This window comes from Pantoea sp., assembly GCF_039594315.1.
GTDB lineage: Bacteria > Pseudomonadota > Gammaproteobacteria > Enterobacterales > Enterobacteriaceae > Pantoea.
Map to the genome: position 1 here is coordinate 1 of NZ_JBCNNP010000021.1, position 56,709 is coordinate 56,709.

Annotated in this window: 55 protein-coding genes and 1 tRNA gene (1 of these 56 only partly in view); 26 read left to right on the top strand and 30 right to left on the bottom strand. The window is 53.3% G+C overall.

Going from position 1 to position 56,709, the window contains the following annotated elements; all coding sequences use genetic code 11:
* The first annotated feature begins 29 nt into the window (after positions 1–29).
* The 4 genes from dnaA (at position 30) to gyrB (ending at position 6,177) form a co-directional block, all read left to right on the top strand.
* Positions 30–1,433: a chromosomal replication initiator protein DnaA gene (gene dnaA / locus ABDW13_RS13565; RefSeq protein ID WP_343553145.1), complete on the top strand. Its 1,404-nt coding sequence runs from the start codon at positions 30–32 to the stop codon at positions 1,431–1,433.
* 5 nt (positions 1,434–1,438) lie between these two features.
* A complete protein-coding gene (gene dnaN, locus ABDW13_RS13570; RefSeq protein ID WP_343553082.1) occupies positions 1,439–2,539 on the top strand; it encodes a DNA polymerase III subunit beta in 1,101 nt (366 codons plus the stop codon).
* Positions 2,540–2,665: 126 nt separating this feature from the next.
* Positions 2,666–3,751, top strand: coding sequence for a DNA replication/repair protein RecF (gene recF, locus ABDW13_RS13575; protein WP_343553083.1), 1,086 nt, complete (start codon positions 2,666–2,668; stop codon positions 3,749–3,751).
* 17 nt (positions 3,752–3,768) lie between these two features.
* Complete coding sequence (gene gyrB / locus ABDW13_RS13580) at positions 3,769–6,177, top strand: DNA topoisomerase (ATP-hydrolyzing) subunit B (RefSeq protein WP_343553084.1); 2,409 nt, start codon at positions 3,769–3,771, stop codon at positions 6,175–6,177.
* 51 nt (positions 6,178–6,228) lie between these two features.
* Here the strand turns inward: gyrB and ABDW13_RS13585 are convergent, their stop codons facing one another.
* Complete coding sequence (locus ABDW13_RS13585) at positions 6,229–7,701, bottom strand: HAMP domain-containing sensor histidine kinase (protein ID WP_343553085.1); 1,473 nt, start codon at positions 7,699–7,701, stop codon at positions 6,229–6,231.
* A gap of 10 nt (positions 7,702–7,711) precedes the next feature.
* A complete protein-coding gene (locus ABDW13_RS13590) occupies positions 7,712–8,422 on the bottom strand; it encodes a response regulator transcription factor (protein ID WP_343553086.1) in 711 nt (236 codons plus the stop codon).
* A gap of 330 nt (positions 8,423–8,752) precedes the next feature.
* Here ABDW13_RS13590 and ABDW13_RS13595 point away from each other — a divergent pair, with 330 nt between their 5' ends.
* The 10 genes from ABDW13_RS13595 to ABDW13_RS13640 all read left to right on the top strand — a co-directional run bounded on the left by ABDW13_RS13595 (position 8,753) and on the right by ABDW13_RS13640 (position 17,910).
* The gene (locus ABDW13_RS13595) at positions 8,753–9,358 is read left to right on the top strand and encodes a cytochrome b/b6 domain-containing protein (RefSeq protein WP_343553087.1); all 606 of its coding nucleotides are present in this window, start codon (positions 8,753–8,755) and stop codon (positions 9,356–9,358) included.
* A gap of 10 nt (positions 9,359–9,368) precedes the next feature.
* Entirely contained in the window at positions 9,369–10,157 is a 789-nt protein-coding gene (locus ABDW13_RS13600) for a molybdopterin-dependent oxidoreductase (RefSeq protein ID WP_343553088.1), read from the top strand.
* A 68-nt stretch (positions 10,158–10,225) separates the two neighbouring features.
* Entirely contained in the window at positions 10,226–10,540 is a 315-nt protein-coding gene (locus ABDW13_RS13605; RefSeq protein ID WP_343553089.1) for a hypothetical protein, read from the top strand.
* A 152-nt stretch (positions 10,541–10,692) separates the two neighbouring features.
* Entirely contained in the window at positions 10,693–11,502 is an 810-nt protein-coding gene (gene yidA / locus ABDW13_RS13610) for a sugar-phosphatase (protein ID WP_343553090.1), read from the top strand.
* 202 nt (positions 11,503–11,704) lie between these two features.
* Positions 11,705–12,403 (top strand): FadR/GntR family transcriptional regulator, encoded by a 699-nt coding sequence (locus ABDW13_RS13615; RefSeq protein ID WP_343553091.1) that lies wholly within the window; start codon positions 11,705–11,707, stop codon positions 12,401–12,403.
* Positions 12,400–13,278: a 2-dehydro-3-deoxygalactonokinase gene (locus ABDW13_RS13620; RefSeq protein ID WP_343553092.1), complete on the top strand. Its 879-nt coding sequence runs from the start codon at positions 12,400–12,402 to the stop codon at positions 13,276–13,278. Before ABDW13_RS13615 ends, ABDW13_RS13620 begins: the two co-directional genes overlap by 4 nt.
* On the top strand, positions 13,262–13,879 hold the full coding sequence (locus tag ABDW13_RS13625; RefSeq protein WP_343553093.1) for a 2-dehydro-3-deoxy-6-phosphogalactonate aldolase: 618 nt from the start codon (positions 13,262–13,264) through the stop codon (positions 13,877–13,879). Before ABDW13_RS13620 ends, ABDW13_RS13625 begins: the two co-directional genes overlap by 17 nt.
* Complete coding sequence (gene dgoD, locus ABDW13_RS13630) at positions 13,876–15,024, top strand: galactonate dehydratase (RefSeq protein WP_007893527.1); 1,149 nt, start codon at positions 13,876–13,878, stop codon at positions 15,022–15,024. Before ABDW13_RS13625 ends, dgoD begins: the two co-directional genes overlap by 4 nt.
* Before the next feature lie 207 nt (positions 15,025–15,231).
* Positions 15,232–16,524, top strand: a complete 1,293-nt coding sequence (locus ABDW13_RS13635; RefSeq protein WP_343553094.1) for an MFS transporter — start codon at positions 15,232–15,234, stop codon at positions 16,522–16,524.
* Between the two features lie 123 nt (positions 16,525–16,647).
* Complete coding sequence (locus ABDW13_RS13640; RefSeq protein WP_343553095.1) at positions 16,648–17,910, top strand: DUF3748 domain-containing protein; 1,263 nt, start codon at positions 16,648–16,650, stop codon at positions 17,908–17,910.
* Here ABDW13_RS13640 and ABDW13_RS13645 read toward each other — a convergent pair.
* On the bottom strand, positions 17,888–18,226 hold the full coding sequence (locus tag ABDW13_RS13645) for a YceK/YidQ family lipoprotein (protein WP_343553146.1): 339 nt from the start codon (positions 18,224–18,226) through the stop codon (positions 17,888–17,890). The genes ABDW13_RS13640 and ABDW13_RS13645 overlap by 23 nt on opposite strands.
* 291 nt (positions 18,227–18,517) lie before the next feature.
* Here ABDW13_RS13645 and ibpA point away from each other — a divergent pair, with 291 nt between their 5' ends.
* Entirely contained in the window at positions 18,518–18,931 is a 414-nt protein-coding gene (gene ibpA, locus ABDW13_RS13650; RefSeq protein WP_343553096.1) for a small heat shock chaperone IbpA, read from the top strand.
* 47 nt (positions 18,932–18,978) lie between these two features.
* Here ibpA and ABDW13_RS13655 read toward each other — a convergent pair whose 3' ends face one another.
* The 6 genes from ABDW13_RS13655 to ABDW13_RS13680 are packed head-to-tail and all read right to left on the bottom strand — an operon-like array spanning position 18,979 to position 24,693.
* A complete protein-coding gene (locus ABDW13_RS13655) occupies positions 18,979–19,884 on the bottom strand; it encodes an EamA family transporter (protein ID WP_343553097.1) in 906 nt (301 codons plus the stop codon).
* Between the two features lie 20 nt (positions 19,885–19,904).
* Positions 19,905–20,405: a YbaK/EbsC family protein gene (locus ABDW13_RS13660; RefSeq protein WP_343553098.1), complete on the bottom strand. Its 501-nt coding sequence runs from the start codon at positions 20,403–20,405 to the stop codon at positions 19,905–19,907.
* A gap of 28 nt (positions 20,406–20,433) precedes the next feature.
* Positions 20,434–21,234, bottom strand: coding sequence for a hypothetical protein (locus tag ABDW13_RS13665; protein WP_343553099.1), 801 nt, complete (start codon positions 21,232–21,234; stop codon positions 20,434–20,436).
* Between the two features lie 5 nt (positions 21,235–21,239).
* Positions 21,240–21,947, bottom strand: a complete 708-nt coding sequence (locus ABDW13_RS13670; protein WP_343553100.1) for a class II glutamine amidotransferase — start codon at positions 21,945–21,947, stop codon at positions 21,240–21,242.
* Positions 21,935–23,212, bottom strand: a complete 1,278-nt coding sequence (locus ABDW13_RS13675; protein WP_343553101.1) for an ATP-grasp domain-containing protein — start codon at positions 23,210–23,212, stop codon at positions 21,935–21,937. The genes ABDW13_RS13670 and ABDW13_RS13675 overlap by 13 nt, the downstream gene beginning before the upstream one ends.
* Before the next feature lie 17 nt (positions 23,213–23,229).
* Positions 23,230–24,693, bottom strand: coding sequence for a hypothetical protein (locus tag ABDW13_RS13680; RefSeq protein ID WP_343553102.1), 1,464 nt, complete (start codon positions 24,691–24,693; stop codon positions 23,230–23,232).
* 214 nt (positions 24,694–24,907) lie between these two features.
* On the opposite strand from ABDW13_RS13680, the gene ABDW13_RS13685 reads away from it, so the two are divergent.
* The gene (locus ABDW13_RS13685) at positions 24,908–26,353 is read left to right on the top strand and encodes a PLP-dependent aminotransferase family protein (RefSeq protein WP_343553103.1); all 1,446 of its coding nucleotides are present in this window, start codon (positions 24,908–24,910) and stop codon (positions 26,351–26,353) included.
* A gap of 86 nt (positions 26,354–26,439) precedes the next feature.
* Here ABDW13_RS13685 and ABDW13_RS13690 read toward each other — a convergent pair whose 3' ends face one another.
* From ABDW13_RS13690 to ABDW13_RS13730, 9 genes are all read right to left on the bottom strand, one after another.
* Positions 26,440–27,687 (bottom strand): valine--pyruvate transaminase, encoded by a 1,248-nt coding sequence (locus ABDW13_RS13690; RefSeq protein WP_343553104.1) that lies wholly within the window; start codon positions 27,685–27,687, stop codon positions 26,440–26,442.
* Positions 27,688–27,769: 82 nt separating this feature from the next.
* The gene (ghrB, locus tag ABDW13_RS13695; RefSeq protein WP_343553106.1) at positions 27,770–28,744 is read right to left on the bottom strand and encodes a glyoxylate/hydroxypyruvate reductase GhrB; all 975 of its coding nucleotides are present in this window, start codon (positions 28,742–28,744) and stop codon (positions 27,770–27,772) included.
* Between the two features lie 44 nt (positions 28,745–28,788).
* Complete coding sequence (locus ABDW13_RS13700; RefSeq protein WP_343553107.1) at positions 28,789–30,072, bottom strand: MFS transporter; 1,284 nt, start codon at positions 30,070–30,072, stop codon at positions 28,789–28,791.
* A gap of 130 nt (positions 30,073–30,202) precedes the next feature.
* Entirely contained in the window at positions 30,203–31,147 is a 945-nt protein-coding gene (locus ABDW13_RS13705; RefSeq protein WP_343553108.1) for a sugar kinase, read from the bottom strand.
* Between the two features lie 10 nt (positions 31,148–31,157).
* Entirely contained in the window at positions 31,158–31,907 is a 750-nt protein-coding gene (locus ABDW13_RS13710) for a sugar phosphate isomerase/epimerase (RefSeq protein ID WP_343553109.1), read from the bottom strand.
* 126 nt (positions 31,908–32,033) lie between these two features.
* Positions 32,034–33,059, bottom strand: coding sequence for a LacI family DNA-binding transcriptional regulator (locus ABDW13_RS13715; protein WP_343553110.1), 1,026 nt, complete (start codon positions 33,057–33,059; stop codon positions 32,034–32,036).
* Between the two features lie 58 nt (positions 33,060–33,117).
* A complete protein-coding gene (locus ABDW13_RS13720; RefSeq protein WP_343553111.1) occupies positions 33,118–34,122 on the bottom strand; it encodes a LacI family DNA-binding transcriptional regulator in 1,005 nt (334 codons plus the stop codon).
* A 155-nt stretch (positions 34,123–34,277) separates the two neighbouring features.
* Entirely contained in the window at positions 34,278–34,940 is a 663-nt protein-coding gene (locus ABDW13_RS13725) for an OmpA family lipoprotein (RefSeq protein ID WP_343553112.1), read from the bottom strand.
* 109 nt (positions 34,941–35,049) lie between these two features.
* Entirely contained in the window at positions 35,050–35,610 is a 561-nt protein-coding gene (locus ABDW13_RS13730) for a DNA-3-methyladenine glycosylase I (RefSeq protein WP_343553113.1), read from the bottom strand.
* 142 nt (positions 35,611–35,752) lie between these two features.
* Between ABDW13_RS13730 and ABDW13_RS13735 the strand changes: the two genes are divergently transcribed.
* The 4 genes from ABDW13_RS13735 to ABDW13_RS13750 all read left to right on the top strand — a co-directional run bounded on the left by ABDW13_RS13735 (position 35,753) and on the right by ABDW13_RS13750 (position 38,965).
* A complete protein-coding gene (locus ABDW13_RS13735; protein ID WP_343553114.1) occupies positions 35,753–36,448 on the top strand; it encodes an autotransporter in 696 nt (231 codons plus the stop codon).
* Positions 36,449–36,549: 101 nt separating this feature from the next.
* Positions 36,550–37,086 (top strand): primosomal protein DnaT, encoded by a 537-nt coding sequence (gene dnaT / locus ABDW13_RS13740; RefSeq protein WP_343553115.1) that lies wholly within the window; start codon positions 36,550–36,552, stop codon positions 37,084–37,086.
* Positions 37,086–37,826 (top strand): DNA replication protein DnaC, encoded by a 741-nt coding sequence (gene dnaC / locus ABDW13_RS13745; protein WP_343553116.1) that lies wholly within the window; start codon positions 37,086–37,088, stop codon positions 37,824–37,826. Before dnaT ends, dnaC begins: the two co-directional genes overlap by 1 nt.
* A gap of 8 nt (positions 37,827–37,834) precedes the next feature.
* On the top strand, positions 37,835–38,965 hold the full coding sequence (locus ABDW13_RS13750; RefSeq protein ID WP_343553117.1) for an ROK family protein: 1,131 nt from the start codon (positions 37,835–37,837) through the stop codon (positions 38,963–38,965).
* 1 nt (position 38,966) lies between these two features.
* On the opposite strand, the gene ABDW13_RS13755 is transcribed toward ABDW13_RS13750, so the two are convergent.
* Entirely contained in the window at positions 38,967–39,407 is a 441-nt protein-coding gene (locus ABDW13_RS13755; protein ID WP_343553118.1) for an acetyltransferase, read from the bottom strand.
* Positions 39,408–39,604: 197 nt separating this feature from the next.
* Between ABDW13_RS13755 and ABDW13_RS13760 the strand changes: the two genes are divergently transcribed.
* Entirely contained in the window at positions 39,605–40,003 is a 399-nt protein-coding gene (locus ABDW13_RS13760; RefSeq protein WP_343553119.1) for a helix-turn-helix domain-containing protein, read from the top strand.
* Here the strand turns inward: ABDW13_RS13760 and ABDW13_RS13765 are convergent.
* Both ABDW13_RS13765 and ABDW13_RS13770 read right to left on the bottom strand, forming a co-directional pair.
* Complete coding sequence (locus ABDW13_RS13765; RefSeq protein WP_343553120.1) at positions 39,960–40,808, bottom strand: AraC family transcriptional regulator; 849 nt, start codon at positions 40,806–40,808, stop codon at positions 39,960–39,962. The genes ABDW13_RS13760 and ABDW13_RS13765 overlap by 44 nt on opposite strands.
* Positions 40,809–40,924: 116 nt before the next feature.
* Entirely contained in the window at positions 40,925–42,388 is a 1,464-nt protein-coding gene (locus ABDW13_RS13770; RefSeq protein WP_343553121.1) for a sugar porter family MFS transporter, read from the bottom strand.
* 413 nt (positions 42,389–42,801) lie between these two features.
* Between ABDW13_RS13770 and ABDW13_RS13775 the strand changes: the two genes are divergently transcribed.
* Complete coding sequence (locus tag ABDW13_RS13775) at positions 42,802–43,794, top strand: LacI family DNA-binding transcriptional regulator (RefSeq protein ID WP_343553122.1); 993 nt, start codon at positions 42,802–42,804, stop codon at positions 43,792–43,794.
* On the opposite strand, the gene torD is transcribed toward ABDW13_RS13775, so the two are convergent.
* From torD to torC, 3 genes are read right to left on the bottom strand one after another with little or no spacing between them, the layout of a single operon-like run.
* The gene (gene torD / locus ABDW13_RS13780; protein ID WP_343553123.1) at positions 43,791–44,420 is read right to left on the bottom strand and encodes a molecular chaperone TorD; all 630 of its coding nucleotides are present in this window, start codon (positions 44,418–44,420) and stop codon (positions 43,791–43,793) included. The two genes, ABDW13_RS13775 and torD, sit on opposite strands and share 4 nt — an antisense overlap.
* Entirely contained in the window at positions 44,417–46,951 is a 2,535-nt protein-coding gene (torA, locus tag ABDW13_RS13785) for a trimethylamine-N-oxide reductase TorA (RefSeq protein WP_343553124.1), read from the bottom strand. The genes torD and torA overlap by 4 nt, the downstream gene beginning before the upstream one ends.
* 10 nt (positions 46,952–46,961) lie before the next feature.
* Positions 46,962–48,125, bottom strand: coding sequence for a pentaheme c-type cytochrome TorC (gene torC, locus ABDW13_RS13790; protein ID WP_343553125.1), 1,164 nt, complete (start codon positions 48,123–48,125; stop codon positions 46,962–46,964).
* Between the two features lie 126 nt (positions 48,126–48,251).
* Between torC and torR the strand changes: the two genes are divergently transcribed.
* Positions 48,252–48,944 carry a two-component system response regulator TorR gene (gene torR, locus ABDW13_RS13795; RefSeq protein WP_343553147.1) on the top strand — a complete coding sequence of 231 codons (693 nt, stop codon included), beginning with the start codon at positions 48,252–48,254 and terminating at the stop codon, positions 48,942–48,944.
* 69 nt (positions 48,945–49,013) lie between these two features.
* On the opposite strand, the gene ABDW13_RS13800 is transcribed toward torR, so the two are convergent.
* Positions 49,014–49,313 carry a contact-dependent growth inhibition system immunity protein gene (locus tag ABDW13_RS13800; RefSeq protein ID WP_343553127.1) on the bottom strand — a complete coding sequence of 100 codons (300 nt, stop codon included), beginning with the start codon at positions 49,311–49,313 and terminating at the stop codon, positions 49,014–49,016.
* 8 nt (positions 49,314–49,321) lie between these two features.
* The gene (locus ABDW13_RS13805; RefSeq protein WP_343553128.1) at positions 49,322–50,143 is read right to left on the bottom strand and encodes an RNase A-like domain-containing protein; all 822 of its coding nucleotides are present in this window, start codon (positions 50,141–50,143) and stop codon (positions 49,322–49,324) included.
* Between the two features lie 534 nt (positions 50,144–50,677).
* Here ABDW13_RS13805 and ABDW13_RS13810 point away from each other — a divergent pair.
* A complete protein-coding gene (locus ABDW13_RS13810) occupies positions 50,678–51,637 on the top strand; it encodes a hypothetical protein (protein ID WP_343553129.1) in 960 nt (319 codons plus the stop codon).
* A 47-nt stretch (positions 51,638–51,684) separates the two neighbouring features.
* On the top strand, positions 51,685–53,121 hold the full coding sequence (locus tag ABDW13_RS13815; protein WP_343553130.1) for a hypothetical protein: 1,437 nt from the start codon (positions 51,685–51,687) through the stop codon (positions 53,119–53,121).
* 318 nt (positions 53,122–53,439) lie between these two features.
* Here the strand turns inward: ABDW13_RS13815 and ABDW13_RS13820 are convergent, their stop codons facing one another.
* Together ABDW13_RS13820 and ABDW13_RS13825 are read right to left on the bottom strand one after the other, a co-directional pair.
* Entirely contained in the window at positions 53,440–53,595 is a 156-nt protein-coding gene (locus tag ABDW13_RS13820) for a hypothetical protein (protein ID WP_343553131.1), read from the bottom strand.
* Between the two features lie 135 nt (positions 53,596–53,730).
* A tRNA-Sec gene (locus tag ABDW13_RS13825) sits at positions 53,731–53,825 on the bottom strand.
* A gap of 405 nt (positions 53,826–54,230) precedes the next feature.
* Here ABDW13_RS13825 and ABDW13_RS13830 point away from each other — a divergent pair.
* Positions 54,231–55,163, top strand: a complete 933-nt coding sequence (locus ABDW13_RS13830; RefSeq protein WP_343553132.1) for a helix-turn-helix domain-containing protein — start codon at positions 54,231–54,233, stop codon at positions 55,161–55,163.
* Here the strand turns inward: ABDW13_RS13830 and ABDW13_RS13835 are convergent.
* Complete coding sequence (locus tag ABDW13_RS13835) at positions 55,148–56,143, bottom strand: acyltransferase (protein WP_343553133.1); 996 nt, start codon at positions 56,141–56,143, stop codon at positions 55,148–55,150. The genes ABDW13_RS13830 and ABDW13_RS13835 overlap by 16 nt on opposite strands.
* A 138-nt stretch (positions 56,144–56,281) precedes the next feature.
* Positions 56,282–56,709, bottom strand: partial view of a mandelate racemase/muconate lactonizing enzyme family protein gene (locus ABDW13_RS13840; protein WP_343553134.1) — the end only. Its footprint extends 688 nt past the window's final position; only the last 428 of its 1,116 coding nucleotides appear in the window; the start codon falls outside the window, past its right edge; the stop codon is at positions 56,282–56,284.

Consider the following 56,709-nt stretch of genomic DNA (forward strand, 5'->3'; position numbering starts at 1 on the left):
TTATCGATTTTGTACGAGTGGAGTCCGCCGTGTCACTTACGCTTTGGCAACAGTGTCTTGCCCGTTTGCAGGATGAGCTTCCTGCCACCGAATTCAGCATGTGGATTCGTCCGCTGCAAGCTGAATTGAACGACAATACGCTGACCTTGTATGCACCAAATCGGTTTGTACTCGACTGGGTTAGAGATAAATATCTCAATAGTATCAATGGGCTGCTGAATGAATTCTGCGGTGCGAATGTACCGTTATTGCGTTTTGAAGTCGGCACGCGTCCTGCTGCACAGGTCGCGGCCAGCCAACAACCGGCGATGGCCAGCTACAACGCGCCAGCACCAGTAGAAAATCGTCCGGCCCCGGCGCAAATTCTGCGCCCAAGTTGGGATTCCGTTCCCGCGCCGGCCGATGTCACTTATCGCTCGAATGTGAATAACCGCCATAACTTCGATAACTTCGTTGAAGGTAAATCGAACCAGTTGGCACGCGCGGCTGCACGTCAGGTGGCGGACAATCCTGGCGGAGCCTACAACCCACTCTTCCTTTATGGCGGCACCGGTTTGGGTAAAACTCACCTGTTGCACGCGGTGGGTAACGGCATTATTGCGCGCAAGCCGAATGCCAAAGTGGTGTACATGCACTCTGAGCGTTTTGTGCAGGACATGGTTAAAGCCTTGCAGAACAACGCCATCGAAGAATTTAAGCGTTATTACCGCTCGGTTGATGCGCTGCTGATCGATGACATCCAATTCTTTGCCAATAAAGAGCGTTCGCAGGAAGAGTTTTTCCACACCTTCAACGCCTTGCTGGAAGGAAATCAACAGATCATTCTGACCTCGGATCGTTATCCAAAAGAGATTAATGGCGTGGAAGATCGTCTGAAATCGCGCTTTGGCTGGGGATTAACCGTGGCGATCGAGCCGCCTGAGCTGGAAACGCGCGTGGCGATCCTGATGAAGAAAGCCGACGAAAACGATATCCGCTTGCCGGGCGAAGTGGCGTTCTTTATTGCTAAGCGTTTACGCTCCAATGTGCGTGAGCTGGAAGGCGCATTGAACCGCGTTATCGCTAACGCCAACTTTACTGGCCGCGCGATTACTATCGATTTCGTGCGTGAAGCGCTACGCGATTTGCTGGCGTTACAAGAAAAGTTAGTCACCATCGACAATATTCAGAAGACGGTGGCCGAGTATTACAAAATTAAAGTGGCGGATTTGTTGTCGAAACGCCGTTCGCGTTCGGTAGCGCGTCCGCGCCAAATGGCGATGGCGATGGCGAAAGAGCTCACCAACCACAGCTTGCCGGAAATTGGCGATGCATTTGGTGGCCGCGACCATACCACTGTGCTGCACGCTTGTCGTAAAATCGAGCAGTTGCGTGAAGAGAGCCACGACATCAAAGAAGATTTCTCTAACCTCATTCGAACATTATCTTCCTGACGCATATGAAATTTATTGTAGAACGTGAGCAGTTACTGAAGCCACTGCAACAGGTTAGCGGCCCGCTGGGCGGACGTCCAACGCTGCCGATCCTGGGAAATTTACTGCTGCAAGTCAGCGAAGGTTCGCTGCGACTGACCGGCACCGATCTGGAAATGGAGATGGTGGCGCGCGTGGCGTTAACGCAGCCGCACGAACCCGGTGCGACCACGGTCCCCGCACGTAAATTCCTCGATATTTGCCGTGGATTGCCGGAAGGCGCTGAAATCAGCCTGACGCTGGAAGGCGACAGAATGCTGGTACGCTCTGGCCGCAGCCGTTTCTCACTGTCAACGCTACCGGCCAGCGACTTCCCGAATCTGGATGATTGGCAGAGCGAGGTGGAATTCACCTTGCCGCAGGCGACGTTGAAACGCTTGATTGAAGCCACGCAATTCTCGATGGCGCATCAGGATGTGCGTTATTACCTCAACGGTATGTTGTTCGAAACCGAAGGCGAAGAGCTGCGCACCGTCGCTACCGATGGTCACCGTCTGGCGGTATGCGCGATGCCCATTGGTCAGGCGCTGCCAAACCATTCGGTGATCGTGCCGCGTAAAGGCGTGATTGAATTGATGCGCTTGCTGGATGGCGGCGAAACGCCACTTCAGGTGCAGATTGGCAGCAGCAACATTCGCGCTCATGTCGGCGACTTTATCTTCACTTCGAAGCTGGTTGATGGCCGTTTCCCGGATTATCGCCGCGTATTGCCGAAGAATCCGGACAAAGCGCTGGAAGCCGGCTGTGACATTTTGAAGCAGGCATTTGCTCGTGCAGCGATCCTCTCCAACGAGAAATTCCGTGGTGTTCGCATCTATATCACCGAAAATCAGCTCAAAATAACGGCGAATAACCCTGAGCAGGAAGAAGCCGAAGAGATGCTGGATGTCTCTTATAACGGCACCGACTTGGAGATCGGTTTCAACGTCAGTTACGTGCTGGATGTACTGAATGCATTGAAATGCGAAAACGTACGCTTACTGCTGACTGATGGTGTATCGAGTGTACAGATCGAAGATGTTGCCAGTCCGGCTGCGGCCTATGTCGTGATGCCAATGAGATTGTGATCATCTTATTCCCCCGCCCACTTGTGGAAGGGGGCTAGGGGGAAGGACAGCGCGCGCTTTCTTCCCCCAACCAGCCTCTCCCGCAATGGGGAGAGGTGAGAATATCTCTTCATCCCGGAATACTTCATGGCTTTAACCCGCCTCCTGATTAAAGATTTTCGCAACATCGAGCAAGCCGATCTGACATTAGCGCCGGGCTTTAATTTTCTGGTGGGAGCCAACGGCAGCGGCAAGACCAGCGTGCTGGAGGCGATTTACACGTTAGGTCATGGTCGCGCGTTTCGCAGTTTGCAGAATGGCCGCGTGATTCGTCACGATCAGGACGCTTTTATCCTGCACGGCCGCATTGAAGGCAGCGAACGTGAATTGTCGGTGGGATTGACCAAAAATCGCGCGGGCGACAGCAAAGTGCGTATTGATGGCAGCGACGGCCATAAAGTCGCCGAGTTGGCGCAATTGTTACCGATGCAGCTGATCACACCTGAAGGTTTTACCTTGCTGAATGGCGGGCCGAAGTATCGCCGTGCCTATATCGATTGGGGCTGTTTTCACGCTTCACCCGGTTTTTTCAATGCCTGGAGCAACTTACGTCGGCTGCTAAAACAGCGTAATGCGGCGTTGCGTCAGGTGACACGTTATAGCCAGATCCGTCCGTGGGATCAGGAATTGGTGCCGCTGGCCGAGCAAATCAGTGCCTGGCGCGCCGAATACAGCGCGGCAATTTCCCGTGAAATTATCGCCACCTGCGGCCAATTTTTACCAGAGTTCGAACTGAAATTCTCTTTCCAGCGCGGCTGGGATAAAGAGAGCGACTACGCCGAACTGCTGGAACGCAATTTCGAGCGCGATCGTGCGCTTACTTATACCGCCAGCGGCCCGCACAAAGCCGATTTTCGTATTCGTGCAGAAGGTACGCCGGTGGAAGATTTACTCTCACGCGGTCAATTAAAACTGCTGATGTGTGCGCTGCGCTTAGCGCAGGGCGAATATCTGACGCGCAGCAGCGGGCGACGCTGTTTGTACTTGATTGATGACTTTGCCTCCGAGCTGGATGACACCCGTCGTCGGCTGTTAGCTGAACGCCTAAAAGCCACGCAGGCTCAAGTGTTTGTCAGCGCCATTGGTGTTGAGCATGTAATCGACATGAGTGACGAAAAGGGCAAGATGTTCCGCGTGGAACAGGGTAAAATAGTGGTTCAACCTGAAGATTAAATGAGCGAGAAACGTTGATGTCGAATTCTTATGACTCCTCAAGTATCAAAGTCCTTAAAGGGCTTGATGCGGTACGCAAACGCCCGGGTATGTACATCGGCGATACGGATGACGGCACCGGTCTGCATCACATGGTATTCGAAGTCGTGGATAACGCTATCGACGAAGCGCTCGCCGGTCACTGTAGTGACATTGTTGTTACTATTCATGCTGATAACTCCGTATCTGTCCAAGATGATGGCCGTGGCATTCCAACCGGTATTCACCCGGAAGAGGGTGTTTCTGCGGCGGAAGTGATCATGACCGTGCTGCACGCCGGCGGTAAGTTCGACGATAACTCGTATAAAGTTTCCGGTGGTCTGCACGGCGTGGGTGTTTCGGTCGTCAACGCCCTGTCGCAGAAGCTCGAGCTGACGATTCGTCGCGAAGGCAAAGTGCATCAGCAGATTTATCAGCATGGTGTGCCACAAGCGCCGCTGGCGGTGTCGGGCGATACCGATGCCACCGGTACCCGCGTGCGTTTCTGGCCGAGCTATGAAACCTTCACCAACGTGATTGAGTTTGAGTACGACATCCTGGCAAAACGCCTGCGCGAACTGTCGTTCCTCAACTCTGGCGTGTCGATTCGTCTGGAAGATAAACGTGACGGCAAGAGCGATCACTTCCACTACGAAGGCGGCATCAAGGCGTTTGTTGAGTACCTCAACAAGAACAAAACCCCAATCCACCCAACCGTGTTCTATTTCTCGACCGAGAAAGATGGCATCGGCGTAGAAGTGGCGTTGCAGTGGAACGACGGTTTCCAGGAAAACATCTACTGCTTCACCAACAACATCCCGCAGCGCGATGGCGGTACGCACCTGGCTGGTTTCCGTGCAGCGATGACGCGTACGTTGAATGCCTACATGGATAAAGAAGGCTACAGCAAAAAAGCCAAAGTCAGCGCCACCGGTGATGACGCGCGTGAAGGCTTGATTGCGGTGGTTTCGGTGAAAGTGCCGGATCCGAAATTCTCCTCCCAGACCAAAGATAAACTGGTCTCTTCTGAGGTGAAATCTGCGGTTGAGCAGCAGATGAACGAATTGCTGGCGGAATATCTGCTGGAAAATCCATCTGACGCCAAAATCGTGGTCGGCAAAATTATCGATGCTGCGCGTGCGCGTGAAGCGGCACGTCGTGCCCGTGAAATGACTCGTCGTAAAGGCGCGCTGGATTTGGCTGGCTTGCCGGGCAAACTGGCTGATTGCCAGGAACGCGATCCCGCGCTGTCTGAAATCTACCTTGTGGAAGGGGACTCAGCGGGCGGCTCAGCAAAACAGGGCCGTAACCGTAAGAACCAGGCGATTCTGCCGTTGAAAGGTAAAATCCTCAACGTCGAGAAAGCGCGCTTCGACAAAATGCTGGCTTCGCAAGAAGTTGCCACGCTGATCACCGCGCTCGGTTGCGGTATCGGCCGTGACGAATACAACCCAGACAAACTGCGTTATCACAGCATCATCATCATGACCGATGCGGACGTCGACGGCTCGCACATTCGTACGCTGCTGTTGACCTTCTTCTACCGTCAGATGCCAGAAATCGTTGAACGTGGTCACGTCTATATTGCTCAGCCGCCGCTGTATAAAGTGAAGAAAGGCAAGCAAGAACAGTACATTAAAGACGACGAAGCGATGGATCAGTATCAAATCGCGATCGCGCTCGATGGTGCCACGCTGCACACTAACGCCAGTGCACCTGCGTTGGCAGGTCAGCCGCTGGAAACCTTGGTGGCGGATTTCAATGGCACCCAGCGCATGATCAAACGCATGGAGCGCCGTTTCCCGGTTGCGCTGCTACGTGGTCTGATTTATCACCCAACGTTGATCGATCTCAGCGATGAAGCGGCGGTGAAAGGTTGGATTGACGGTTTGGTAGCATATCTGACCGAGCGCGAAGCGCATGGCAGCAGCTATCTGGCCCACGTTCGCGCCAATCACGAACAGAACCTGTTCGAGCCGGTGCTGCGTGTACGTACACACGGCGTCGATACCGATTATCCGCTGGATAGCGAATTCATTGATGGACCGGAATACCGCAAAATCTGTGGTTTGGGCGAGCAGTTGCGTGGCCTGATCGAAGAAGATGCGTTTATTGAACGTGGCGAACGTCGTCAGCCGGTCACCAGCTTCGAGCAAGCTATTGAATGGTTGGTGAAAGAGTCGCGTCGCGGCCTGTCAGTACAGCGTTATAAAGGTTTGGGTGAGATGAACCCAGAGCAGCTGTGGGAAACCACCATGGATCCAGATAGCCGCCGCATGTTGCGTGTGACCATCAAGGATGCGATTGCTGCTGACCAGTTATTCACGACCTTGATGGGCGATGCTGTAGAACCGCGCCGCGCCTTCATCGAAGAGAATGCGCTGAAAGCCGCCAACATCGATATCTAATCGACGAAGTTCGCTACAAAAACCCTTCCCTGGTGGAAGGGTTTTTTATTTTCAGCGTGGGACGGAAAAGCGGAAGCAGGCACCGGATACGCGATCGTCTAAACGAATATCGCGGCCATGCAATTGAAGAATGCGACGCACCACCATCAATCCTAAACCGCCGCTGTTTTTGCGCGTGCTGGCGTGGGTTAATGCCGATGGACGCTCAAACAACGTGGCGCGCAAGCCGTCTGGTATGCCTGGCCCGGAATCTTTCAAGCTGACTTCCACCTCGTTTTCCGCGCCACGCAACGTGACTTCAATGCTGCCCGCTTCTGGCGTGTGCTTGATGGCATTGTCGAATAAGTTGGTCAGTACGCGATCGATCATTGAGACATCGGCGTTCACTTGTAAAAGCTGTTCCGGCATATCCACCACCAAACGGATATTGCGCGCACTGGCCATCAACTCAAACTTTTGCATCACATCGTAAGTCAGTTCTGACAGGCTAAACACTTCGCGATTCGGTTTGATCACGCCATATTCCAGCTGCGCTAACTCAAACAATTGCTGCGCCAGCATGCTGACTTTCTGGCTTTGCGACAGCGCAATGTGCAGATAACGCTGGCTCTCGTCGGATTTTAAGCTGTCGCCTTTATACAGCAGGGTTTCAAGATAGCCGTGCAGTGTGGTGAGCGGCGTGCGTAAGTCATGTGAGATATTGGCGACGAAATCGCGGCGTAGCTGATCCTGATAAGCCAGCTTTTCCCACTGTATGGCCACGCGCCGCGCCATGCCGATGAAGGCGCCTTGCAACAAACTCACTTCATCTTTCTCATGTGGTTGCGGCAGCGGTAACTCTGCCAGCTGCTTAATTGCTATCATATCTTGATGATCGAGTTGGCTAACATGCTGGGTTAGCTGGCGTATGGGGCGGGTGATCAAGCTAAACGCCACCGCGCCCGCCGTAAGACCAAATAACACGACTAGCAAAGATGACCATAAAGAGGTGCGCATCAAGATGTCGAGTTGCGCTTCTTGCGCCAACTGGTGATAGTTTTCGCCCTGCAAAATGACATACAGATAGCCGGCTAAATGACCATTGAGTGAAAGCGGCGCAACGCTAAATACTTTTTTTTCCGACAAATTGCGTGGATCATCGCCGTAAATCGGCGATGTGGCTCCCTGTAATTGTGCCTGTAAGGGAGCCAGATTCACTTTAGTGCGTTTGAGATGATCGGGTGGCGCAGCATCTGCTAATAGATTGCCCTGAGCATCCAGTAAATAAACTTCAACGCTGGGATTGAGCACCATCAAATCGCTGAACAACGCCTTCATCAGCGGTAAATTCACACCGTTCTCACCAATCATATTCGGATTGAGGCTGGCGATACTGCGCGCCAGTCCGTCTGATAAGCGCTGCACCACCGCGCTGCCATATTGGGCGTTAACCCGAATCTGCATCCAGCCTGACAACAGCGTGCAAAGCAACAGCAAAGAAGCGAAAACCAGAGCGAGGCGCTGGCTGAGTGTCAGGCGTTTCATCATTAAAAACCTAGTTGGCGGGCAGCGAGAATTTATAGCCTTTGCCCCACACAGTCAGGATGTAGAGCGGTTCGGCAGGATTAGCTTCAATTTTCAACCGCAAACGGTTGATATGGGTATTCACGGTGTGTTCGTAGCCGTCGTGTTGATAGCCCCAAACCTGGTTAAGCAGATTAAGGCGTGAGAACACTTTTCCCGGATGTTTGGCGAAGTGATACAGCAAATCAAACTCACGTGGCGTCAAACTTACCGGCTTTTCACTTAGCCACACTTCACGCGCGACCGGATCGATCATCAATGCATCCAGATGCAACGTGCCCGCTTCCATGCGTGAATTCATGTTCATCGCTTCCTGGCGGCGGAACAACGCTTTGAGGCGCGCAATCAATTCCACCACTGAAAACGGCTTAGGCAAATAATCATCTGCGCCGAGTTCCAGTCCCAATACGCGATGCACTTCACTTGAGCGCGCGCTGATCATAATAATTGGCGTATAGCGCTTCATGGCGCGTGCGCGGCGACAGATTTCCAACCCATCAATGCCGGGCAGCATCAAATCAAGAATCAACGCATCCCAATGTTGTGTTTCCAGCAAATGAACAGCGAGATTTCCGTCTGCTGCATGGGTAACGGCATAACCTTCATCCTGAAAGTTAAGGCGGAGAACGTCGGCTATTCCGCTGTCATCCTCGACGATAAGTATCTTTTTTGCGTCGGTCATTTTTCTTCCCTGCATTAAGAATCCCATAGATGTTACCGCTTAAAGCCCCTCGGAAGTTTCACATTTTGTTTAACTCGACGTGAGGCTTTGGTGAACAACAATTCGCCACAATAGCATTCAGTGATTGGCCGACGAGGTCAGACATGGATGGAAAATGATGGAAATATTTCGCCGTCATCAGGGAAATGGCTGGCATTAATGAGCCAAATAGAAGGTAAACAGAGATTGGACCCGGGCATTTATTAAGACGTTTCTTGTCCTGAGGTTCAACATTTTGACGGCAGAATGCAGGCCTGATTGATAGATGGGATCGAAAAAATGGAAATGCAGATGGATGAAAAATCACGGTGTTCATCCGTAGTACATCCCAGATGGCTGCGCGTGTGTCACTGGGTGAATGCGGCGGTCATTGTGATTATGACGTTGAGCGGATGGCGCATTTACAACGCTTCGCCATTGTTTGACTTCAGATTTCCTGGCGAGATCACCATCGGCGGCTGGTTAGGCGGCGCTTTGCAGTGGCACTTTGCCGCGATGTGGATTTTTGCCGTAAACGGTGTGCTGTATCTGGCGATGAATATCATCACCGGGCGTTTCGGTAAGAAGTTTCTGCCGCTGAGTTTGGGTGGATTGCTTAACGATGCATTCAACGCGCTGAAAGGAAAGTTAGCACATGCGGATTTGCGCCATTACAACAACGTGCAACGCGCCGCATATCTCTTTGTGATAGTTGATTGCCTGCTGCTAGTGCTGTCTGGATTGGTGCTGTGGAAATCGGTGCAATTTGGGCTGCTGCGCGATCTGCTTGGTGGCTATGAAGCGGCACGTTACATCCATTTTTATGCGATGGCGGCGCTAGTGGGATTTGTGGCGGTGCACTTGCTGATGGTGGCGCTGGTACCAAAAACCCTGCTTGCCATGCTGCGCGGACGCTAAGGAGAGCGAAATGAAAAAGTTAAATGTCGATCTTTCGCCTGGCGATGCCGACGCATTGGTAAAGGAAGCGCAGCAATTGCTGGCGCGCAAACTGGATTCTTCATCACGTCGGCGTTTCTTGCGCCAGGGCTTAACCCTCGGTGGCGTGGTGATGCTCTCGGGCTGCGATCTCAGTGATAAACCTGACGTCGATAAAGTGCTGAATAAATTTTCCAGCTTTAACGATCGCGTTCAAAGTTGGCTGTTTAATCCCGCCAATCTGTCACCGGAATACAGTGCGGATCGCATCTCACAATCTTTTCCGTTCAACGCGTTTTATGGCGAAGAAGATATCCCGCAAATCAACGGTGACAACTGGCGTCTGGAGATTGCAGGTCTGGTGAATGACAAACGCAGTTGGTCGCTGCCTGAGCTTTACAACATGCAGCAAGTCGATCAGATCACCCGCCATATCTGCGTTGAAGGCTGGAGTGAGATTGGTCGCTGGGGTGGCGTGCGTTTCGCCGATTTCCTGAAACTGATTGGCGCGGATATCAAGGCTAAATACATCAGTTTCAAATGTGCGGATGATTACTACACCAGCATTGATATGGCCTCGGCGTTGCATCCGCAAACCATCATGGCTTTGAGCTGGGATGGACGCATTTTACCGCCTGAATATGGCTACCCAATGAAGATCCGTATTCCCACCAAGCTGGGATATAAGAATCCGAAGCATATTCAGGTGATTGAAATAACCAATCGTTATACCGGTGGTTACTGGGAAGACGAGGGCTACAACTGGTTCGGCGGAAGCTGATCCCTTAAAAAGCTGCGCTAATTCGGCGCCAACACCTTTAATAAACCAAAACTGTAAGGAAACACCCTATGAAAAACGTAATCGTAGCAACTTTTATCGCTTCAATGATGACCATGTCTGTAGCCTATGCAGCAGACACCATGGGCAAAGATGCCATGAAGAAAGATGAAATGGGCATGAAGAAAGACGCCATGCACAAAGACGAAATGGGCATGAAGAAAGACGCCATGCACAAAGACGAAATGGGCATGAAGAAAGATGCCATGAAGAAAGACGAAATGGGCATGAAGAAAGATGCCATGAAGAAAGACGAAATGGGCATGAAGAAAGACGCCATGAAGAAAGATGAAATGGGCATGAAAAAAGACGCCATGAGCCACTAACATCATCCTCTAGAGTCCTGTGTAGCAAGGCCATCACTTCGGTGATGGCTTTTTTTATGCCCTGGGAATAAGTCTGAAGTCAGCTGGTAAACTGGTCAATGTGAGCTGAATCGCGCTAGCATTGATCAAAACCCTGACTCAACGAGGACGTTATGGCTATAAAACTGGTAGCAATCGATATGGACGGCACGCTGCTCAATCCGCAGCATGAAATCACTCCGGCAGTAAAATCGGCCATTGCGCGAGCGCATCAAAAAGGCGTCATGGTGGTGCTCACCACTGGCCGTCCGTTCGTTGGCATTCAACGTTACCTGATGGAATTGGATCTGGTTGATGAAGGGCAATATTGCATCAGCTACAACGGTGCGCTGGTGCATCGCGCCAATGATGGCGAATGCGTGGCGGAAATCACCCTGGGTTTTGATGACTATCTTTATATCGAACAGCTGGCGCGCGATCTCGGTGTGCACTTCCAAGCCTTCGACAAATCTTTCCTTTATACGCCTAACAAAGACATCAGCGAATTCACCATTCACGAAGCCAGCTTAACCGGCATTCCAGTACGTTATCGCTCAGTTGAAGAGATGGATCGCGCCACGCGTTTCCCGAAATTGATGATGATCGACAAGCCAGATCTGCTGGATTCCGCCATTCAGCGCTTGCCGCAGCAGGCGCGAGATAATTACACCATCCTGAAAAGCGCGCCTTATTACCTCGAAATCCTTGATTCACGCGTGAATAAAGGACAAGGCGTGAAAATGCTGGCTGACAAGCTGGGATTAGCGCGTGAAGAAGTGATGTCGATTGGCGATCAGGAAAACGATCTGGCGATGATTGAATACGCTGGAACCGGCGTCGCGATGGGCAATGCCATTGAGTCGGTGAAGAAAATCGCGCAGTTCATCACTAAGACCAACATGGAAGATGGTGTAGCGCACGCGATTGAAGAGTTGGTGCTGTAACTCGAAAAACCTTGATTAAAATTCTTCTAGGGGCGGCCATCTGGCTGCCCTTTTTATTGGCATTCGCACAGGTGGGTTGTCTGTTTTGTGATCCACATTGTAGTACAACCCAAGCTAATGGTACTACAATTTGCATCAGTTATGCTTCGTTGTATGAAAGCAGTAATCTGATGCGTTATTGCCTATCACTGAATGGAACATCATGACGCAACAACATTTAAGTAAAACCGAGCGCATCATCCTGACGTTGGGTGAAGAGATTGTCGCAGGGAAGTTTGTGCCAGGCGCAGCGTTGCCCGCCGAAGCAGAACTGTGTGAACGCTTTGGAACCTCGCGCAACATCATTCGTGAAGTGTATCGCTCGCTGATGGCGAAACGCCTGATGGAGATGAAACGCTATCGCGGTGCCTTCGTCACGCCGCGTAACCAGTGGAACTACCTCGACAGCGACGTATTGCAGTGGGCGCTGGCACACGATCAAGACCCGCGCTTAATCGCGGCGATGAACGAAGTGCGCGTGCTGGTGGAACCGCAGATTGCGCGCTGGTCAGCGGAACGCGCCACTTCCAGCGATTTGGCGGCGATCGAGTTGGCTTACAACGACATGGTTGCCAACCACCTCAATCGCGAAGCCTTTAATGAAGCGGATATTCGTTATCACGAAGCGGTGCTGAATTCGGTGCACAACCCGGTTTTGCAACAGCTCAATGTGGCGATCAGCCAGCTACAAAAAGCGGTGTTTGCTCAAACCTATATGGCAGATGAAGGCAACATGCCGCGCACATTAGCCGAACATAAAGCGCTATTCGATGCCATTCGCCACCAGAATGGCGATGCCGCAGAGCAGGCAGCCAAAGCGATGATTGCCAGCTCAACGGCACGACTCAAGGAGATTATGTGAGTAGCTATATCGCAATTGATTGGGGCTCAACCAACCTGCGCGCCTGGCATTATCAAGCCGGTATCTGCGTGGATGAGCGCCGTTCGGAAGCGGGCGTCACGCGCCTTGGCGATCGCACGCCAGCCGAGGTTTTTGCCAGCGTGACCGAAGGCTGGCCGGTGAACGATGTGCCGGTGGTGATGGCGGGCATGGTCGGCAGCAATGCCGGTTGGCTGTCGGTGCCGTATTTATCGTGTCCGGTAGCGCTGAATGACATCGGCAGCCGCTTAACACGCGTTGACGATAAAGCGTGGATCGTGCCGGGATTGAGTGTCGAACGTGATGACAACTACAACGTTATGCGCGGCGAAGAGACGCAATTGCTGGGCGCAGTAACGCTGCAACCTGCGCCGTTATATGTGATGCCCGGCACACATGCCAAATGGGTGCAGGTCGAGCAGGAGCGCGTACTGGATTTCCGCACCGTAATGACTGGCGAGCTGCATCATCTGTTGCTGAAACAATCGCTGATTGGCGCCGGATTACCGCCGCAGGAGGATAACTCAGCAGCTTTCCGCGAGGGTTTACAGGTGGGTAGCAACGACAGCTCAATCCTGTCGCGTCTGTTTGAAGTGCGCGCCTCGCATGTGCTGGGTGCACGCGATCGTCGCCATATCAGCGACTTCCTTTCCGGTTTGTTGATCGGTCACGAAGTGGCGCTGATGACCAAAAATCACGCCGCCGCCCGCCAACCGATCACCATTATTGCCGGTAGTGCGCTGGCGCAACGTTATCAGCAGGCGCTGCAATTTATCGGCCTGGATTCAGTCACGCTGGAAGGCGATCGCGCGTTCCAACATGGAATAAGGAGTATTGCGAATGTCCTGGCAAACTAAAGTGCCACTGATCGCCATCCTGCGCGGTATCACGCCGGATGAAGTTGAAGCGCACGTTGGCGCGCTGATTGAAGCGGGTTTTGACGCGATTGAAATCCCGCTCAACTCACCACAGTGGGAGAAAAGCATTGGTGCGACGGTAAAAACCTTCGGCGATCAAGCGCTGATTGGAGCGGGTACGGTGCTGAATCCGGCGCAGGTCGATACCTTGGCCGAACTGAATAGCAAGCTGGTGGTAACGCCAAATACCGATGCCGCGGTGATCCGTCAGGCGGTGGCCAAAGGCATGATTGTCGCCGCCGGTTGTGCGACGGCCACCGAAGCTTTCACCGCCTTACAGGCCGGTGCGCAGGCGCTAAAAATCTTCCCGTCGTCAGCGTTTGGTCCGGGTTACATCAAAGCATTGAAAGCCGTGTTGCCGCCAGAAGTGCCGGTGTTTGCGGTCGGCGGTGTAACACCGGAAAACCTGCATGAATTTATTGCCGCAGGCTGCATCGGTGCTGGTTTAGGCAGTGATTTGTATCGCGCCGGTCAACCGTTGTCGCGCACTGTGGAACAGGCTCGCGCATTTATTGCCGCATATAAGGACGCTGTAAAATGAAAATTACCAAACTCACCACCTATCGCCTACCGCCGCGCTGGATGTTCCTGAAAATCGAAACTGACGAAGGCATTGTCGGCTGGGGCGAGCCAGTGATCGAAGGCCGCGCGCGCAGCGTCGAAGCGGCGGTACACGAATTATCGGAATACCTGATTGGTCAGGATCCGGCGCGTATCAACGATTTGTGGCAGGTGATGTATCGCGGCGGTTTCTATCGCGGCGGCCCGATTTTAATGAGCGCCATCGCCGGTATCGATCAGGCGTTGTGGGATATCAAAGGCAAAGCGCTGGGTGTGCCGGTCTATCAACTGCTGGGCGGTTTGGTGCGTGACAGCATCAAAGCTTACAGCTGGGTGGGCGGCGATCGTCCTGCCGATGTCATTGATGGCATTAAGAAATTGCGCACCATCGGTTTTGACACCTTCAAGCTCAACGGCTGCGAAGAGATGGGCATCATTGACAACGCGCGCAAAGTGGATGACGCGGTGAATACCGTGGCGCAGATTCGCGAAGCCTTTGGCAAAGAGATTGAGTTTGGCCTCGATTTCCACGGTCGCGTTAGCGCGCCGATGGCGAAAGTACTGATTAAAGAGCTGGAACCGTATCGTCCGCTGTTTATCGAAGAGCCGGTGCTGGCCGAGCAAGCGGAATACTATCCGCGTCTGGCCGCGCAAACCCATATTCCGATTGCAGCTGGCGAACGCATGTTCTCGCGCTTTGAATTCAAACGCGTGTTGGAAGCCGGTGGTCTGGCGATTCTGCAACCGGATCTGTCGCATGCAGGCGGCATCACCGAGTGCTACAAAATTGCCGCAATGGCGGAATCCTACGATGTCGCGCTGGCACCGCATTGCCCGCTCGGTCCAATTGCGCTGGCGGCGTGTTTGCACGTTGACTTCGTTTCGCGCAATGCGGTGTTCCAGGAACAGAGCATGGGCATTCACTATAATCAGGGCGCAGAATTGCTGGATTATGTGATTAATAAAGATGATTTCAAAATGGATGACGGCCATTTCTATCCATTAAATAAACCGGGCCTTGGCGTTGAAATTAACGAAGAGCTGGTGATTGAGCGCAGTAAAAATGCGCCAGACTGGCGCAATCCATTATGGCGTTTCCCGGATGGAAGCGTAGCTGAGTGGTAATAAATACCCGCTAGAAAAAATAACGATTTACAACCTGATATGCCGGTGAAATAGGGCATAGGGCTTCACTCAGCCTTTTTCCCGGCATGGCTTATTTACCACCAACGCGGTTTTACATTCGAAAACGTTGCCTTGCGCTTGTAGGGGCGGCTTTTGGCCCGCCCGTGCTGACGCTCGCCCCTACAAGCATCATTACGGAGACACACCATGGATCTCTCAGCTGTTCACGCCAAACCGACGCGCCGCCGTTATATCACACTATTAATGATCTTTATTACCGTGGTGATTTGTTATGTCGACCGCGCTAATTTAGCCGTGGCTTCCGCGCATATTCAGGAAGAGTTTGGGATTAGCAAAGCGCAAATGGGTTATGTATTTTCTGCCTTTGCCTGGTTATATACTCTTTGCCAAATTCCCGGCGGTTGGTTTCTCGATCGCGTCGGTTCACGCTTAACTTATTTTATTGCCATCTTTGGTTGGTCGGTCGCCACCTTATTCCAGGGCTTCGCCACCGGTTTATTATCGTTAATCGGTCTGCGCGCCATTACTGGTATTTTTGAAGCACCGGCTTTCCCGACCAATAACCGTTTAGTCACTAGTTGGTTCCCAGAGCAAGAACGTGCATCAGCGGTGGGTTTCTACACCTCCGGCCAATTTGTGGGTTTGGCGTTCCTCACGCCGCTGCTGATTTGGATTCAGGAACTGCTGAGCTGGCATTGGGTGTTCATCATCACCGGTGGTATTGGCATCATCTGGTCGCTGATCTGGATTAAGTTCTACCAGGCGCCGAGCCAGAGCAAAGGCATTAATAAAGCCGAGCTGGATTACATCCGCGAAGGCGGCGCGATGGTTGATGGTGATGCGCCGAGCGAAAAGAAAACTCGCACCAAACTCACCGCTGCCGACTGGAAACTGGTGTTCCACCGCAAGCTGTGCGGCGTCTATCTTGGCCAGTTCGCGGTAACCTCAACGCTGTGGTTCTTCCTCACCTGGTTCCCGAACTATCTGACCCAGGAAAAACACATCGCCGCGCTGACCGCAGGCTTCATGACCACCGTGCCATTCCTCGCCGCGTTTGTTGGCGTGATTCTGTCGGGCATCGTCGCCGACCGTCTGGTGCGCAGCGGCCGTTCACTGGGTTTTGCGCGTAAAACGCCCATCATCTGCGGCTTGTTGATCTCCACCTGCATCATGGGCGCTAACTATACCAACGATCCGATCTGGATTATGACGCTGATGGCGATCGCCTTCTTCGGCAACGGTTTTGCCTCGATTACCTGGTCGCTGGTTTCTTCTCTCGCCCCGGTACGTTTGATTGGTTTGACTGGCGGCATGTTCAACTTCGTTGGCGGACTCGGCGGCATCACCGTTCCGCTGGTGGTGGGTTATCTGGCGCAGGATTATGGTTTCGCCCCGGCGCTGGTGTATATCTCTGCTGTGGCGTTGATTGGCGCGCTGTCTTACATCCTGCTGGTCGGCGATGTAAAACGCGTCGGATAAGAAATACATGCTCAATCCGTAGGGTCGCCATTTATGGTGACCTTGCTGATAACCGCAACCTGGTTTATTCACATCAACAAATCACGTAATTTATCCGGCAACTGTCACCTCTAAGGTTGCCGCATGTCAGAAAAACAACTCACCTTTGCCCCGCGTAATCACCAGCTCACTAACATCAACGTCTGGACCGCCGACAGTCAGTGGCTGGCGTTTGATGTGCGGCCTTCTGGCGCATCGTTTACCAGCCTAACGATTGAACGCGTCAACGTCGCCAGCGGTGCGGTTGAAGTGCTGTATCAGGCGCGCGATGGCGCACATGTTGGTGTCGTCACGGTCAGTCCTGATCTACCGCCACGCTACGTGTTTATTCATGGCCCAGAACATCCGGATGCGCATTGGCATTACGATTTCCACCATCGACGCGGCGTGATTGTGCAGCACGGCAATGCGGAAAATCTTGATGCGTTTGATATCACCGCGCCCTACACGCCAGGCGCGCTGCGCGGCGGCTCGCATGTGCATGTCTTTAGTCCGGACGGATCGCGGCTGAGTTTTACCTACAACGATCACGTGATGCATGAAAAGGATGCGCGCGACGACCTGCGCAACGTGGGCGTGGCGGTGCCGCTGCATCCGGTTTGTCCGCCCAAACAGCATCCACGTGAATACGATGGCAGCCATTATTGCGTGCTGGTTAGCCAGACGCAGCGCGATCCGCAGCCGGGCAGCGACCAGATTGATCGCGCCTATGAAGAGTGCTGGATTGGTAATCAAGGCTATCAAAAAGCCGACGGCAGCTGGCAGCGCTGGGCGATTGCCTTTATCGGCGACACGCGAGCAGCGAATGGCGACAAAGTGCCGGAGGTGTTTGTGGTCGATTTACCCGCATCGCTGGCGGATTACGCCAAAGCAGGCAGCGCGCCGATTCAGGGCACAACGGACCGATTGCCTGCGCCACCGGCAGGCGTACAGCAGCGTCGTATCACGCACACCTCGGGCCTGGCGTTACAACCGCGCCATTGGCTGCGCGCTTCGCCGGATGGCAGCGCCATCGCCTTTTTATTAGCAGACGATCGCGGTGTGGTGCAGCTGTGGACGGTTTCCCCCAACGGCGGTAAACCGCGTCAGGTAACGCAACTGGCGAGCAGCATTCAGTCGGCGTTTAGCTGGCAGGCGGACGGCAGCGCGCTGGCGTTTATCTGTGATAACAGTGTGATGCGCTGTGATGTGGCGAGTGGGCAATGCACGCGCTTAACTGCACGCAGCGATCAAGCGCCATCCGGAGATGCGGTGGTGTGGTCGCCGGATGGCGAGCAGATCGCCTATATGCGCGAGGTTGACGGCTGGCGTCAGCTATTCAGCGTTAATGCGGCTGCGCAGGCATAGAGGCGGCCGTTGCCAGGCTGGCATCGGTGCCAGCCATTTTTTCGCTCTGCAATACGCGATCGTGAATGGAGTTGTTATCCGAGCGGAAGTAATCCCACGGCAGCAAAATAGTGTCCAGCACCGCCGAGAACGGTAAATCGATAATCGCCAGCGGCTTGATCGCCCAACTGGTTTTGTCATCACCAATCATCTCCGCGCTGGCGCGAGTGCCGGGATAATAGCCTTGGCTAGCGCCCGTGTGCGACATCACGCTGGAGCAGCCCGAAGAGGCAAAAGCACTGCAAATCAGCACGGCTGTGAGTGGAAAGCGTTTCATCATATTCATCTTCATCATCCCTTCAGTCATGGCTTGGCCCTGGCTGGAGTGTGTCACCTGACCTGCACAACTCTAAGGTTGTGTCTGGCATCGCAGGCGAATAATCCCCTGAGTGTATGTCATTTCATCAGGATTGCTGCAAAAAAAACCGGATTAGCCCTTGAAAGAGACCGGTCTGGACCCATTTTTAGAGAACAGTCGCATTGCTGTTGCCGCCAGGGACACCAACGACTGAACAACCTGTCCATGGTGGAAGGTTGCCTAAACTTGCTGATTATCAGGAGTCTTTTTATGCGTAATTTTGATCTCTCTCCACTTTATCGTTCTGCTATTGGTTTTGACCGTTTGTTTAACCTGCTTGAGTCCAATCAAAACCAGGCTAATGGCGGCTATCCTCCGTACAACGTTGAGTTAGTGGATGAGAATTTCTACCGCATCACCATTGCGGTGGCGGGCTTTGCCCAGAGCGAATTAGATATCACCTCGCATGACAACATGCTGGTGGTGCGCGGCGCACATCCGGAAGAGCAGCCGGAGCGTAAATACCTGTATCAAGGCATCGCTGAGCGCAACTTCGAACGTAAATTCCAGCTGGCCGACCACATCACCGTGCGCGATGCGCGACTGGAGAATGGTCTGTTAAGCATCGATCTGGTGCGCATCGTCCCGGAAGAGGCGAAACCACGCCGCATCGAAATCCTGTAAGCAGGATGTAGAGATAAAGAAAACGCCGCAGCAATGCGGCGTTTTTGTTAGGTACGCACCAATAATCGCTGCTTCACCATGCCGCCAAACACATTCACCAGCAAACCGACAATGATCACGCAAACGCCGATCATCTGCTGCATCGACAAGGTTTCGCCGAGAATCAGCGCCGCGCTGAGAATACCAACTACCGGCACCATCAACGATAGCGGTGCCACGCGCCAGGTTTCATAGCGACTTAGCAGATTGCCCCAAATCGCATAGCCAACGATGGTGGCGATAAACGCCAGATAAATCAGCGCCAACACCGTTTGCAGCGAGATGTGCATCAGGCTGATGACAATCGCCGTTTCGCCATCAAACAGCCACGAACAGGCGAAGAACGGCACAATTGGCACCAGCGCGCTCCACACCACTAATGACATCACCGGCACTTTGCGATTACGCAAAATAATCTTGTTGGTGATATTCCCCAAGCCCCACGACAGCGCCGCCGCCAGCGTTAACATCATGGTGGTCAGCGTAATGCCCGCGGTGGTTTGGCCCTCCATACCGGCGGTGGCCAGCATAAACATGCCGAGCGTTGCCACTAACATGCCCGCGATATGATTCCAGCGCAGTTTCTCCGCGAGGAACAACGCGCCGAGCAGCAGGGTGAAAAATGCCTGCGCCTGCAACACCAGCGATGCCAAACCGGCTGGCATGCCGAGTTTGATGGCGAGGAACAGGAAGGCGAACTGACCAAAACTGATGGTCATGCCATACACAATCAGCCAGCGCAGCGGAATCGCCGGACGTTTGACGAAAAAGATCGCCGGAAACGCCACCAGGCTAAAACGTAATCCCGCCAGCAAAAACGGCGGCATATCCTGCAAGCCCAGCTTGATCACCACAAAATTCACGCCCCACGCCACCACCACGCACAGCGCTAACAACATATCTTTTACTGACATAAACCTTCCTTACTTCCCGCTTAGGCGGTTGCCGCCACCGGTGCAGCGATCTCGGCACAACACTCCTCACCGACAACACCAAAGTAATCATTCACATCTAACGCAATTGAGCATTCAAGCGCACCGGCGTTAAACCACAACGTACCGACGTCGCGCAGGCGGGAATCGACGCGCAGCGCCAGCCGGTCATCAAAACTAAACGGCGGCACTGCGCCCATCACGCATTGAGTTAATTCCTGTGCCTTTTCCGGCGCGGCAAAGCTCGATTTCTTGCCGCCAATGGCGCGTGCGGCGCTCTTGAAATTGATTTTGCAGTCGCCCGGCACAATCGCCAGCAGATAGCGCGCCTCCGCGCCATCTGGCATAGCGACTTCCAGCACCATCGCTTTGGCTGCTTGATTGAGATCGTTACCGCGAATCTCGCTAATCAGATCGGTTTGACCGACCGCTTCATGCTCCACCACGCGATAGCGGGCTTGATGTTGATCCAGCAGGGCAGTGACTTTTTCATAGGTATTCATGCTCGTCTCCTCGTCAAAAAACCTGGCGTTAGCTCCAGGCGATGGCGTGTTTCATTTTTTTGTCGGTCAGGCCAAAGAAGAAGCCCATGGTGATACGCGTGTCGCCTTCCACGCGATCAATCTCGTGATAAAAAGCCGGATTAAACAAATAGATATCGCCGCTGCGTGGGGAAAATTCGCATACTTCGCTGCGATCAATCACGCCGGTTTGATAGCCGAGCTCGCCGGGGGTTTTGTAGCATTCATCCACCGGCTGCCACTTTTTGTTGAAGATGCGCAGCTGGCCGCCAGCATTGCACTCTTGCAGGCACACCACGCAGCTCAGTTGATGCAGGATATTTGTCACCGCCAATCCGCTGCCGGCGGCGTCACGCACAATATTGTCGTTGTGCAGTGGATTGGCGACGCCATCGGCGTGGAAACGCACAATCGAACCGGCGTAATCACCCAGTTCAGGTTCGTTGGCGGTTTGCAGGCTTTCCAGGCGCAGCGACTGCTGCACCCAGTGATAAATCTGGTCACGCAGGCAGTGCAGCGACGACGGCAGCGCAGGCTGAATATCACGCAGCTCGGTAAAATAGTTCTCCGGCGCAGCGGTGTGTTTCGCCAGATAGGGACCTAGCGTGGTCAGCGCGCCATTGGGATAGTGCGATACGCGCACTTGTTCACGGCACTGTTGCAAATCATCAACCACCGCTTCACGCACTTCTGGCGTGAGAAAATTGCGTAATACCAGCAGCGGCACGCGCGCGGTGACGATGTCGTCCAGCCAGGTACTTTCCACAAACATCTTCGGATTGATAACGCGTATCTGATTGAAAATAGCCATGTTGCTCACTCCCCAAACGGAAATTCATGAAGTTCATGGTTGCTCATGCGACGCCATTCCGACGCCGTGCCCAGTGCTGAAATAGGTTCTGAAGAGATAAAGGTGCTGTTGTTATTTTGGAAACGGTGCAGCGTGAAATAGTTGGGATACGGCGTGTCATCGGGATGCCATTGCCACGCCCAGGCTTTCTCACGGGTAACAAAAATCGCATTGGCTGAACTGCCGCCGGGCGCGACCTGCGCCATCTTGTCGCGCAGATAATCGCGGGTGAAATCGGCGGGCGTCGCGTGATCAACCACATATTCGAGGTATTCGGCGGAATCAAAACGCGACTCCGCCATGCCGAGTCGTTGATAAACCGTTGGCAAAAAACCGTTGTGCATCATGTACCACTGCGTTTCGCCGCTGGTGCGCCACAACGGATGTGAGAATTCGATGCCCTGATTTTTACTCAGCGTGGCGTGGCGCACGTGCACCGCCAGAAAACGGCCGCGCAGACGATCGACATCAATCCCCGGCAGCGCATCGGCAAAGGTGCCGGTGCCATGCAGGGTGCGGATGTGACCTTGCTCCAGCCACAAACAGCCCCAACCGTTGGGATGCTCTTTAATTGGGCCGTCGTGCGTGGCAGTTTCGCCACAGCTCATGGCGCGCGCGGCTTCCAGCACCGCAGCGGCGTCAAATTGGCCGTGCGCGAGGATCATTCTGCACATAGTAAATATCTCCGTGGCGCCAACGCGGGCACGTCGAGAATGTGGTGGAACACCGCCAGAATCTCATCGCGGCTGTTGGCGGCGAGGCGCAAGGTCGCCAAAATCCCGGCGTGGCGCGTGAGGTCGGCATACAGCGAGGATCGCGGTGAAACCGCCAGTTCCGGCAGATTCAGCGGTGGCAGCAGTTGGCCGCGTTGATGTTCGGCGATCCAGCGCTCGGCGGCGTCGTATTGCAATCGCTGTCGCAAACGCAAGCGACCGACCGCCTGCGGCTGCGCCGGGAAATTCAGCGACGGCATGCCGTGCCCGGCTTCAATGTGAAACGCCACATCCGCCCAGTTGATGCCGGTAACTTCCTGCACCAGATTCACCACGCCCATGCCCGACAAGCGGAAGCCCATTTCGAGGAAGTGCGGTTCGCCGTTGACCAGAATGAAGTCGATATGAAAGGCACCCTGACGATAGCCAAAGGTTTCGCAGCAAAAGCTCATCAGGCTGCTAAAGCTGGCGGGCAGTTGCTGCGCCGCCATCGCCACATGGCCGGATTCGTAGAAGCTGATGCAGCCTTGGTCATCGATATGCTGCTCGATCACCTTTTGGCAGCAGGTCAGCGCCACGGCCTGTCCATCCGCCACCACGCCTTGCAGCGAATATTCATCACCCGGCAGCCAGCTTTCGACGATAAAGCCGCTAAAACCGCGTCCACCGTAATTCATGGTATCAACCAGGCGGGCAATCACCGCATCAAGCTGGCTGGCTTCGTTGACCAGCCAAATACCCAAACCGCCGCCGCCATCGACCGGCTTAATCACGCAGGGATAGAGCAGCGCATCTCGCGCATCACCAATACTCAGCGGCGAAGCGAAGAAGCGAAATTCTGGCTGCGGAAAACGCTGCCAGGCTTTGCGTAACGCCATGCGCTGCGCGTATTTATCGGGCGGGATAAAGCTGGCTCCGGCATCCGGCCCGGCCAGCAATTCACGCACGCGCCCGGCGCTGGCGTTGTAAGCTTCAAAGCCCGCCAGCACCACCTGCGGATGCTCCATCAATCCGGCATGCAAACAGGCTTGCAGCACATCCCACGGATTTTCCGGGCGATCCAGCCGCACAATCAGATCGAACGGCAACGAAATGCTCAGCGATTGGTAATCAACAAAATCGCCCATTTCCGCCAGCACGGTAAAATAACCTTCGCGTTTGGCGACCGCGCAATAAGGATTTTGCCCATCGCGGGTGGCACCAATTTGCAGAAAAATCTTTCTCATCGCGTTGCCTTACCGGGTTAACGCCCGGAAATCACTTCAGTGACGATGTCTTGCAGCACACCGTTATTCACCTGAATCACTGCTTTATGCGGATCGAAGCGCAGCACGCGTGAAAGCGCATCGCCACGCGAGTTGTCCAGCAGTGAGCTCACCTGCGCGCTGCGCCAACACTGACGCATTTGCGCCACGGTCAAACCAGAAAGCTGTTCCAACTGTTGCGCGACCAGCAGATCATCACTTTCGCCGCTCAGCAACGCGCGCACCGCGGCTTCTGCTGGTGCATCGGTAAGTTGCAGTAACCACGCCTTTAACTGATTGCCTTGGGCGATAAATGGCGAATAGATCATGCAAATCAGTTGGGTTTCATTGAGGCCAAATGCCTGTTCGGCAAACTGCGCGGCACGCTGACGCTGACGGTTAATCGCCGCATCATCCTGATAGCGCGCCGCCATTTCGTCGACCAGCTGCGGCGGGAAATCCTTCTTCAACATCAGCCCAAGCGCAAAGCGCACATATTCGCGAATGCCTTCGGCGTAGCTGCGCTGCAACAGCGTCTCCGCTCGCAGACCGCGAATATGTGCCATTAAGGTTGGGTTGCCGCAGTCCGACTCGGAGAAGCTGAACATCAGCTCATCGAAGCGGAAGTGCATAAATTCGGTCAGCAGCGCCCAATGCGCGCCAGCCTCATACGCGGTGTCTTGATAGATGTTGAAGAACAGCGGATCGCGCGCCAGTTGCCAGGTAATACGGTGCGCCGGCGTCACCTGATCCTCGCCATAAATATCGGCAAAGTAACGCTCGGCAACGCCATCCAGCGTTTGCAGGAAACCGCTGAAGCCACGAGTTTTGTCTGCGACCGGCGCATCAAACAGGCGTGAAAGATGGCGCGCCCACGCGAGATAGGCGGTTTGCTCCTGCGGCGAATCGCCGGTGATGATCACATCAACGCCGCCGTTGTAATGTGCCGCCAGGCCGAAAGAGTTCACCATGCTGAGGTTGCAGGCGTTACAGAAGGTGGAGCGCGCATCGGCGCGGAAACGGTGGCCATTCATCAGCACATCGTTGCGATTCTGCTGACGCACGCTGTCCGGCATCGGCAGGTGGCGATCGAACGCGCGGATTTGCAGGCCATCGGTCACCAAACATTCGGTGAAGTCGTCATCAAGGATGTGTAACGCGCGATACACGCGATCAATATTCTCCATCACACTGTCGTTCATCGCCGCGTGACGGTTGGTGCTGATGCGCAGTTGAAAAGTGCTGCCCTGCTGCTGCCAGATCAATCCCTGGATGTAGCGCACGTACGCCACCATATAGCTGCTGTCTTTGCCGCCGCCGTAGGCCAGCAGCACGCGATTGTTTTCTGGTTGGCTGTCAGGTAACGCGGCCAGTAAACGGCGCGCGCAATGTTGAGCAGAATCGATAATTGCCGGTGTTAGGTAGCCACTTATTTCTCTCATCATGGTGGAAAGATTATTCATTTTTGACTTCATCCTTTGGCTAATAAAATCGCGGTGGCCGTGCTGGCGGCAACCGACGGGAAATGGGCCACGAAGGTGCTACGCAATGAATGTTCTGTGTTTTTCGTCGTGCTGGAGTTAATGCGCATCGTTATCAATTAACTGATGCAGCCTAAAGTACTTTGAATGTAATCTGCTGGATACGCACAGATCAGCACGAAATAGGGTGGAACAGATGGCGGGAGAAACGGAAGAGCAGGAGAGCCAGAGCAGTCGTTACCGTCAAATTGCAGAACAGATCAAACAAGCGATTCTCAGCGGTTCGTTGCCTGCCGACAGCCGTTTGCCGTCGGTGCGCACGCTGGCAACCCAATACCGTGTCAGCATGACCACGGCGCTGAAAACATTACGTACGCTTGAGGATGAGCGCTTCGCGGTGGCGCGGCCGAAGTCAGGATTTTTTGTCGCGCCGCGTAATATCGACAAAAAATTGCCGGTGTTGATCAGCGAGCAACCGCGCGAAGTAGCACCGCTCGACGAACAAACCGAGCTGCATTTGGCGATGCTGGGATCGGATTGCCGCGTACGCCTCGATCTGGCAAACGGCGATATCTCGCTCTATCCGGTGAAAAAGATTGGCTTGCTGATGCGCCAGATGGGCTACAGCAAACCCGCGCTACTCGGCAATACGGTAAAAGGCACCGGTTACGCACCGTTGAAAAGTGAAATTGCCCGCCGCGCGGTGGATTATGGCTGCAATATCAACGCCGATGACATCCTGATCACCAACGGTTGTATCGAGGCGATTTCGCTGGCGCTGCGTGCGACGACGCGGCCGGGCGACATTGTGGCGGTGGAATCGCCGTGCTATTTCGTACTGCTGCAAATGCTGCATAACCTCAATCTGCGCGTGATTGAGGTAGAAGCGGGCCCGGACGGCTACGTCAATGTTGAGAAGCTGACCGCGCTGTTTCAACGCAAAGCGGTGCAGGCCTATCTCACCATCAACAACATCAATAATCCGCTGGGCAAAAGCATTCCTAACGAGCAGAAAGCCTACATTGCGCGTCAAGCCGACGAGAACGATGTGGTGATCATTGAGGATGATATTTTTGGTGATACTGCGTTTGGCGAGCGGCGTCCGTTCCCGATGCGCGCTTTCAGCCCGAACGCCATTTTGTGCAGCGGCTTCTCAAAAACCGTTGCGCCAGGCATCCGCATTGGTTGGGTGCACAGCAGCAACTACATGCGCAAAATCGCCTCGCTGAAATACACCACCAGCATGGGCACCTCAGTGTTATCGCAAGCGGCGATTGCCGAACTGCTACGCAGCGGCGGCTACGATGCGCATCTGCGTAAACTGCGGCGCGAGTTGAAGAATCAAATCCAGCACATGCGTGCGGCGGTGTTGCGCTACTTCCCGGCGGGCACGCGCGTTTCCGATCCTGAAGGCGGTTATGTGTTGTGGGTGGAAATGCCGCTCGGCGCGCTCAACGTGCGTGCGTTATTCCTCAAAGCGCGCAATGCCGGAATTGGCATCGCGCCGGGACACATCTTTGCTACCGATCATCGTTACGATCACTGCTTCCGTTTGAATGCCGGTTTTGGCTGGAATGCCGAAGTGGAGCAGGCGATTAAACAGCTGGCGGAGTGGTGCCAGTTGTCGCTGGGAAAGGGGTGAATGCTGTGGAATTGCGCAATAAATTGCGCCGCTACAAAACGTGCACGTATTTGTAGCGGCGCGATTCATCGCGCGATTTTTAATTTCTAATTGAGGAACGCGGCGTCCAACTCTTCCGCCAATATCTGCACGGCGCGCTCAATCTTCTCGGCATCCGGCACGTAATTCATGCGCATGCATTGATGGGTGTGAGGCCAGGCGTGTTCGAGGCCAGGGAAGAAGAAGTGACCCGGCACCATTAATACGCCGCGCGCTTTCAGCCGCTGATACAGCGTTTCGGTGCTGATCGGCAGATCGCGGAACCACAGCCAGAGGAAAATCGCCCCTTCAGGTTTGTGAATTAAGCAGCGATCTTCGGGCAAATAGCGGCGAAGAATGGCGATCGTCTCGCTGACTTTAGCCTGGTAAAACGGCTTAATCACCTGTTCTGACAAACGCAGCAAATCACCGCGCACGATCATCTCGGTGGCAATCGCTGGGCCGATGCTGCCTGGTGCGAGGCTAATAATGCCGTTCATGTTGCCAATGGCGCTGATCGTGCTCTCATCGGCGACGATAATGCCGCAACGTGCACCCGGTAGGCCGAGTTTCGACAAGCTCATGCACAGGATGGTATTCGGATTCCACAGCGGACGCGCTTCGCTAAAGATGATGCCGGGGAACGGTACGCCGTAAGCGTTATCGATCAGCAGTGGCACGCCATGCTGCTGCGCCAGCGCATCGAGTTGCAGCAGTTCGTCATCGGTGATCACGTTGCCGGTCGGATTGGTGGGGCGCGAGACGCAAATCAAACCCACATCGTCATTGAGCGGCAGATGATCGAAATCGACGTGATATTTGAACTGGCCTTCTGGCAGCAACTCAATGTTCGGTTTGGCGGAAACAAACAGTTCTTCTTCCAGTCCGGCATCGGCATAACCGAGATATTCCGGTGCCAGCGGGAACAGCACGCGTTTTTTGCTGCCGTCGGCGCGACGTCCGGCGAACAAGTTAAACAAGTAGAAGAATGCGCTCTGGCTGCCATTGGTCAGCGCGATGTTTTGCGCGGTCAACGGCCAGCCGAGTTCTTCGCGCAGCATTTTCGCCAACGCATCCAGCAGCAAGGCTTTGCCGCGCGGGCCATCGTAATTGCACAGCGCTTCACTCAGTTTGCCGTCCTGATGCATTTGCAGCAGCAACTGGTTGAAATAGTCGTTCATCGCCGGGATCTGGGCCGGATTGCCGCCGCCGAGCATGATGGTACCAGGCGTGCGCAGGCCTTCACCCATGTCTTCCATCAGACGTGAGATGCCGGAGTGTTGAGTAAATTTGTCGCCAAACTGAGAAAAGGACATAGGAAGTTAAAACGTTGTGAAATCGAATGGGGAACCACCATAGCGCCCGCCGCGAGCAGGCGCAATGGGTAAAGCGGTCAGGTTAGGCTTGGATTTGCGGGTTAACGCAGTTTTTCTCCACTTTGCCGCTTAAGGCTGCGATCAGGTTATCCACCGCATCGCGCGCCATGCCGTAACGGGTTTCGTGGGTAGCTGAACCAATGTGCGGCAGCGCCACCACGTTTGGCAGCTTCAGCAATTCCGCATCCGCTGGCACTGGCTCGACTTCAAACACATCCAGCCCGGCTGCGTGAATGGTGCCGTCTTTCAGTGCCGCGGTCAGTGCTTTCTCATCCACCACTGGACCACGACCGGCGTTGATCAGAATCGCGCTCGATTTCATCATCTTGAGCTGTGCGGCACCGATCATGTGGTGCGTTTGCTCGGTCAGCGGCAGGCTGATGCAAACAAAATCACTCTCTTTCAGCAAGGTTTCCAGATCGCAGGCGCGCGCACCGAAGCGAGTTTCAGCCTCTTGATGCTGACGGCGTGCGTTGTAGAGAATATTCATGCCAAAGCCGAAATGCGCACGCTGCGCCAGCGCCAGGCCGATGCGGCCCATGCCGAGAATGCCGAGGGTTTTGTGGTGCACATCAACACCGAAATGCTCTGGCCCGATGCTCTTTTGCCACTCGCCGTCTTTGACCCATTTATCCAGCTCGGTAACGCGACGCGCAGTGCTCAGCACCAACGCCATCATGGTGTCGGCGACGGTTTCGGTTAGCACGGTTGGCGTGTGCATAAGTAGAACTTTGCGTTGATTAAGGGCATCAACATCGAAATTATCGTAGCCAACGGACACCGTAGAACAGGCACGCAGGGCCGGCATTTTCGCCAGCAAATCCCCATTCACTTTGCCGCCTGAACCGAGCAAACCTTGCGCCTGCTCGAATTGTGCCGCGTGCTGCTGGATGGTTTCCGATGAAATGTCATGCACTTCGGTTACGGAAAAATGGGCATCCAGCTTGGCGCGCAGATCATCGGGCAAGCTCTTATAAAGAATCACAGCAGGTTTCATTCTTAGCTCCTTGTCGTGGAGGCCCATCAGGCCTCCCTCATTAATTAGGCGTGCCTGGCACCGTGTACTGGCGGCGTGGTTTTGTTCTGGGCGGGTTTGACAATCAAGGTCAGCCAAACCGAAGCCAGCAGCGCGGCGCCCATGAAAATATAGGAGGCGGCAGGACTGCCGGTCGCGCCATTAAGATAGCCCACAATCCACGATCCGACGAAGGAACCGAGTGCGCCCATGCTGTTGATCAGCGCCATTGCGCCACCGGCCACGTTGCGCGGCAGCATTTCTGGGATGATGGCGAAGAACGGGCCATACGGCGCATACATCGCACCACCGGCGATCACCAGCAAGGCATACGACAGCCAGAAGTTGCTGGAGCCCACCAGATACGAACCGAGGAAAGCCAGTGCGCCAACCAGCAGCAGCGGCCAGACAAACAGTTTACGGTTCTGGGTTTTATCGGATGCCCACGACACCACGATCATCGCGATAGTCGCCGCCAGATACGGCACCGCCGACAGCCAACCGGCTTCGACCATGCCCATTTGCGTGCCATTTCGCAGAATCGACGGCAGCCACAGTACGAAACCGTATACGCCGATGCTCCAGGCAAAATATTGTAGGCACAGCAGGATGACGTTGCGATTGCGGAATGCTTCGCCGTAATTGCGCACCGCCTTGATGCCTTCCTGTTCTTTTTGCAGTTGGGCTTGCAGCGCCGCTTTCTCGCTTTCGCTCATCCATTTGGCCTGTGCCGGTTTGTCCTGCACCATGAACCACCAGGCCACCGCCCAGATCACCGCCGGGATGCCTTCAAAGATGAACATCTCGCGCCAGCCAAAGGACTCAATCAGATAGCCAGAAACCACCGACATCCACAGCACCGTGACCGGATTACCCAAGATCAGGAAGGTATTGGCGCGCGAACGTTCTGATTTAGTAAACCAGTTACTGATGTAGATCAGCATCACTGGCATCACCGCGGCTTCCACCACACCCAGCACAAAACGGATCGCCGCTAGCATGGGAATGTTGCTCACAATACCGGTTAGCGAGGCGCAGCCGCCCCACAAAATCAGGCACCAGAAAATCAGCTTTTTCACGCTGCGGCGTTCGGCATACATCGCGCCGGGGATCTGGAAGAAGAAGTAGCCGAGGAAGAACAGGGCGCCCAGCAGCGATGACATGCCTTTGGTGATGCCAAGATCTTCATTAATCCCTGCGGCAGAGGCGAAGCTAAAATTCGCCCGGTCCAGATACGCCAGACTGTAGGTGATAAACACGATGGGCATGATAAACCACCAGCGTTTTGGCGCGATTGTCTGCGATTTCATGGGTGACTCCTCTGGTTGAGGTGGGCGCATTCAGTGGATGCGCCTCGCAATAATATTGTTGTAGGTACAGCGTTTGTTGAGATTCGTTTTGAGGTCACCCTAAATGGCGACCTGGTTATAACGGTGTTATTTAAAAATCACCCAACGCCGCACGCGTGGGCAGTCCTTCGCTGTCACCGGCGACCTGAATCGCCAGCGAACCGATTTTGTTGCCGCGCAGAATCGCCTGCGGCAGCGATTTGCCTTCCAGCAGCGCGCTGATCAGGCCAACGGCGAAACCATCACCGGCACCGACGGTATCCACCACGTTTGCGACCTGAATCGGCGCCACCTGGCCTTTCTCGCCGTCGGCGGTTTTGTACCACGCGCCGTCGCTGCCGGTTTTAATCACCACCGCTTTCACCCCTTTATCAAGGTAGAAGTCAGCAATGGCTTCTGGTTGGCGATAACCGGTAAGAATCAAGCCTTCTTTCTCGCCAGGCAGCACCCAATCGGCGTATTCCGCTAAATGATTCAGCTGCTTACGCATCTCTTCTTCGCTGCGCCATAACACCGGACGCAGATTGGGATCGAAAGAGATGGTTTTGCCACGCGCGCGCATCTCTTTCGCCGCATGTTTTGCCAATGCCAGCGAACTATCAGAGATCGCCGCTGCCACGCCGCTTAAGTGCAGGTGACGCGCATCACCAAAGTAATCGTCGTTGAAATCGTCCGGCGACAAATAGCTCGCTGCCGAGTTTTTGCGGAAATATTCCACTTCGGGATCGGAGCCATCGTCGACGCGGGATTTGAGTTGGAAACCGGTGCGATAGCGTGCATCAGTCGTCACGCAGCGATGATCGACGTTTTCCTTCGCCAGCTGTTGCAGGGTAAAACGGCCAAAGCTGTCGTCGCCGACGCGGCTGACCCAACCCACTTGCAAACCGAGGCGCGCCAGGCCAATCGCCACGTTGAGTTCGGCACCGGCAATGCGTTTCACGAAACTTTCCGCCGCGGCGAGGTCGCCGGTTTGCTGGGCGATAAACATCGCCATCGCTTCGCCAATCGTTACTACATCCAGCGTTTTATGCGTCATGGTTGTCTCCTTACGCGGCCCGCAGCAGGTCAACGTAGTGACGCGTCACCGCCAGTAAATCCGCGCCTTCCAGCGGGAATTCAATACCGCGCGGCGCATCGTCAGGCAGCGCCTGTAACAGCGTGCGCCAGCTGTCATCGGCTTGATCCAGCGCGATGGCGCGGAAAGTGTCGCCGTGCGCCACCGCTGTTTTCACGTGGATGTAGCTGACGTAACGGCTGAGTTGGGCGGCGGCCTGCAATCCGTCTTCGCCGGTCCACTGCCAGTTGCCCATGTCAAAGGTCATATCCAGCGGCAGCGCGGCGTCGCAGGCGTGATGGAAGAAGTTCAGCATCGGTTTGAGTTTGCTGTCCGGCGTTTGATCGTTCTCCACCACCAGCGTGACCGCTGAGGCTTGCAGGATGTCGCGCAGTGTTTGCAGTTCGGTGAGATCGACAAAATGCCCCAACGCCACTTTCAGACGTTTAGCACCAAGCTGTTCGGCTTCTTGCAGGAACTGCGCAAGGCGCGGATTGAGTGCGCCATCATCGAGCCACAACGCTTCCGGCACCGAATAGCTGGCGCTGAGTTGATGCTGTGCAATGGCATTGCCCAGCGCGTGCAGCAGGCACAACTCATTTTCGCTAAACAACTCGCGGCGGATTTCCACGCCATCGGCGCCAGACATTTTGATCAGTGGCAGCAGCGCGGCTTGGCCGCCCAGTTCCGCGACTTTCTGTGCGCCGTAGGCGGCGGTTACAACAATAATTTCTGGTTTCATCACATCTCTCCGGGCGTTGACGCCTTCCCATTCATTATAAAAAACCTAAATGGAACCGGTTCCAAAGAACAGCAGCAGAGTGCGGAAGTATGATCGTGCTCACGAAGTGAGCCATTAAAAGGGGAGTTAGCGCAGCGGCTGGCTGGAGCCGCGCACAATCAATTCGCCGGAGAAAACCTGTTCGCGTATCGCTTGTTCGCCGCCTTCAATGCGCGCGATAACTTGCTCCAATGCGGCGTAGCCAATCTGCCAGGTCGGCTGTTTTAGCGTGGTGATGCCGACGCCCGCCAGCGCAGCCCACTCCAGCTCATCAAAACCGAGCAGGCCAATCGATTCGCCCCAACGCAGTTCAAGGCGCTGCAATGCGCGTGCGACTTGTAATGTCAGCGCGCCGTTGGCGGCGATTACTGCGCAGGCTTTTCCGGCGTGGCGCTGGTGGAACTCACGCAAGGTGGCGGCCAACTCTTCCGGTTGATGCAGCGCCACCTGGGCATTTTCGGCTTGCACCTGCGGCTGGCTTTTTACCGTGTCGTAGAAAGCGCCCAGACGTTCACGTCGCGTGTTGACGCTGCCGAGCGGCTCGCTGAGGAACAGCAGCGCTTGATAGCCGTTATCAAGCAGATGTTGGGTGGCGATATTCGAGGCTTCGGCGTTGTTCAATCCCACCACATCGCAGGCGAAATCAGGGATTTTGCGGTCGATCAGTACCATCGGTAACATGGATTGTTGCAGGCGATTCAGCACTTCTTCGTGCATCCCCACCGCATTAACCACAATGCCTTCGACCTGATAGCTGCTGAGCAATTGCAGATAATGCTGCTCCAGATCGACTTCGTTGTTGGTGTTACACATCAACAGGGTAAAACCCTGCGCACGGCAGGCTGCTTCAATGCCGCACAGCACATCGACGGAATAGGGATTGGTGATATCAGCGATGATCAAGCCAATCAAACGGGTACGACCGCGCTTCAAGCCGCGCGCCATCTGGCTAGGACGATAATTGAGTTCGGCAATGGCCTGTTCGATACGGGCTTTGAGATCGGGCGAGAGTAGATGGATTTCGCCATTGAGATAGCGAGAAACGCTGGTTTTACCGGTTTTTGCCGTACGGGCAACGTCACTGATTGTCGCGCGTGGCGGCCTGGTTTTCATTGCTTACACCTGCTGAAAAGAAACAGGCGAAGACTATCACACCCTGGACCTGGCGCAATCATTGCGCGTCAGAAGTGAGGCGCAGCACCGGTTGCCAAAGGGTTTGCAATTCATTCAGCGGCGCATCATTGAGCAATTCCAGCACCATCTCGGCCACACGCTCGCCGATGCGCTGCTGTGACAGTTGTAAAATGGTGTTAACCGGTTGATCGATAATCGAATCATGCGGCAGGCCGTCATACACATACAGCGGAATCGCCTGCGCGCCACTCAAGCGGTTGGCTTGCTGCAAGGCAATCGCCGCGCCTTCACCCATCGGGCTGCAATCGGTAATGATGGCTTGCGGTGCGTTGCCGTGTGCCAGCCAGGCGTTGGTTTGTTGATAACCGGATCGGCGTGTAGAGGGCAAGCTGGCCACTAGCGCTTGATCGACCGGCGCCTGATGCTGAATTAGCGCATCAATAAAACCCTGACGACGATCCAGCACGTAAGTGGAAGGTTCATTGCTGCCGAGATAAGCCAGTCGTGTTAAGCCCTGCTGCAAACAGTGTTTTGCCGCCAGCAAAGTGCCAGCGTGATTATCGTAATCAAACCATGCATACGGATGGGGCAACTGGCTGCGGCCCAGGGTCAAAAAGCGATAACCTTTCTGCTGCAAACGTTGCAGGCGCGAATCCAGTGGCAAAGTGTGCGTCACAATCAGCGCATCCAGCGCACCGCTGCGCAATAAACGCATCAGCTTGCGGTGTTGATCTTGCGGCTTATCGGGGAGCAGCAGCAAATCGATTTCGTGCTGCGCCAGGCGCTGTTCCAGCGTCAGCAGCATGTCACTGTAATAGCTGTCGTTAAGAGAGGCGTTACTGATCGGGAAAACCAGGCCAACGGCATTGGCGCGCCCGGTTTTCAGGCGACGGGCTGCATCGTTTGGGCGATAGCCGCGCGATTGCGCTTCATCCTCAATGCGTTTGCGCGTGGCGGCCGCGACATCATCATAACCATTCAACGCCCGGCTCACGGTGGTGACGGAGAGGCCGAGAGCGGCGGCGATGGCTTTAAGCGACATGATGGTGTTCCACTGATCAATTTTTGATCACGCTAACACAAACAAAAGGGCGACTCTATCAATTGGCAACGGTTGGGCTTTTTCCAACAAAAATAGCGCCGAAAGTTTCTGGAAAATGAAATGAATCCGGCCTGCAAACCAGGCCGGATGCTGATTTAGCCCAGCGGGCTGAGGGTGATTTCGACGCGACGGTTTTGTGCTTTACCGGCTTCGGTGCTGTTGCTCGCGACCGGATTATCCGGACCTAAACCTTGGGTACGCAGACGGTTTTGCGCCACGCCTTGCAGAATCAGGCCGCTGGCTACGCTATCCGCACGTTGCTGCGACAGACGCATATTCAGCGCGCGCGTACCGGTGCTGTCGGTGAAGCCGACCACGTTGACGGCGGTTTTTGGATACTCTTTCAGCACCATCGCTACGCCAGTCAGCGTATTGGCACCTTCCGGTTTCAGGTTGCTGCTGTTGGAATCGAAGGTGACGTTATTCGGCATGTTCAGCACGATGTTATCGCCCTGACGCGTCACGCTGACGCCGGTTCCGCGCATTTTGTCGCGCAGTTTCGCTTCCTGCACATCCATGTAATAGCCCACGCCGCCGCCCAAGGCCGCACCGCCAGCCGCGCCAATCAGCGCACCTTTACCACGATCTTTCTTCGAGGATGACAACATGCCAACGCCCGCGCCCAGCACCGCGCCTAAACCGGCGCCGATACCGGATTTTCCGGCTTGAGATTCGCCGGTATACGGATTAGTAGTACAACCCGACAGCGCAATGCTGCCGCTTAATAACAAGGTCAGCGCCAAAATACGCTTATTCATACAAAAGCCCTCACATATCCTTATGGGGAAAAGCCCCAAAACGGCACTATTATGCCGTTCAATTGTGGGGAAATACGTGAGGGGCAGTCTTAAAGTGTAAAGAATTGCGTTACAAGTTATTGGGATGGCAGAAACAGCTGGTTTGATGATCGTTAATCAAGCCACAAGCCTGTAGAAATGAGTGGCAGGTTGTGGGGCCGACGAATTTAAAACCACGCTTCTTTAACGCTTTAGACAGCGCAATGGCAGGCTCGGAGGTGGTTGGCGCCTCTTTATAATCGGCGTAATGGTGCAAAATCGGCTGATTATCGACAAATGACCAGATAAAGCGTGAAAAGTCCTCTCCGGTAGCTTCGAGCGCCAGCATCGCCCGCGCGTTATTAATGATCGCTTCCAGCTTGCCGCGATGGCGAATAATCCCGGCATTTTGCAGCAAGCGTTCCATATCGCTTTCATCCATCAGCGCCACCGCTTGCGGGTCAAATTCATGGAAAGCGCGCCGGTAATTTTCGCGTTTTTTTAACACCGTAATCCATGAAAGTCCGGCCTGTTGGCCTTCAAGACAAATCATCTCAAATAAGGCGCGCTTATCGGTTTGCGGCACGCCCCACTCTTTATCGTGGTACGCAAGGTAGAGCGGATCCTGAGTTACCCAGCCACAGCGTTGCATTGCAGTACTCCTTTAGCAGACGAAAAAACACCCGTTTCCTTGACGTTCTGTAAAACCGATTAACAATTAAGCAATGGGTGCCGATAAAGATTGTACAAAACCTTAACGCCCGTTCTCTTCCCGGCTTCGTCAGGAGTCCTTCATGTTGCAGAAAAGTCAGCGGACAGGCCAGCACAAACTTGCGCTGGCTTTTAGTGGTTTGTGGCTATTTTTTCTGGCCGGGAATGCGCACGCCTTTGATCAGTCAGGTCAAAATAGTGCGCCAGATTACAACGCGATACTTGCTGAAAAGATTTCCAGTAATCATCTGATGTTGACGGAAAATAACGATAGCAGCTTGATGGATGCGGCGTTGAGTTCGCCCAATGACAGCATCATGGTGATGCACACTGAAACCGCCAGCGTGGGTGCCGCACCGTTCGTTAATCGCTACTCGGCAGGTTGGTCGATGCCGGTCAGTGAAGCGACCAGCACCGGCCCCGTGGCGCAATTTGCCGTCGATGATTCCACTTTGAGCTGCCCGAAATGCGAGCGCGTCGATAGCAATAACGCCGAACATATTGCCTCTTTGGGCTGGCGCGTTGATTCCACTTTTGGCTGGATTTCGCCGTGGGCACAGGTTAGCTACAGTCATCTGGTGAATGAGGAGTTGCCTTCGCCGACGCGCGATCGCGCCGATGATCTTAACGGCCGCGAAAACAATTGGGTCGATGTCAGCGTTGGTGCCAATATGCCGCTCGGCCAAAATATGGCGGCCTTTGCCTCTTTCGCGCAAACCGGTGCGGTGAGCAGCGGTGAGCAATTTATCTATAGTCTCGGCGTCAGCGCCAGCTTCTAAATCGCGCGCGATCCGCCGCGCTAAAACAGTTACACTTACCGCACAACGTCGGGCCGTATTCGCCGCTCGGCGCACCATGCTGGTTAACGTCAGGTTTCTTCATGTCAGTCAAAATCTTATCTTCAACGCTGGTGGGGCTGGATGGCTTTTGCCATGACCCGCTCGCTGTACTGCAACAGGCCGAGAACGGCACGCTAGCGGTATTGCATAACAATGCACCGGCGTTTTATGCGCTGACGCCGCAGCGTTTGGCGCAATTGCTGGCGCTGGAATCCGCCGCGCAGCAACCGAATGATGTCACGCTGGATGAGAGTTTATTCCAGACCGACAGCGCGCCGATTGCCACGCCGGTTGGCAAATTTGCCATGTATGAAGGCTGGCAGCCGGACAGCGATTTCCAGCGCCAGGCGGCGATTTGGGGCATCGCGCTGAGCGAGGCAGTGACGCCGGCCGAGCTGGCTACGTTTATCGCATATTGGCAGGCGGAAGGGCGTTTGTTCCATCATGTGCAGTGGCAACAGAAATTAGCGCGTAGCGTGCAGATGAACCGCGCCGCCAACGGCGGGCAACCTAAGCGCGATCTGACGCAAATCAGCAATACTGATTACGATATTCCCGATGGATTCCGAGGTGAGTAATGAAAACGCCGAACGATCTCTTTAGTCGCCTGAAAAAAATGATGCCGTCCGAAGTGCAGCCGAAATTCAAAAACGGTGCTGAGCTGCTGGCATGGAATCAGGAGCAAGGCCGCCTGCGCTCGGAAGCGATTGTGCGGGAAAACCGCGCGATGAAAATGCAGCGCATCATGGGGCGCTCGGGCATCCGCGAGCTGCACATGAATTGCTCGTTCGATAACTATCGCGTGGAAAACGATGGTCAGCGCAAAGCGCTGGCGATGGCGCGCGAATACGCCGCCGGTTTTGAAAACAGCATCTCCAGTTTTGTGTTTTCCGGCCGTCCCGGCACCGGTAAAAACCATCTGGCGGCGGCGATTGGCAACGATCTGATCATTCGCGGCAAAAGTGTGCTGATTGTGACGGTAGCGGATTTGATGTCGAGCATGAAAGGCACCTTCAGCGGCGGCAGCGATCTTACCGAAGAGCGCTTGCTGCACGATCTCAGTAACGTCGATCTGCTGGTGATCGATGAGATCGGCATGCAGAGCGAATCGCGCTATGAAAAAGTGATCATTAATCAGATTGTTGATCGCCGTTCATCGTCGAAACGGCCAACCGGCATGTTATCGAACCTCGATCCGGCGGGCATGAACTCGCTGCTGGGCGAACGCGTGATGGATCGTATGCGCCTCGGCAACAGTTTGTGGGTGCGCTTTGATTGGGAAAGTTATCGCAGCCGCGTGCGCGGTGACGAGTATTGAGGGACGCGATGAAAGCCGCCGGTAAAGGACCAGCTATACTGCGCCTGAATAATCTGAAGCGGGTGATGACGCAACTGCGCGCCACTCGCATCACCTCGCGCCAGGATTTGGCCTTAGCGCTCGAACTGAGCAAAAACACCGTATCGTTGATCGTCGATGATTTGCTGGAGCAAGGGCTGATTAACGAGCTCGGCCCGGTCAGCGTGGCGGCGGCGGGACGGCCTAAAATCGAAATCTCGCTGCGCGCGGAAAAGCTCAAAAGCGCCGGGATTATGGTGGAACGTCAGGCGATTCACTGGCGCGTTTGCGACTACTATTCGCAGGTGATTGCCGAGCAAACCTGGCGCACGGAAACCAGCGATCCTGAACATCTGCTGCATGAACTGGCTGAAGTGTGTCAAACCTTGCACGCGGCGCATCCTGAACTGCTTGGCGTGGCGATTGGCTTTCCCGGCATTATCGATCCACAACGTGGCTGGGTGCATTTTTCCGCCCATCTCGGTTGGCAGGATGTCGATGTACTGACCATTTTACGCCGTGAAATCACGCTGCCGCTGCGCATCATGAACAACGTTAAAGCCGCGGCACTGTTATCAGTGCAGCAGCTTGAGCTGGATAAGTCGCAGAGTCATTTCTATGTGCGCATCTCCGAAGGTCTCGGCGGCGCGCTGGTGGAGCAGGGCGAAGTGTTTACCGGCAGCAGCTGGACGGCGGGTGAAATCGGCCACTTAAGCATGCAAGCTAACGGCGAACGTTGTAGCTGTGGCCGTTTAGGCTGCCTGGAAACCTTGGTCAGCAAGCCTGCGATTCAACAGCAGTTGGCGAAACGCAAAAGCGGTTTGCGCTGGCAAAATGTGGAAAGTGAACCCGAGATTTTGCATGAGGTGATGACGCAGGCGGGCACGCATTTGGGTCACGCGCTCAGCCAGGTGATGCAGTTGGTGAATCCGGCCAGCATCATTATTGATGGCCCGTGGAACGCGCAACCGGCGTTTGTGCAAGCGGTACATCAGGCAGCGCAAACCGGCGCATTGGCGTTTACCTTCAGCCATACCAAGCTGCATTTCCTGCCGCAGCGTATCGATCCCGCCAATGGATTAGCGCTGGCGGTAATCGAGCAATACGAGCGGACCAGTTAAATTACCGCTGATAACGCAGATGCAGCAAAGGAAATGGCTTCCCTTGCCCATCGAGCGGCGATCGTCCGGTGACGATAAACCCCTGATGCTGATAAAACCCCAGCGCCTGCGGATTTTGCTCATTGACGTCGACTTCTGTAACGCCCAGTTGTTCAATCGCATAGTGCAGCAGTTGCTTGCCGATGCCTTTGCCAACAACCTCGGGCGCCACAAACAGCATCTCCAGCCGATTTTCCGCCACGCCGAGGAAGCCCACGATGGCATGTTGCTCATCGCGATAAACGCGCAGTTCAACCATCGGCAGATATTGCTCACGCACCAGCGGTCGCAACGCGCGGATATCGGCGTCTTGCAGGAAATGGTGCGTCGCGCGTACTGAGGCTTCCCATACTTGGGTTATCGCGTCGAAATCGCCGGGTTGGGCGGGGTAAATTCCTTTCATCATCTTCTCCATACCTAATACTGACCCGCGGATCATGCTGCATTTCGCCGTTGGGATTCAATAAAGCACGAAGAGGATTGGCGAGTTATCGCTATTTATTGGCTTTCATGCATCACATAGCCATTTCCAGGCTTTCTATAATGCTTGCCACTTGCCGGATTTTCGTCCGGTTTCATTTAACGGCATCAGGAGGAAAGATGGATATTCACGCCGCCTTCATGCATCAGCTGATGAATTGGATTGAGGACAACGTCGAACAGAAGTTGGTGCTGGAAACCGTAGCGCGCCGCGCGGGCTATTCGCAATGGCATTTGCAGCGTTTGTTCCGCAGTTACACCGGCATTGCGCTTGGTACCTACATTCGCGAGCGCAAGCTTACGGCATCGGTGATTGCACTGTTAAATAGCACCACGCCGCTGATGGATATCGCCATCAAATATGGCTTCGATTCGCAACAAACATACTGTCGCACCTTCCGTCGCATGTTTGATCTGCCGCCCGGCGCATTTCGCCGCAAATACCAGCGCAGCTTACCGGCGATTGATGGGCCGGTTAGCCTGCTGTTTTTGCATCCGCAGCATCGGTTGGCGGCGTGAAATATTTGCCGGGCGTTGAACCAAAGGCGCTACGGAAGGCGCTGATATAGCTGCTGACGCTATCGAATCCCACTTGCCACGCAACCTGTTGCACACTTTTTCCTGCCGCTAATCCTTCCAGCGATTTGAGTAAGCGCGAGACCTGGCGATAGCGCGTCAAACTCATGCCGACCGCGCTCGCCCAATGGCGACTCAGGCTACGCGGACTCAATCCCGCCCAGCGTGCGAGTTCTGGCCCGCTGCGCGTATCCGCAGGATCGTCCATCAACAAGCGTGCAATCTGCAGCAGGCGCGGATCTTCAGGCAGCGGCAACGTCAGTGGATGCTCGGTAGATTGGTAAAGTTCATCCAAAAACACCTCACACAAACGCTGATAGCGCGCGCTGCCCCAGTGATCGGGCGATAACGTGGCCAATCTTTCCGCCAGCGGCTCCAGCACCGAAGGGCAGGAGAGCAAAACTGGGCGATTAGGCAGCGGCGCGGCCAGCGTGTCGTCGACCAAAACTGTCCAGCCCAGCACGCGGCCAGGCCCGACAATCGCATGTTCGAAGTATGGCGGAATCCAGCCAACCAGCCGCGGCGGATTGGCAAAAATGCCCGACGGCGTTTTTACCGTCATCAAGCCCTGTTTCAAGCAATAGAGCTGTCCAGCTGCGTGCTGGTGCGTGAAGCTCTCGCGATCCAGCTGTTTCGATAACGACGCGGCAATCACTTTGGGTGCATCAGGTTCTAGCAAGCGCTGGCGGAGTTCGTCCTGACGCGGATTGCCTGAGAAAGTCAGCTTGTCGGTGGGATGAATCAGCATGCCTGGCTCCAAAGTGCGTGAAGGAGCAAAGTGGCGAAAATTTAGGGAGAAGTAAAGCGCCGCTACAGATGATCGCACGGTCTGTAGCGGCGTAATTTATTGCGCGACTTTATCCGTCAATGCCGCGGAATATCAAACGACTCGGCAGCTTTGCTGCTGGTGGTGGGCTCTGGCAAATCCGCTTCCACGTTAAACTTCTGCAACACCAACGCATGGATCTTCTCCAGCGACACATTGGCGGTTTCCGGTAAGTAACGGAAAGTGAAGAAGTACATGCCGAGTGAGAAAATCGCGAACAGCAGCAGCGGGAAGCCACCGTGGAACATATCCAGCAACATCGGGCTGCTGTTCATGATCGGGAAGGTACTGCTGATGACAAAGTTCGCCATCGACATCGCACAGATGGAAATCCCAACGCAAATCGAACGAATCTCGGTTGGGAACACTTCGCCCAACACCGTCCAGACAATCTGGCCCCACGTCATACCGAAGAAAATCATGTACGCGAACAAGCCAACCACCGCCAGCATGCCCGGCAGATGGTAATAGAAGGCGATAAACGAGTAGGTCAGACACACGCACGAGGTGATCGCGCCCAGCAACAGCAGTTTACGACGACCCACTTTATCAATCAGCATCATGCCTGCCAGCACGCCGATAAACTGACAGATCGACAACCAGAAAGTCTGCAACAGCGCGGAATCGGTGCTGCCCGCGACGTTTTTCAGCAGCGTTGGGCCAAAGTACTGAATCACGTTGATGCCGCTGATCTGATTGCCGACGGCTAAGCCAATGCCAACAATCAACAGCGGCCAGGTGGTTTTATCCAGGCGCAAACGCGCTTTGTGCTGCTGCGCGGTTTTATCCGAGAACGAGTGTTTGATTTCGTTGAACACGCTCTCGGCATGTTCGCGGTTAGAAATTTTGGTCAAGGTATCCAGCGCTTCATCATATTTGCCTTTCAGCACGTTCCAGCGCGGTGATTCCGGGATAAAGGCGATGAACAGGATAAACAGCGCGCACGGCACCAGCGCGGTGGCGAGGATGTAGCGCCAACCCATATTGATCATCACGTCCGGCAAGGTGGATTTGGTGATGAAGTAGTTGGTCAGCAGCACTACAGATTGTCCGCCAACACAGCACACCGCATACAGCGCCGAGGTGCGACCGCGAAATTTAGACGGTGACAGTTCGGCCAGGTAGATCGGTGAAATCACCGATGCCAAACCAATCGCCAACCCGCCAATCATGCGGAAGATAACAAACACCGTGAAGTTATGGGCGATGGCGGTGCCGACTACGGAAACGGTGAACAACAGCGCGGTAATCGCGAGGGATTTTTTGCGGCCTAACTTATCGCTCAAGCGTGGCGCCATAAAGCAACCGATCAAACTGCCGAGCAGAATATTGGAAACCGCCCAACCGGTTTCAGCTGGCGTGAGCTGGAAATATTCACTCAAAGGTTCGATGGCGCCCGAGATGATTGAAGAGTCATATCCCATCAGCAGACCGCCAAATGCCGCAACGGTACAGCAGAGAATGACATACTTCATGTTGTAGCGTTTTTGCCTGGTATCCATTGTTATAGCCCCTTGTCTCTACGGCCTGAACGTTACGTGTCCAGAAAGAGGGATGATGTAGGTTTCGATGTTCAACTTTTATGCACGAGAGGTCTTCGTTGTGGAATATATGTTCTAAATGATGGTTTTTGGATCATTTTTTCCGAAAAGTGTGAAGGGGATTGCGAAAATTGCGCTTTTGGCTAACAAGCTTGTATTGATAGCTCAATGAATTGATAGGTTTTTCATCAGTGCTGTTTATAGGGACATTGCAGAACTTGCTTTTTGCTGATTTTTTTCTGAAATTTTTATTCTGATGGTGACGAAATTTCTGTTCTTCATTTCAGTGGCTTCAGCATGTCGGGCGCGTTTCATTTTTTAACGGGCAGCGGGCATAATACGTTGATTCTCAGCACCTCTTTGCGGACGCCGTAATGAAAACGCAGCGCATCACGTTGGACGATATTGCTACTCTCGCGGGCGTCACCAAAATGACGGTAAGCCGCTATTTGCGCACGCCAGAATTGGTTAAAGCGGCCACGGCGGAAAAAATCGCTAGCGTGATCGCCGAAATCGGCTACGTCGCGGATAGCGACAACGCCGGCGCGAGCAAGCAAAATCCACCGCGCATCGGCGTATTAGTGCCTTCCTTTCATAATCAAATCTTTGCCGATCTGCTGGCGGGCATTGAGTCGGTGACCAGCGCGCAGGGCTATCAAACGTTGGTGGTCAATTACGACTACAACGCGCAGCGCGAAGAGGAGCAAATCGCCACGGTGCTGGCCTTCAACATCAAAGGGCTGATTCTGACTGAATCGGTCCACACCGTACGCGCAGAAAAATACCTCAACGCCGCCACCATCCCGATTGCCGAAGTGATGGGACTTACCGAGGCGCGTGGCCGCATCAATGTGGGTTTTGATAACTATCGCGCCGGATACGATATGACCGCGATGTTGCTGGCTAGCGGTAAACAACATGTCATCTATTTCGGTTCGATGTCGGATCATCGTGATGAACAGCGTTACGCCGGATATCGCGATGCGGTGGCAGCGGCGGGATTGCCCGCCGGACGCATTGTGCCGAACAAGATTTCATCGGTATTGATTGGCACTGGCATGATGACGCTGGCGCGCCAGCTTTATCCAGAGATGGATGCGATTCTGTGCACCAACGACGATCTGGCGGTTGGTGTATTACAAGAGTGCCAAGCGGCGGGCATCGCTGTGCCGCAATCCATGGCGATTGCGGGTTTTCATGGCTTGGATATCGGCCAGGCGACCACGCCGCGCTTGGCCAGCGTGGTCACACCGCGTTTCGAAATGGGCAAAGTGGCGACGGAAATCATCCTGAAAAAGCTCAACCAGCAACCGACAATTGAGCAGGTGAATCTGCATTACCGCTTGTCGATGGGGGCGAGTATTTAAAACTGTGCCCAATCCAACCCTACAATCGCCAACAGCAGTTGGCTTTGTGCGGCGTAAAAGCCAAACCCATCATGCTCGATGCAATGCGCGGTAAACGTCGGCAGCCAACTCATCAGCAACGTCAGCGCTTTTTCCCGCAAGGCTAAACAAGCGGCAAGGTTCGCTGAATTTTCACTGACGGCAAAACTTAGATGGCTCAACAGTTCGAGACAAATTGCCAGATGATCTTCCGGCTCACGAAAGGCCTGATCGCGCTCCAATCCAGCTTGTAGCAGCAAAATCTGCATCTCTGCACAGGCCGCCTGATTGAAACGGGTTTGGTCGGGCTGATAGCAGGAAGCGTAGGGCAGCGCCGCGTTGTTTTGCGACATCAGGAACAGGCCGGCAAAATCTGCCGCCAATTCCAGACGCGCGTCACGGCGCAACGCTAATGCCGCAATGCTGTTGCGCGCCGCCAACACGCCAGCTTGCAAGGTTGGCTGTTGCGCCAGATGCTCGAACCACCGCGCCACGTCCTGGCTTTGCAACTGCGCTAACTGCGCGTCATCCAGTTCGCGGGCAAACAACCCGGCGAACCAGCTATACAAGCAAGCATAATGCTGCGCGCTTAAATGCCCTGGCGTCATGCCGCACCCACTTCATCTGGCTTGGGGATGTAATCACATTTGGCGATCATCTCCGTCGGGCCGGAGAAGGCGGTGACTGGCGCAATTTCGCCCTGATATTTCTCGATATTCACAATCGCCGTATGCGCGCTGGTAGCCTGCGCCAGCTGTGAAGAACCGATATCCAGCGTCAGCACATTCGGATTGCCATAGCGGCACAACGCGCCGATTTCACCACCACGATCCGGGTTGTACCACGCGCCTTCATGGATGCGAATCACGCCCGGCGTGTAACGATCGCTGACCACCGCGCCCGCCAGCACCTGACCACGTGCATTGAATACGCGCACCACATCGCCGCTACGAATGCCACGTGCTGCTGCATCCTGCGGACTGAGATATACCGGCTCTTTGCCCGCCACGCTGTACTGCGCGCGCAATGTTTCTGATTCACACAACTGCGAGTGCAAACGGAAATCGGGATGCACCGACTGCAAGTGCAGCGGATAGCGCGCCGATCCCGGCCCGCCGTGCGAACGCTCGGTTTTCTCAAACCACATTGGATGACCCTGACAATCGGCGTATTGCAGATCGGCAATGCTCTTCGAGTAGATTTCGATTAAGCCGCTCGGCGTGCCTAAAGGTTCCAGATCGGGATCGTTGCGGAACGCTTGATGGCGTACAAATAATTTAGCATCAGTAAATTCGTGATAAGCGTTGCCGTTCCAGAAGGCATCGAAAGCGGGCAGGTGCAAGCCGCGGCCTTTGCCCTGTTTCACGCCATCCTGATAAATTCGCTTCAGCCAGCCCATCTCATCCAATCCTTCGGTGAAGGCCTGTTCGCGGTCAAAGCGGCGACAGAGATCGCGGAAAATATCGAAGTCGTTACGCGCCTCAAACTGCGGCGCTACGATCTGTTTCATGCCGATCAAACCACGATTCGACAGATTGCCGAATTGGTCGATGTCGTTGCGCTCAAATTGCGTGGTGGCGGGCAACACGATATCGGCGAAGCGGCAGGTGGCGGTCCACTGGTTATCAATCGACACCACGGTTTCCAGCGTCTGCCAACCTTCAATAATGCGGTTGGTTTGCTGATGGCGATGGAACGGGTTGGTGCCACCAAACACGCACATCTTCAACTGTGGCAGCGTGACCTGTTTGCCGTTCCAGTTAATCACTTTGCCTGGTTCCAGCATCGCATCAACGAAACGCGCGATGGGAATGGTGCTACTGGAGCCTTTGAAATCAGTGCTGGCGTGACGCGGTGGCGTGGTGGTTGAACCAGAGAAACCGCTGAGAATCACACCATTGCGCGTTGGGGTTCCGGCACCGTTGTAATGCCAGCCAAAACCAAAACCGCCGCCCGGCAAACCAATTTGGCCCAGCATCGCCGCTAACACCACCACCATCCACGCCCATTGCTCGCCGTGTTGCATGCGCTGCACGCACCAACCGGCAATGATTTGGCTGCGATCGGCGGCTAACTGGCGGGCTAACGCGCGAATGGTGTCAGCATCAATGCCGGTTAAGCTTGCCGCCCACGCGGCGTCTTTTGGCTGGCCGTCGTTATCGCCGTTGAGATACGGCAAGAACTGCTCAAACCCCACGCAGTAGGTGCTGAGGAAAGCGCTGTCATGCAGCTTTTCGCTGTAGAGCGTATGTGCCAGCGCCAGCAACAGCGGCACATCCGTTTGCGGATGCAGCGCGATATGCTGCACCTTTTCGCGGCCTAAAAATTCATGCGTGCTGGACACCACCGGATCAACGCTAATCACGCGAATTTCGCCGCTCGCCACTTTCTCTTTCAACTGCGCGTAATAGCCGTAGACATCGTGATCCGGACACCACCAGTTAGCCTGCTGGTTTTTCACCATGTCAGAACCCCACAGCACGATGGTTTTGCTGTTTTCCAGCACCAGCGGCCACGAGGTCTGCTGCTCATACACTTCCATCGAACCGACTACGCGCGGCAAAATCACCTGCGCCGCGCCAGTAGAATAATCACCGCCGCTACCCACGGATGCGCCATGCAGCGCCAGTGCGCGACTTAACATGCCACCCGCGTTATGAAACATGCCGGTGGATTGCCAGCCGCTGCTGCTCAGTAACGCGCTGGGGCCGTAACTGGTCTGCACGCGTTCCAGCTCCTGATAAAACAGGTCCAGCGCTTCATCCCAAGTGACGCGCACAAAGCGGTTATCGCCACGTTGGCGCGTATCGCTGAGATGACGTTTGCGCAGCCAATCTACGCGCACCATCGGATAGCGCACGCGCGCGGTGCCGTGCACGTGATCGGGCAATCCAGCGATGATTTTGCTGGGAAATTTGTCCTGCTCAAACGGCGTGGCTTTGACAAAGCGACCATCAACCACGGTGGCGCGAATCGCGCCCCAATGCGATCCGGTGAGAATGCCTTGTGGCGCGTTAACTGCCGCCTGCACCTGACGTGGCACCAACAGCGATGGCGCAACCATGCCCAAGGCACTCAATCCACCCAGCTGAACCAGGAAGCGGCGGCGTGAAGTGTTAAATGACTCAGAATTTTTCATGCTCGCGTCCTTAATGTGGCTGCTGCGCGCCGCCGGTATCGGAGGCATTCAATTGGAGATATTTCAGCAAGGTGCGCTCTTCGCGCTTGTCCAGACTGGTGAAACCAATCATGCCGTTAAGCGTGCCGATCCAGCCGTTGGCATCGAAATGCGCTTTATCCGGTGCGCCGTGACATTGATTGCAGGTGCCGCTATACAGCGCGCTGGCATAAGCCCAAATCGGTTTGCTGTCGTTAACCATGTCGCCTTTTTGCATCCACGCGGTGGTTTGCAGCTTGCTCCACTCCACTTGCGTGGCGGCAACGGTGGTGGTTTCCAGTGTTTTAGCGTTCTTTTGCAGATCGTCGCGGATAGAGGAAACGAAAATGCGTTTGCCCGGCAGCAGCGACAGCACGCGCTGGCGGCCTTGGGTTTCTGTCCAGCCGGTGATCTGCACTTGTAGCCAATCGCCGTCACGTTTCAGCTCCTGCACTTCGGAAGCTGGCAACAGTGAACCGGAAGGCGCTTTGTCGCTTTTGTTGGCAAAAATCGGCTTCATATCCAGTGCGAACAAGGTATCGCCGCTGCTATTGGCGTCCGCGCTTTTGCGCATCTCTTCAAACTGTTTGCGGAATCCGCTGCTCATATCAGGCAGTTGGTGAGTGATGCCTTTGTGGCAATCAATGCAGGAACGATTTTCCAGCGCGGCGGCGCTCATCTGGCGCGCGGCTTCCGGTTTCTGCCGCGTGTGATCCATCGCGTCGTAATTGTGGCAACCGCGACACACTGCCGAGTTGCTCTCCTTCATGCGCTTCCACTCACGTTCAGCAAGAATCAGGCGCTTGGCTTCAAACTTCTCTGGCGTATCAATCGAACGCGCGATCAGAGCCTGATAGAGATCATTACTTGCTTCCAGCTTGCGCTTTAGCATGCCCGGAATATCGCGTGGGATGTGGCAATCGCGGCACTCGGCGCGCACACCCGATGGATTTTTAAAGTGGGTGGACTGTTTGTATTCCTGATACGGCTGCTGCATGCCGTGGCAGCTAATACAAAATTCAGTCGAACTGGTGAGTTTGATTCCGGTGTGAGGCACCACAATAATTGCCAAGCCAATGACGATCCCGACCAGCAGGATCGCCAGCACCGACCAGCGTGCGCTGGGGCGGCGTAATCTCTTTAAGAGTGATTTCATTGTTATAACCCTGGTGTTGGAGCGGTAATACGCGGCAATTTTAGGGATGAGATGTGAACAAGGTCAGCGGTTGCTATGAACAGGATGCGGCGACATATGAACAGTTATGAACAACAGGGAGAGAAAATGATGCATCACATGGTGATAGTGGAAAGCGATAAAGCAATACAAACGCAGATGCGGGATTACTTTGCACAGCGCGGGTATCGCGTCTTGCTGGCCGCTAATGGCGCGGACTTGCGCGAGCAGATGCTGTTGCAGCCGGTTGATTTAGTGCTGTTGGACATCCATCTGCCGGGCGAAAACGGTTTGCAGCTCACACGCGCACTGCGTGAACGTGGCGCGGTGGGGATTATTCTGGTGACCGAGCGTAATGAGCCGATTGATCGTATTGTCGGTTTGGAAATGGGCGCTGATGATTACGTCAGCAAACCGCTGGATTTGCGCGAGCTGGAAGTGCGGGTGAAGAACCTGCTGTGGCGCATCGATCTGGCACGTCACGCGCCGCCGCTCGCGGAAGAGAACAGTTATCTGTTTGCCGGTTACAGCCTGAATATTGCGCGTCACACGCTGATGCATGAAGGCAGCACGATAAAACTGACGCGTGCCGAATATGAAATGCTGGTGGCGTTTGTCACTAATCCCGGCCAGATCTTCAGCCGTGAACGACTGCTACGAATGCTGACTTCGCACCGCGTCGATCAACCCAATGTGCGTACCATTGATGTGCTAATTCGCCGCCTGCGCCGCAAATTACACAGCGAACTGTTTGTCACGCGCCACGGCGAAGGCTATTTGCTGGCAGCGGAAGTGTGCTAGAAAAATCCGCCATTCATCTCGCTAATTCCCCACGCCTTGCCTCTGTTGTTACCTGTTCCTGTTAGTTCTCTACTGCTCTTCAGCTGCGATATCGCGTACCGTCAGTAAAAATTCCAGTGCGCTGGTTTCCCAAAGCTTGGGTGAAAAATCAGATTCATAGCGCTCTGCAAACACACTTTCCAACTGCTGGCCATGCGCCGCGATAAAGGCATCCACTTCGATAACCAGATCGTTTAGTGCCGCATCCGATACATGCTTTTTGTACAGCCCGATAATGCCTTCAATCGAGGTTTCGCCTTCATTAATCAGGTCTGCATCCTGATTGAAATAACCGAAGATTAATTGGTCAAGGTTGGGGTAGTTTTGCATTGGATACCTTATGAGTCGGGGAATGCCGTCAGAATGTAATAGGGCTTACCATTAAACTTATGAAATTCAATGACAACTCTGACATTTTTCAGGTTCAGTCGTTGTGCATTGCCACGCTTAAATCCATAGCCAATGATTTTGCCGGTAGGATAGCGAAGGGTGAGCCTGGCGCCGGGTTTACCACCTGCTAACACTGATTTTATCGCTGCCCGGTTGGCAAACAACGCTTTGGAAATGACCTCTTCAGCAATCTCCAGATTAGTAAAAGTGGTGGAAGAGGATAAACGTTTATTGGCATCAAAACGGGCCAACAGCTCGCTGTCACTTTTGCCTACATGTGATGCAAGCGTATGTCCACCGGGTTTGGCTCCGGTTACAGACTCATGTTCGCTGAGTTTGATGCGCCCTGACCTTACAGCCGCAACCCGAGTCGCGCCAATCGCTAAGGCAAAGCCGAGCGGGACCGCGATATCGACGGTCAGGCCGATTTTCATCGCCGTGTCGTTATCTGCTCCAAAGGATTCCGCTAAAGCAGACGCGGCTTTGAAAGTGGCGGTCTGAGTATTTCTTCCGGTGATGATTTGTCTGGCCGCAGTATTAATGCTGTCGAGGCTATGCGCTCCCACCACTACGCAGCCTGCTTTGGTTAATCCGGTTGGCTCGGGAGCAAGACACAGCGCTGTCGCACCGGCTAATTCCAATGATCCCATTACCAACCCCAATCCACCGAACAGGCGATTACTCGTGGTTTCCGCTTCAGTAAGTGATCTATCCGAAAGCGCCGCCGCAAGTTGAACGGGCGACATGGCGATTTTGACACCTTCATCCATAACGCAATCTCTTATGGTTAAATTTCAATCACAAGGCTGAGGTTAATGGTTGAAGGTGTAAATCAGAACTGGTCCTAAAATGAACAGATTTGCAGTTGTTCGGTTTTACCGAACGACTGAAAAAATGTCGGAGATTCGGAGTTAGCCTTACCATGAGATTGATGTTTTTTTAGGCGAGGAGAAGATTAAGGCGAGAAGGAGAATGGCGGAAGATCACAGGAGTGCGATTTTTTTAATGTTATGATAATTAATTGTTTTTTATTACTGCGCTACAATGCGCGCCCATAATTACCCCCAAGGCACGGTCTGTAATCGTTAAATTATAAATTTTAGGCGTAAAGAAAATTTATAGTCGCTGCTAATGTCATGAGTGGTTTTATATTTTTAGAATTTTGTATTATGCGATTTTTCTATCTACCCATCTTTCATCGAATCTATCCGCTGACCATTAATATTTTTAATGGTTGATCGTTCATGATTTAGACAGTATAAATTACATTTATTATTATCATCATGAGGTTAAAAGGAATTATTATGCCTTTAGATGTTGCCTATTCGTTAGAAATTGAAGATTTCATTGATGCGGACAAAGCTTATGAATTTTACTGGTCTGGTCTGATCACTAACAAAAAAGCTTTTGTTTGCCCAGGTGATAGTTGCAAAGCACAAGTAACATGCGCAAACATCGATGAAGAAACTCAAAATATGAGGGTAGTACCACATTTTAGAATTTATGGAGAACATGGTGAAAAATGTGAGATTTTTAATAAGATACCATTGAAAATATTGGATTTGGTAGGTGGTGAGGGTAACGGTGAAAAAAAATCAGTTGAACTTTCTGTTGTTGATTCATTTATTCTTGTCAGGCCTTCCTCATATTATGAAATTAGAGACAAGAATACTAATTCTAACGGAAATGACTTAAAGAAAAAAATTAATTATAAAAGTAAAAACCTCACCTATGATTTGATGCAAAATGGATTTATAAGTAGCGTATATTCAGTTAGGACAATAGTAAGCCGATATTTAAGATATTATGCTGATAAATCAATTGACAATAGGCTTGTTAACATAAGTGGAAAAAGCGTTCCATATGCTTCATTTTTCAAGTTAATATGGGAGCAAGACCTAGAATCTCTTCCTGAGAATAGCTTGATTTATTATGGTTGGGCTTATGTAGATAGATACGAAAAAGGATACAAGGTAAAATTTAAAAAAGGACTAAAAGATAAGTCGGGAGTGGTTTTACCTGTTTCTTTTTTCATAAGTAATGATCTAATTGAAAAGTATCCTATTAAAAAATTAGTAACAAAAAGAATTGCTTCAATATCTATTATGAGCAAACCCACAGCTTTCGTCTTTATATATGGAAAACCAAAATTAAAAAAATCGGCAACAACCTCAAAAGAATATATAAACTTCTCTTTATATAACCTTGATATGGTAGATGTTAATACGGATAGCCCTATGCCTAAAAAAATAAAAATTAACTAAGTTTTGTTTTTCTAAAATTTTTCATCCCAATTTAAAGGATAAATAGCATGGCTAAACTAACGACTATATCAACAATCTCATCTCATTTTGGTATTAAAGAAGAACTGTTAGATCAACTAGGTGTTGTTGATGTTTTACTTGATTCAGATACACTCCTTTTTATAGACCCCCTTTTATTATCTGATAGCAAACATGAAGAAATGAGTCGGGATGCATTCAAAACATATAATGAAACTTTTGAGAAAATAATTAATCTTTTAAAAGCATCAGAAGAAAAAGATGATCCTGCTTGGAAAGCAGCAAAAAAATTATTCTCTTTTTCAGAAATAGGTTGGACGTGCTTAGGTTATGGTTCTTCCAGTAAAGGCTCAGGATTTGGGCCTGAACTTGTTAATACTTCTATGGTTACAGCATCTAAAATCATAAAATTAAAAATAGATGATCCCGACCTTTTTATGGTTATGTCTTTATTTGAAGAAGGTATTGGTGCCGATAGAATAAGTGATATGACTACAAATATTATATTCAATAACCTTATTGATTTTACTCTTAAGGCAAATGAAACGTTAAAATTAAAAACTATAGAGTTTAAATTTAAAGGGTGTAATTACACTTCAATTCTTAATCCATTGACCGATACTCCTCTGATTCTAGTCCCAAAAGATATAGTTCGTGATCTTCCTATTTCGACAGATTGGAGCGGTGCTATTAGCACAATGAAAGAAAATGTTGATCTGCGGGATAGGATAAATGCGAACTTAGGTAGCCTGCTTGCTTCAATGAGCCGAAAAGATAAGGCCAGAGCTAAAGAAAGGGCTTTGGAGAATCGCGAGTATTTTGAAGATCTACTTCAATTAATAAAAGAAATTGATAGAGAGCCTTATGATTTTGATAACGATAAAAATGGAGAGCTTTTTTGGGCTAGATTATCTTCTTCTTTTAGTAAGGAACATCCCTTTGACTTATCTAAGTTCAAAAGGAAACTCGACATTGACGATGTTGAGGTTTTAGTTGAGGAGATTATCAATCATTTCTTAGATTTAGTCGAGAATAAAGGATTATGGAAGGAAATGTGGACTGAAGAGGGTAAAAATAGGAAGGAAAAGGCTGCGCAAAGGTTACTATTTGCAGTTGCTTATTCTTATTGTAAAGCAAATAACTTAGATATAAGTCCAGAGGCTGATGGTGGTAATGGACCTGTTGACTTTAAGGTCTCTCAAGGATTTGATGCTAAAGTTGTTGTTGAAATAAAATTATCAACTAACAATCATTTGGTGCATGGTTTCGAAAAGCAGCTTGAAATATATAAAAAAGCCGACGACACCGATAGAGGTTTTTTTGTAATAATGGATGTTGGGTTTATGCGAAATAAATATAGGGATTTACAGCTTATAAATACGGAATTTAAAAAAACCAATAAACGAACATCTAAAATAATTTTAATAGATGCTAATCAAAGGGCATCAGCTAGTAAAAGAATCTAATAGCATTAGTGCAGGATAACTGAGTTCAACCAAAGTGCTCTATTATCCTGTACCGAATCACATGCATCTTCGCGCGCAATGCTATCCCCGCCACGCCTGTCCGCTTTATGTATCGATTTTCATGCAGGTGTGTGATGGTGCTCAGGCCGCGCCAGTTGGGCTGCTATGGGGGGTACTGGATGTTAGAATTTGCATGCAAATCCATGCACCCTATGCATGCACACCTATTTATACTCGCCACCGTGTAGAAAATCTTTAGAGTTGTCACAAAAAAATCCCTGCCGGTTGGAAGGGATTGCAGAAGCTTTGTGATCAATGTCAGAAGGCTGAACCGTAACGCCCTAATGTCTGCGGCTGGCGTTGCGGCGTTGGCGGCGGCGGGGCGGCAATCTGTTCTGGCTCAGGTGGGCGGGTGATCACCTTCACGATGTTTTCATGGTTTTGAATGTGCTGGAAAACTCCAGATTCGCTCATTGATGATAAGTTTCCTTCACCTGTTCAGATCGGTAGCGGCTACTTTAATGTGTGACGAATGGCTGCAAAACGAGCAGTGCATCAAGGTATTTAATTATTTTGATTGGCGAACGTTGACGGGAACAAAATAAGAAGTGGCGGAAGATCACAGGAGTCGAACCTGCCCGGGACCGCTGGCGGCCCCAACCGGATTTGAAGTCCGGCCGCCTCACCGGAGACGACGATCTTCCTCACAGGAAGCTGGCGGATTATAGCGGGATGCACAAATAGCGGCTAGGAATAACTCAACTTATGCGTTCAGTTAACTCGATTTCGCCGTAGGGTTGCCATTTATGGTGACCGATTCGGGCTGAACTTATCGCCAGTTTCTACAGTTGGTCTTGATGTGGCTAAGTGATGGCTGGATTTGGCAGGTTATAAGTGGTTTTATCAGATAGGATGAGGTATTCATCTTGATAGCTATGGCTTGATCTGTCCCTCACCCCAACCCTCTCCCGCACGCGGGAGAGGGGGGCCGATAGTGCAAAGCTGAGGCTGAATGCAAGCTTACATCGACCCTCGATCAGTTCCCTCGCCCGCTGGCGGGAGAGGGCTAGGGTGAGGGGAAAACGCACCACACTCAACTGGAATCCACCATGCCGCAGCCCGTTTATTTCCTCGTTCTTCCTGGCGTGATGGCGCTGGATCTCACCGGTCCGGCGGAAACGCTGCAACTTGCCGACGGTCACTTTTCGCTGCATTACATCGGGCCGCAATCCAGCGTGCTGGCATCAACCGGTATGACCATCGCCGAGATCGCACCTTTGCCCGCTGAATTGCCGGAAAACTGCCTGCTGGTGGTGCCCGGCGTACTTAACTCCAAAGTCTGGTTTGATACCGCACCGGCCGCACAAGCGCGTGACTGGTTGCGCCAGCAACAAGCGGCCATTAATGCCAAACGTATCACCTTAGTGTGCATCTGTTCCGGCGCGTTGCTCTCTGCGCAGGCCGGATTGTTGGATGGCATTCAGTGCACCACGCATCACGATGTGTTGCCGCGCCTGAAAGCCGCCGCACCTGCTGCATTAGTGAAAGATAACCGTGTGTTTGTCGAAGATGGTGGCATCTGGACCAGTGCTGGCATCACCGCCGGGATTGATTTGGCATTGCATCTGATCAACCGCTTATGCGGCGCGGCACAGGCGCTAAGAGTGGCGCGTGAAATGGTGGTGTGGTTTCGCCGTTCGGGTGACGATCCGCAACTGTCGCCGTGGCTGCGTTATCGCAACCATATGCATCCGGCGATTCACCGCGCGCAGGATGTGATGATTGCCCATCCTGAACACGATTGGTCGTTAACGGCGTTAGCCGAGCGCGCGCATGTCAGCGAGCGCCATCTGACGCGGCTGTTTCGCCAGCATCTCGGTATCAGCGTGCGCGAATATCACGAACAGCTGCGTTTAGTGATTGCGCGCCAGCGTCAGCAGCAGGGCGAAGCGGCGGAGAAAGCGGCGCTGGCGGCAGGATTTTCTTCGGCGCGCCAGCTACGTCGGGCGCATCAGCGCTGGGACGATCAGCTCACCAAGTGATGCTTATCCACGCGTTTCAGCAGTATCGCCAGCCCTAAACTGCCGATCAGCGTCACGCCAAATACCCACGGCAAATCGAGCCACGGTCGCGCCATATCATCGTAATGATTGGTGCGCAGGAAGTGGATGAACAGCGCGTGGAAACCGTAGATCGGCAACGAGTAGCGCGAAATGGTGGCTAAGCCGGGCAGCGTGCGCTGATTCAGGCTGTTCTTCGCCAGCAGCAACAAACTGATGGCGGCGATAAACACCAGCGGACCGCAGTAGAGATACCAGGTATCGTTGAACGCGCCGTTAATTTTCAGCATCTGTTTAGTGCCGAGCGCGATGCCAATTACGCAGGCGATAAAGCCCAATCCCGCCAGCCAACTGATGCCGCGTTTATCGGTTTCCATGCAGCCAATCGCGCGACCAAGCAGCGCATACAGCAGGTAATAAATGGTGTCGCCACTGACATACAGATTCACCGGCAGCCAGTGAAACGGCCCCAGCGATTGACTGACGGTATTCGGATTCGCCAGCACTGCTAGGACGATCACCAGCATCGCGACATAACGCGGCGCGACGCTTTTCACTTGAATCAGCGGCGACAGCAGATAGATGCCGATGATGGCGAAGAAGAACCACAGATGATAGAACACCGGCTTTTGCAGCAGCTTCAGCAGTGAACGTCCTTCGCTGATCGGCGTTAGCCAGGTTATGTAAGCCAGCGCCACCGCACTATAAAATAGCAAACACAGCACGATACGCAGCAGATGCCGCCCTTGCGCGCTGCGTTCGCCGAAGAACAGGTAGCCGGAAATCATAAAGAACAGCGGCACACACACGCGTGACGCTGAATTGAGCAGGTTCGCCACGTCCCAGCTCATGCCGGTTACCGCCATCGGTCCGGTGATGTACCAGGTGGTGGTGTGAATGACGATCACCATCAGGCAGGCGATGGCGCGGAGATTATCGATCCAGTGAATTTTGTGCTGCATGGCTTCCTCTTGCATTCGCTGTGCAAGAGGTTAGCCATCTGGCGGCGCGCCAACAACCTTTGGTGATGGAATTCGGAGCTCTCTGTTATGGAGGTCACCCTAAATGGCGACCCTACGAAACCGAACCACCTTCACGCATTAATCGCGTACTAAAAACTTCTCGATCACCGCTTCATCCGGTTCGACGCCGAGGCCCGGCTCGCTTGGCAACCATGCGTAACCGTCGGCGATACGCACTGGATTTTTCGCCAGCGAGCGGCTGATTTCGCCGGGCTCGACGCAATATTCCATCACCAGCGCGTTCTCAATCGCACACAGGAAATGCAGCGACGCAGCAGTGTTGATGTCGGTGGTGAAGTTGTGATTACACACTTTGCGCCCACGACTGTGCGCGTAGCTGGCGATTTCCATCGCTTGAGTAAAGCCGGTGCGCGTCAAATCGATCTGCACAATATCAATGCCGCCTTCATCAATCAGACGCTGGAAACCCACCACCGAACACTCTTGCTCACCGGCGGCGATGTGCTGCTGGCAGGCCGCTGAAACCTGGCCGTAACCGGCGTAGT

Excerpts from the sequence above, each read along its gene's own strand:
- ABDW13_RS13655 (WP_343553097.1), bottom strand. The coding sequence starts at position 19,884 with ATGTCAGTAAAAGATATGTTGTTAGCGCTGTGCGTGGTGGTGGCGTGG.
- gyrB (WP_343553084.1), top strand. The coding sequence starts at position 3,769 with ATGTCGAATTCTTATGACTCCTCAAGTATCAAAGTCCTTAAAGGGCTT.
- ABDW13_RS13720 (WP_343553111.1), bottom strand. The coding sequence starts at position 34,122 with ATGTCGCTTAAAGCCATCGCCGCCGCTCTCGGCCTCTCCGTCACCACC.
- ABDW13_RS13600 (WP_343553088.1), top strand. The coding sequence starts at position 9,369 with ATGAAAAAGTTAAATGTCGATCTTTCGCCTGGCGATGCCGACGCATTG.
- dnaC (WP_343553116.1), top strand. The coding sequence starts at position 37,086 with ATGAAAACGCCGAACGATCTCTTTAGTCGCCTGAAAAAAATGATGCCG.
- ABDW13_RS13615 (WP_343553091.1), top strand. The coding sequence starts at position 11,705 with ATGACGCAACAACATTTAAGTAAAACCGAGCGCATCATCCTGACGTTG.
- ABDW13_RS13830 (WP_343553132.1), top strand. The coding sequence starts at position 54,231 with ATGCCGCAGCCCGTTTATTTCCTCGTTCTTCCTGGCGTGATGGCGCTG.
- ABDW13_RS13755 (WP_343553118.1), bottom strand. The coding sequence starts at position 39,407 with ATGAAAGGAATTTACCCCGCCCAACCCGGCGATTTCGACGCGATAACC.
- ABDW13_RS13690 (WP_343553104.1), bottom strand. The coding sequence starts at position 27,687 with ATGTCCTTTTCTCAGTTTGGCGACAAATTTACTCAACACTCCGGCATC.
- ibpA (WP_343553096.1), top strand. The coding sequence starts at position 18,518 with ATGCGTAATTTTGATCTCTCTCCACTTTATCGTTCTGCTATTGGTTTT.
- ABDW13_RS13760 (WP_343553119.1), top strand. The coding sequence starts at position 39,605 with ATGGATATTCACGCCGCCTTCATGCATCAGCTGATGAATTGGATTGAG.
- ghrB (WP_343553106.1), bottom strand. The coding sequence starts at position 28,744 with ATGAAACCTGCTGTGATTCTTTATAAGAGCTTGCCCGATGATCTGCGC.
- ABDW13_RS13705 (WP_343553108.1), bottom strand. The coding sequence starts at position 31,147 with ATGACGCATAAAACGCTGGATGTAGTAACGATTGGCGAAGCGATGGCG.
- ABDW13_RS13670 (WP_343553100.1), bottom strand. The coding sequence starts at position 21,947 with ATGTGCAGAATGATCCTCGCGCACGGCCAATTTGACGCCGCTGCGGTG.
- ABDW13_RS13605 (WP_343553089.1), top strand. The coding sequence starts at position 10,226 with ATGAAAAACGTAATCGTAGCAACTTTTATCGCTTCAATGATGACCATG.
- ABDW13_RS13635 (WP_343553094.1), top strand. The coding sequence starts at position 15,232 with ATGGATCTCTCAGCTGTTCACGCCAAACCGACGCGCCGCCGTTATATC.
- ABDW13_RS13765 (WP_343553120.1), bottom strand. The coding sequence starts at position 40,808 with ATGCTGATTCATCCCACCGACAAGCTGACTTTCTCAGGCAATCCGCGT.
- ABDW13_RS13590 (WP_343553086.1), bottom strand. The coding sequence starts at position 8,422 with ATGACCGACGCAAAAAAGATACTTATCGTCGAGGATGACAGCGGAATA.
- ABDW13_RS13640 (WP_343553095.1), top strand. The coding sequence starts at position 16,648 with ATGTCAGAAAAACAACTCACCTTTGCCCCGCGTAATCACCAGCTCACT.
- ABDW13_RS13710 (WP_343553109.1), bottom strand. The coding sequence starts at position 31,907 with ATGAAACCAGAAATTATTGTTGTAACCGCCGCCTACGGCGCACAGAAA.
- ABDW13_RS13645 (WP_343553146.1), bottom strand. The coding sequence starts at position 18,226 with ATGAAACGCTTTCCACTCACAGCCGTGCTGATTTGCAGTGCTTTTGCC.
- ABDW13_RS13805 (WP_343553128.1), bottom strand. The coding sequence starts at position 50,143 with ATGGATGAAGGTGTCAAAATCGCCATGTCGCCCGTTCAACTTGCGGCG.
- ABDW13_RS13680 (WP_343553102.1), bottom strand. The coding sequence starts at position 24,693 with ATGAATAATCTTTCCACCATGATGAGAGAAATAAGTGGCTACCTAACA.
- torC (WP_343553125.1), bottom strand. The coding sequence starts at position 48,125 with ATGAAATCACTCTTAAAGAGATTACGCCGCCCCAGCGCACGCTGGTCG.
- yidA (WP_343553090.1), top strand. The coding sequence starts at position 10,693 with ATGGCTATAAAACTGGTAGCAATCGATATGGACGGCACGCTGCTCAAT.
- ABDW13_RS13665 (WP_343553099.1), bottom strand. The coding sequence starts at position 21,234 with ATGGCTATTTTCAATCAGATACGCGTTATCAATCCGAAGATGTTTGTG.
- ABDW13_RS13685 (WP_343553103.1), top strand. The coding sequence starts at position 24,908 with ATGGCGGGAGAAACGGAAGAGCAGGAGAGCCAGAGCAGTCGTTACCGT.
- ABDW13_RS13725 (WP_343553112.1), bottom strand. The coding sequence starts at position 34,940 with ATGAATAAGCGTATTTTGGCGCTGACCTTGTTATTAAGCGGCAGCATT.
- ABDW13_RS13815 (WP_343553130.1), top strand. The coding sequence starts at position 51,685 with ATGGCTAAACTAACGACTATATCAACAATCTCATCTCATTTTGGTATT.
- ABDW13_RS13835 (WP_343553133.1), bottom strand. The coding sequence starts at position 56,143 with ATGCAGCACAAAATTCACTGGATCGATAATCTCCGCGCCATCGCCTGC.
- ABDW13_RS13735 (WP_343553114.1), top strand. The coding sequence starts at position 35,753 with ATGTTGCAGAAAAGTCAGCGGACAGGCCAGCACAAACTTGCGCTGGCT.
- ABDW13_RS13595 (WP_343553087.1), top strand. The coding sequence starts at position 8,753 with ATGGATGAAAAATCACGGTGTTCATCCGTAGTACATCCCAGATGGCTG.
- dnaT (WP_343553115.1), top strand. The coding sequence starts at position 36,550 with ATGTCAGTCAAAATCTTATCTTCAACGCTGGTGGGGCTGGATGGCTTT.
- torR (WP_343553147.1), top strand. The coding sequence starts at position 48,252 with ATGATGCATCACATGGTGATAGTGGAAAGCGATAAAGCAATACAAACG.
- ABDW13_RS13775 (WP_343553122.1), top strand. The coding sequence starts at position 42,802 with ATGAAAACGCAGCGCATCACGTTGGACGATATTGCTACTCTCGCGGGC.
- ABDW13_RS13625 (WP_343553093.1), top strand. The coding sequence starts at position 13,262 with ATGTCCTGGCAAACTAAAGTGCCACTGATCGCCATCCTGCGCGGTATC.
- torD (WP_343553123.1), bottom strand. The coding sequence starts at position 44,420 with ATGACGCCAGGGCATTTAAGCGCGCAGCATTATGCTTGCTTGTATAGC.
- dnaN (WP_343553082.1), top strand. The coding sequence starts at position 1,439 with ATGAAATTTATTGTAGAACGTGAGCAGTTACTGAAGCCACTGCAACAG.
- ABDW13_RS13800 (WP_343553127.1), bottom strand. The coding sequence starts at position 49,313 with ATGCAAAACTACCCCAACCTTGACCAATTAATCTTCGGTTATTTCAAT.
- ABDW13_RS13810 (WP_343553129.1), top strand. The coding sequence starts at position 50,678 with ATGCCTTTAGATGTTGCCTATTCGTTAGAAATTGAAGATTTCATTGAT.
- ABDW13_RS13730 (WP_343553113.1), bottom strand. The coding sequence starts at position 35,610 with ATGCAACGCTGTGGCTGGGTAACTCAGGATCCGCTCTACCTTGCGTAC.
- dgoD (WP_007893527.1), top strand. The coding sequence starts at position 13,876 with ATGAAAATTACCAAACTCACCACCTATCGCCTACCGCCGCGCTGGATG.
- ABDW13_RS13770 (WP_343553121.1), bottom strand. The coding sequence starts at position 42,388 with ATGGATACCAGGCAAAAACGCTACAACATGAAGTATGTCATTCTCTGC.
- ABDW13_RS13660 (WP_343553098.1), bottom strand. The coding sequence starts at position 20,405 with ATGAATACCTATGAAAAAGTCACTGCCCTGCTGGATCAACATCAAGCC.
- recF (WP_343553083.1), top strand. The coding sequence starts at position 2,666 with ATGGCTTTAACCCGCCTCCTGATTAAAGATTTTCGCAACATCGAGCAA.
- ABDW13_RS13700 (WP_343553107.1), bottom strand. The coding sequence starts at position 30,072 with ATGAAATCGCAGACAATCGCGCCAAAACGCTGGTGGTTTATCATGCCC.
- ABDW13_RS13585 (WP_343553085.1), bottom strand. The coding sequence starts at position 7,701 with ATGAAACGCCTGACACTCAGCCAGCGCCTCGCTCTGGTTTTCGCTTCT.
- ABDW13_RS13715 (WP_343553110.1), bottom strand. The coding sequence starts at position 33,059 with ATGAAAACCAGGCCGCCACGCGCGACAATCAGTGACGTTGCCCGTACG.
- ABDW13_RS13750 (WP_343553117.1), top strand. The coding sequence starts at position 37,835 with ATGAAAGCCGCCGGTAAAGGACCAGCTATACTGCGCCTGAATAATCTG.
- ABDW13_RS13675 (WP_343553101.1), bottom strand. The coding sequence starts at position 23,212 with ATGAGAAAGATTTTTCTGCAAATTGGTGCCACCCGCGATGGGCAAAAT.
- torA (WP_343553124.1), bottom strand. The coding sequence starts at position 46,951 with ATGAAAAATTCTGAGTCATTTAACACTTCACGCCGCCGCTTCCTGGTT.
- ABDW13_RS13820 (WP_343553131.1), bottom strand. The coding sequence starts at position 53,595 with ATGAGCGAATCTGGAGTTTTCCAGCACATTCAAAACCATGAAAACATC.